The sequence below is a fragment of the uncultured Lutibacter sp. genome, from assembly GCF_947493565.1.
Taxonomy (GTDB): domain Bacteria; phylum Bacteroidota; class Bacteroidia; order Flavobacteriales; family Flavobacteriaceae; genus Lutibacter; species Lutibacter aestuarii.
Genome location: NZ_CANLRG010000001.1, coordinates 57,672 through 115,342, shown reverse-complemented (window position 1 = coordinate 115,342; position 57,671 = coordinate 57,672). Strand labels below are relative to the sequence as shown.

50 protein-coding genes (2 of these 50 cut by a window edge) are annotated in these 57,671 nt (G+C 29.8%); 24 read left to right on the top strand and 26 right to left on the bottom strand.

What is annotated here, in order from left to right; translation table 11 throughout:
* The 7 genes from Q0714_RS00495 to Q0714_RS00465 all read left to right on the top strand — a co-directional run.
* A protein-coding gene (locus Q0714_RS00495) for an HlyD family efflux transporter periplasmic adaptor subunit (protein ID WP_298262331.1) crosses the window boundary here: on the top strand, nt 1–612 show its 3' portion. The gene continues 510 nt to the left of window position 1, outside the view; only the last 612 of its 1,122 coding nucleotides appear in the window; its start codon lies beyond the left edge, outside the window; the stop codon is at nt 610–612.
* Nucleotides 612–3,791 carry an efflux RND transporter permease subunit gene (locus Q0714_RS00490; protein WP_298262330.1) on the top strand — a complete coding sequence of 1,060 codons (3,180 nt, stop codon included), beginning with the start codon at nt 612–614 and terminating at the stop codon, nt 3,789–3,791. The genes Q0714_RS00495 and Q0714_RS00490 overlap by 1 nt, the downstream gene beginning before the upstream one ends.
* Nucleotides 3,778–5,097: a TolC family protein gene (locus Q0714_RS00485; protein ID WP_298262329.1), complete on the top strand. Its 1,320-nt coding sequence runs from the start codon at nt 3,778–3,780 to the stop codon at nt 5,095–5,097. Before Q0714_RS00490 ends, Q0714_RS00485 begins: the two co-directional genes overlap by 14 nt.
* Before the next feature lie 188 nt (nt 5,098–5,285).
* Nucleotides 5,286–8,015, top strand: coding sequence for a pyruvate, phosphate dikinase (gene ppdK, locus Q0714_RS00480; protein ID WP_298262328.1), 2,730 nt, complete (start codon nt 5,286–5,288; stop codon nt 8,013–8,015).
* 89 nt (nt 8,016–8,104) lie between these two features.
* Nucleotides 8,105–8,866 (top strand): DUF2520 domain-containing protein, encoded by a 762-nt coding sequence (locus tag Q0714_RS00475; protein ID WP_298262327.1) that lies wholly within the window; start codon nt 8,105–8,107, stop codon nt 8,864–8,866.
* A complete protein-coding gene (locus Q0714_RS00470) occupies nt 8,850–9,377 on the top strand; it encodes an HAD family hydrolase (protein WP_298262326.1) in 528 nt (175 codons plus the stop codon). Before Q0714_RS00475 ends, Q0714_RS00470 begins: the two co-directional genes overlap by 17 nt.
* 28 nt (nt 9,378–9,405) lie before the next feature.
* Nucleotides 9,406–9,840 carry a DUF2147 domain-containing protein gene (locus Q0714_RS00465; RefSeq protein WP_298262325.1) on the top strand — a complete coding sequence of 145 codons (435 nt, stop codon included), beginning with the start codon at nt 9,406–9,408 and terminating at the stop codon, nt 9,838–9,840.
* A 36-nt stretch (nt 9,841–9,876) separates the two neighbouring features.
* Here the strand turns inward: Q0714_RS00465 and Q0714_RS00460 are convergent, their stop codons facing one another.
* The gene (locus Q0714_RS00460; protein WP_298262324.1) at nt 9,877–10,518 is read right to left on the bottom strand and encodes a protein-L-isoaspartate(D-aspartate) O-methyltransferase; all 642 of its coding nucleotides are present in this window, start codon (nt 10,516–10,518) and stop codon (nt 9,877–9,879) included.
* A gap of 86 nt (nt 10,519–10,604) precedes the next feature.
* On the opposite strand from Q0714_RS00460, the gene Q0714_RS00455 reads away from it, so the two are divergent.
* The 3 genes from Q0714_RS00455 to Q0714_RS00445 are packed head-to-tail and all read left to right on the top strand — an operon-like array spanning nt 10,605 to nt 13,240.
* Entirely contained in the window at nt 10,605–11,564 is a 960-nt protein-coding gene (locus tag Q0714_RS00455) for a Gfo/Idh/MocA family oxidoreductase (RefSeq protein ID WP_298262599.1), read from the top strand.
* A gap of 1 nt (nt 11,565) precedes the next feature.
* Nucleotides 11,566–12,348, top strand: a complete 783-nt coding sequence (locus Q0714_RS00450; RefSeq protein WP_298262323.1) for a PhzF family phenazine biosynthesis protein — start codon at nt 11,566–11,568, stop codon at nt 12,346–12,348.
* 4 nt (nt 12,349–12,352) lie between these two features.
* On the top strand, nt 12,353–13,240 hold the full coding sequence (locus tag Q0714_RS00445; RefSeq protein ID WP_298262322.1) for a 3-hydroxyacyl-CoA dehydrogenase family protein: 888 nt from the start codon (nt 12,353–12,355) through the stop codon (nt 13,238–13,240).
* A 34-nt stretch (nt 13,241–13,274) separates the two neighbouring features.
* Here the strand turns inward: Q0714_RS00445 and Q0714_RS00440 are convergent, their stop codons facing one another.
* From Q0714_RS00440 to Q0714_RS00420, 5 genes are all read right to left on the bottom strand, one after another.
* Entirely contained in the window at nt 13,275–13,655 is a 381-nt protein-coding gene (locus tag Q0714_RS00440; protein ID WP_298262321.1) for a hypothetical protein, read from the bottom strand.
* Nucleotides 13,656–13,840: 185 nt separating this feature from the next.
* Entirely contained in the window at nt 13,841–14,953 is a 1,113-nt protein-coding gene (locus Q0714_RS00435; RefSeq protein WP_298262320.1) for an efflux RND transporter periplasmic adaptor subunit, read from the bottom strand.
* 70 nt (nt 14,954–15,023) lie between these two features.
* Nucleotides 15,024–16,268, bottom strand: a complete 1,245-nt coding sequence (locus Q0714_RS00430) for an ABC transporter permease (RefSeq protein ID WP_298262319.1) — start codon at nt 16,266–16,268, stop codon at nt 15,024–15,026.
* 2 nt (nt 16,269–16,270) lie between these two features.
* On the bottom strand, nt 16,271–17,500 hold the full coding sequence (locus Q0714_RS00425; RefSeq protein ID WP_298262318.1) for an ABC transporter permease: 1,230 nt from the start codon (nt 17,498–17,500) through the stop codon (nt 16,271–16,273).
* Nucleotides 17,501–17,503: 3 nt separating this feature from the next.
* Nucleotides 17,504–18,196 carry an ABC transporter ATP-binding protein gene (locus Q0714_RS00420; protein ID WP_298262317.1) on the bottom strand — a complete coding sequence of 231 codons (693 nt, stop codon included), beginning with the start codon at nt 18,194–18,196 and terminating at the stop codon, nt 17,504–17,506.
* A gap of 88 nt (nt 18,197–18,284) precedes the next feature.
* Between Q0714_RS00420 and Q0714_RS00415 the strand changes: the two genes are divergently transcribed.
* Nucleotides 18,285–18,692: a thiol-disulfide oxidoreductase DCC family protein gene (locus Q0714_RS00415; protein WP_298262316.1), complete on the top strand. Its 408-nt coding sequence runs from the start codon at nt 18,285–18,287 to the stop codon at nt 18,690–18,692.
* Nucleotides 18,693–18,702: 10 nt separating this feature from the next.
* On the opposite strand, the gene Q0714_RS00410 is transcribed toward Q0714_RS00415, so the two are convergent.
* Complete coding sequence (locus Q0714_RS00410; RefSeq protein WP_298262315.1) at nt 18,703–20,007, bottom strand: dicarboxylate/amino acid:cation symporter; 1,305 nt, start codon at nt 20,005–20,007, stop codon at nt 18,703–18,705.
* A gap of 114 nt (nt 20,008–20,121) precedes the next feature.
* Nucleotides 20,122–20,610 (bottom strand): hypothetical protein, encoded by a 489-nt coding sequence (locus Q0714_RS00405; RefSeq protein WP_298262314.1) that lies wholly within the window; start codon nt 20,608–20,610, stop codon nt 20,122–20,124.
* Nucleotides 20,611–20,783: 173 nt separating this feature from the next.
* Here Q0714_RS00405 and Q0714_RS00400 point away from each other — a divergent pair, with 173 nt between their 5' ends.
* Together Q0714_RS00400 and Q0714_RS00395 are read left to right on the top strand one after the other, a co-directional pair.
* Nucleotides 20,784–21,404 (top strand): DUF937 domain-containing protein, encoded by a 621-nt coding sequence (locus tag Q0714_RS00400; RefSeq protein ID WP_298262313.1) that lies wholly within the window; start codon nt 20,784–20,786, stop codon nt 21,402–21,404.
* A gap of 107 nt (nt 21,405–21,511) precedes the next feature.
* The gene (locus Q0714_RS00395; protein ID WP_298262312.1) at nt 21,512–21,817 is read left to right on the top strand and encodes a DUF6787 family protein; all 306 of its coding nucleotides are present in this window, start codon (nt 21,512–21,514) and stop codon (nt 21,815–21,817) included.
* Here Q0714_RS00395 and Q0714_RS00390 read toward each other — a convergent pair.
* The 4 genes from Q0714_RS00390 to Q0714_RS00375 all read right to left on the bottom strand — a co-directional run bounded on the left by Q0714_RS00390 (nt 21,804) and on the right by Q0714_RS00375 (nt 26,295).
* Nucleotides 21,804–22,088 carry a hypothetical protein gene (locus tag Q0714_RS00390; protein WP_298262311.1) on the bottom strand — a complete coding sequence of 95 codons (285 nt, stop codon included), beginning with the start codon at nt 22,086–22,088 and terminating at the stop codon, nt 21,804–21,806. The two genes, Q0714_RS00395 and Q0714_RS00390, sit on opposite strands and share 14 nt — an antisense overlap.
* A gap of 39 nt (nt 22,089–22,127) precedes the next feature.
* Nucleotides 22,128–22,673, bottom strand: coding sequence for a peptide-methionine (S)-S-oxide reductase MsrA (gene msrA, locus Q0714_RS00385; RefSeq protein ID WP_298262598.1), 546 nt, complete (start codon nt 22,671–22,673; stop codon nt 22,128–22,130).
* Between the two features lie 151 nt (nt 22,674–22,824).
* Nucleotides 22,825–23,847, bottom strand: a complete 1,023-nt coding sequence (locus tag Q0714_RS00380; protein ID WP_298262310.1) for a low specificity L-threonine aldolase — start codon at nt 23,845–23,847, stop codon at nt 22,825–22,827.
* Between the two features lie 18 nt (nt 23,848–23,865).
* Nucleotides 23,866–26,295, bottom strand: coding sequence for a zinc-dependent metalloprotease (locus Q0714_RS00375; protein WP_298262309.1), 2,430 nt, complete (start codon nt 26,293–26,295; stop codon nt 23,866–23,868).
* Nucleotides 26,296–26,406: 111 nt separating this feature from the next.
* Between Q0714_RS00375 and prfB the strand changes: the two genes are divergently transcribed.
* The 5 genes from prfB (at nt 26,407) to Q0714_RS00350 (ending at nt 33,730) form a co-directional block, all read left to right on the top strand.
* On the top strand, nt 26,407–27,513 hold the full coding sequence (gene prfB, locus Q0714_RS00370) for a peptide chain release factor 2 (RefSeq protein ID WP_298262308.1): 1,107 nt from the start codon (nt 26,407–26,409) through the stop codon (nt 27,511–27,513).
* A complete protein-coding gene (locus Q0714_RS00365) occupies nt 27,510–28,133 on the top strand; it encodes an HAD family phosphatase (RefSeq protein WP_298262307.1) in 624 nt (207 codons plus the stop codon). The genes prfB and Q0714_RS00365 overlap by 4 nt, the downstream gene beginning before the upstream one ends.
* A gap of 162 nt (nt 28,134–28,295) precedes the next feature.
* Nucleotides 28,296–30,686 (top strand): outer membrane beta-barrel family protein, encoded by a 2,391-nt coding sequence (locus Q0714_RS00360; RefSeq protein ID WP_298262306.1) that lies wholly within the window; start codon nt 28,296–28,298, stop codon nt 30,684–30,686.
* 26 nt (nt 30,687–30,712) lie between these two features.
* Nucleotides 30,713–31,051, top strand: coding sequence for an arsenate reductase (glutaredoxin) (arsC, locus tag Q0714_RS00355; RefSeq protein WP_298262305.1), 339 nt, complete (start codon nt 30,713–30,715; stop codon nt 31,049–31,051).
* 219 nt (nt 31,052–31,270) lie between these two features.
* Nucleotides 31,271–33,730 (top strand): TonB-dependent receptor, encoded by a 2,460-nt coding sequence (locus tag Q0714_RS00350; RefSeq protein WP_298262304.1) that lies wholly within the window; start codon nt 31,271–31,273, stop codon nt 33,728–33,730.
* Between the two features lie 58 nt (nt 33,731–33,788).
* Here the strand turns inward: Q0714_RS00350 and Q0714_RS00345 are convergent, their stop codons facing one another.
* Both Q0714_RS00345 and Q0714_RS00340 read right to left on the bottom strand, forming a co-directional pair.
* The gene (locus Q0714_RS00345; RefSeq protein WP_298262303.1) at nt 33,789–33,953 is read right to left on the bottom strand and encodes a hypothetical protein; all 165 of its coding nucleotides are present in this window, start codon (nt 33,951–33,953) and stop codon (nt 33,789–33,791) included.
* A 94-nt stretch (nt 33,954–34,047) separates the two neighbouring features.
* The gene (locus Q0714_RS00340; protein ID WP_298262302.1) at nt 34,048–35,658 is read right to left on the bottom strand and encodes a fumarate hydratase; all 1,611 of its coding nucleotides are present in this window, start codon (nt 35,656–35,658) and stop codon (nt 34,048–34,050) included.
* 245 nt (nt 35,659–35,903) lie between these two features.
* Here Q0714_RS00340 and fumC point away from each other — a divergent pair, with 245 nt between their 5' ends.
* Nucleotides 35,904–37,301 carry a class II fumarate hydratase gene (gene fumC / locus Q0714_RS00335; RefSeq protein ID WP_298262301.1) on the top strand — a complete coding sequence of 466 codons (1,398 nt, stop codon included), beginning with the start codon at nt 35,904–35,906 and terminating at the stop codon, nt 37,299–37,301.
* A 71-nt stretch (nt 37,302–37,372) separates the two neighbouring features.
* Here fumC and Q0714_RS00330 read toward each other — a convergent pair whose 3' ends face one another.
* Complete coding sequence (locus tag Q0714_RS00330) at nt 37,373–38,557, bottom strand: acetate/propionate family kinase (protein ID WP_298262300.1); 1,185 nt, start codon at nt 38,555–38,557, stop codon at nt 37,373–37,375.
* Nucleotides 38,558–40,651, bottom strand: a complete 2,094-nt coding sequence (gene pta / locus Q0714_RS00325) for a phosphate acetyltransferase (RefSeq protein ID WP_298262299.1) — start codon at nt 40,649–40,651, stop codon at nt 38,558–38,560.
* Between the two features lie 155 nt (nt 40,652–40,806).
* On the opposite strand from pta, the gene hutI reads away from it, so the two are divergent.
* The gene (gene hutI / locus Q0714_RS00320) at nt 40,807–42,042 is read left to right on the top strand and encodes an imidazolonepropionase (protein WP_298262298.1); all 1,236 of its coding nucleotides are present in this window, start codon (nt 40,807–40,809) and stop codon (nt 42,040–42,042) included.
* 18 nt (nt 42,043–42,060) lie between these two features.
* On the opposite strand, the gene Q0714_RS00315 is transcribed toward hutI, so the two are convergent.
* Together Q0714_RS00315 and Q0714_RS00310 are read right to left on the bottom strand one after the other, a co-directional pair.
* Nucleotides 42,061–44,523, bottom strand: a complete 2,463-nt coding sequence (locus tag Q0714_RS00315; RefSeq protein ID WP_298262297.1) for a polysaccharide biosynthesis tyrosine autokinase — start codon at nt 44,521–44,523, stop codon at nt 42,061–42,063.
* An 8-nt stretch (nt 44,524–44,531) separates the two neighbouring features.
* On the bottom strand, nt 44,532–45,311 hold the full coding sequence (locus Q0714_RS00310; RefSeq protein WP_298262296.1) for a polysaccharide biosynthesis/export family protein: 780 nt from the start codon (nt 45,309–45,311) through the stop codon (nt 44,532–44,534).
* 88 nt (nt 45,312–45,399) lie between these two features.
* On the opposite strand from Q0714_RS00310, the gene Q0714_RS00305 reads away from it, so the two are divergent.
* The 4 genes from Q0714_RS00305 (at nt 45,400) to secA (ending at nt 50,605) form a co-directional block, all read left to right on the top strand.
* Entirely contained in the window at nt 45,400–46,176 is a 777-nt protein-coding gene (locus tag Q0714_RS00305; protein WP_298262295.1) for an O-methyltransferase, read from the top strand.
* 25 nt (nt 46,177–46,201) lie between these two features.
* Nucleotides 46,202–46,777 (top strand): cob(I)yrinic acid a,c-diamide adenosyltransferase, encoded by a 576-nt coding sequence (locus Q0714_RS00300; protein WP_298262294.1) that lies wholly within the window; start codon nt 46,202–46,204, stop codon nt 46,775–46,777.
* Nucleotides 46,778–46,866: 89 nt separating this feature from the next.
* On the top strand, nt 46,867–47,088 hold the full coding sequence (locus Q0714_RS00295; protein WP_168815980.1) for a DUF2795 domain-containing protein: 222 nt from the start codon (nt 46,867–46,869) through the stop codon (nt 47,086–47,088).
* A 175-nt stretch (nt 47,089–47,263) separates the two neighbouring features.
* Nucleotides 47,264–50,605 carry a preprotein translocase subunit SecA gene (gene secA, locus Q0714_RS00290; protein WP_298262293.1) on the top strand — a complete coding sequence of 1,114 codons (3,342 nt, stop codon included), beginning with the start codon at nt 47,264–47,266 and terminating at the stop codon, nt 50,603–50,605.
* Nucleotides 50,606–50,652: 47 nt separating this feature from the next.
* Here secA and ppk2 (Q0714_RS00285) read toward each other — a convergent pair whose 3' ends face one another.
* The 8 genes from ppk2 (Q0714_RS00285) to ccoN all read right to left on the bottom strand — a co-directional run.
* The gene (gene ppk2 / locus Q0714_RS00285) at nt 50,653–51,447 is read right to left on the bottom strand and encodes a polyphosphate kinase 2 (protein ID WP_298262292.1); all 795 of its coding nucleotides are present in this window, start codon (nt 51,445–51,447) and stop codon (nt 50,653–50,655) included.
* Between the two features lie 2 nt (nt 51,448–51,449).
* On the bottom strand, nt 51,450–52,238 hold the full coding sequence (ppk2, locus tag Q0714_RS00280; protein ID WP_298262597.1) for a polyphosphate kinase 2: 789 nt from the start codon (nt 52,236–52,238) through the stop codon (nt 51,450–51,452).
* Between the two features lie 71 nt (nt 52,239–52,309).
* Nucleotides 52,310–53,032 (bottom strand): sulfite exporter TauE/SafE family protein, encoded by a 723-nt coding sequence (locus Q0714_RS00275; protein WP_298262291.1) that lies wholly within the window; start codon nt 53,030–53,032, stop codon nt 52,310–52,312.
* Between the two features lie 2 nt (nt 53,033–53,034).
* Complete coding sequence (locus tag Q0714_RS00270) at nt 53,035–53,487, bottom strand: FixH family protein (RefSeq protein ID WP_298262290.1); 453 nt, start codon at nt 53,485–53,487, stop codon at nt 53,035–53,037.
* Entirely contained in the window at nt 53,488–54,897 is a 1,410-nt protein-coding gene (ccoG, locus tag Q0714_RS00265) for a cytochrome c oxidase accessory protein CcoG (RefSeq protein ID WP_298262289.1), read from the bottom strand.
* Between the two features lie 165 nt (nt 54,898–55,062).
* Nucleotides 55,063–55,707: a cbb3-type cytochrome c oxidase N-terminal domain-containing protein gene (locus Q0714_RS00260; RefSeq protein WP_298262288.1), complete on the bottom strand. Its 645-nt coding sequence runs from the start codon at nt 55,705–55,707 to the stop codon at nt 55,063–55,065.
* Entirely contained in the window at nt 55,700–55,900 is a 201-nt protein-coding gene (locus tag Q0714_RS00255; RefSeq protein ID WP_298262287.1) for a CcoQ/FixQ family Cbb3-type cytochrome c oxidase assembly chaperone, read from the bottom strand. Before Q0714_RS00255 ends, Q0714_RS00260 begins: the two co-directional genes overlap by 8 nt.
* 5 nt (nt 55,901–55,905) lie before the next feature.
* Nucleotides 55,906–57,671 carry the 3' portion of a cytochrome-c oxidase, cbb3-type subunit I gene (gene ccoN / locus Q0714_RS00250; protein WP_298262286.1) on the bottom strand. It continues 403 nt past the right edge of the window, so only the last 1,766 of its 2,169 coding nucleotides appear in the window; its start codon lies beyond the right edge, outside the window; the stop codon is at nt 55,906–55,908.

Here is a 57,671-nt window from a genome sequence, read left to right as displayed (position 1 = left end):
ATTTTAACAAATTACTACAATGTTAAAAACTTAGAGGTAAAATTAAATAAGTACAATTTAAAAGCTCCTTTTTCAGGAATTTTAACTGAAGCATTAGTTACCCCTGGTAGTTTAATTAGACCTGGACAAAAATTAGGAGAGTACATCAATCCTACAGTTTATGAAATGAGTGTTTCTGTAAAATCTGAATATAAAAATTTACTTCAAATTGGAAAACCTGTAAAACTATACAACTTAGAAAAAACAGCTTCTTGGACAGGAAAAGTTGTTAGAATTAATGGAAAAGTAGATACAGCTACACAAACCATTAAAGCTTTTATTGAAGTAAGTGGTGAACAATTGAAAGAAGGACAATATTTAGAAGTAGCATTAGAGGCAAAAAACGAAGAAAATGCATTTGAAGTTTCACGTAATTTACTAGTTGAAAATTCTAAATTATATATTGTAAAAGATTCTGTATTAGATTTAATTTCTATAAATTTAATTTATGAAAATAAAAACACTGTAGTAATTAAAGGTTTAAAAAATGGAACTCAACTATTAGCCAAACCTGTACCTGGTTCTCATGTAGGAATGCCAATTAAAGTTTTTAACGAAAATACACAGGACTAATGAGAAAGATAATTACTTATTTTATTAAATTTCCTGTTGCGGTTAATATTTTTATAATTGCTTTTGTAGCTTTTGGGTTAGTTGGGGCATTATCTATGAAATCTTCATTTTTCCCATTGACTGATTCTCAAAACATTTCAATTAATTTAGCCTACCCTGGAGCTTCTCCACAAGAAATGGAAGAAGGAATTGTTCTAAAAATTGAAGATAACTTAAAAGGCATTATTGGAGTTGATAGGGTTACTTCAGTTTCTAGAGAAAATTCTGCAACAATTAATGTTGAAATTATTAAAGGAAAAAATATTGATGTTGTTTTATCTGATGTAAAAAATGCTGTAGATAGAGTTCCTTCATTCCCTTCTGGTATGGAACCTCCAATTATAGCAAAAATTGAAAATATTAGACCTACTATAAGCTTTATAGTAAGTGGTGATGATATTCCTTTAGCTACCTTAAAACAATATGCACGTGATATTGAAAATGATTTAAGAAATATAGAAGGTATTTCTCAAGTCAGTCTTTCAGGCTTTCCAGCGCAAGAAATTGAAATTGCTGTACGTGAAAATGATTTAAGAGCCTATAATTTATCTTTTTCAGAAGTTGCCAATGCCGTCAGTAAATCAAACCTATTAATCTCTGGCGGAAATATTAAAACAAACGATGAAGATTACTTAATAAGGGCTAGAAATAAAAATTACTATGGTAACGAACTGGTAAATTTAGTTGTTAAAGCCGAACCAACAGGAAACATTATTAGGTTAAGAGATATTGCTGATGTTACCGATACTTGGTCTGAAAATCCAGATAGAATATTTTATAATGGTCAAAAATCTATCAACATAACCGTTAGCAATACTAATAGTGAAGATTTAATATCTACAGCAGATAAAATTAAAGATTATATTAAAACCTTTAATGAGCAAAATGAAAGTATTCAAATAAACATTTCGAGTGATGCTTCTATAACCTTAAACCAACGTACAGAACTATTGGTTAAAAATGCTATTATGGGTATTGGTTTAGTATTGTTTTTTTTAGCATTATTTTTAAATGTTCGTTTGGCTTTTTGGGTAGCTGCAGGTTTACCAATAGCATTTTTTGGAATGTTTATTTTTGCTGCAAATTTAGGGGTAACCATTAATGTATTATCGCTTTTTGGGATGATCATAGTTATTGGTATTTTGGTAGATGATGGAATTGTAATTGGTGAAAATATATACCATCATTACGAGAAAGGAAAATCTCCAATTCAAGCAGCAGTAGATGGTACTTTAGAAGTAATTCCTCCTATTGTTTCAGCCATTTTAACTACAATAATTGCATTCTCTACTTTTTTCTTTTTAGATGGTAGAATTGGAATGTTTTTTAGTGAAGTTTCATTAGTTGTAATGTTAACTCTTGGAGTTTCACTAATTGAAGCCTTAATCATTTTACCTGCTCATATTGCACATTCAAAAGCGTTAGAAAAAAAGGAAAAGAAAAGAAACAAGTTAAACACCTTCTTTTTTAACGTTAACCAAAAAGCTGAAAAAATACTCTTTTATATAAGAGATAATTGGTATGCTCCTTATTTAAAATTCTTTTTAAAAAATAGAGCTTTAGGTTTTGCAATTCCGTTAGCCTTATTAATCTTTAGCATTGGAGGTTTAGGTGGTGGAATTGTTAAAACATCTTTTTTCCCTTCTATTGCAAGTGATCGAGTTTCCATTAATTTAAAAATGCTACAAGGTACCAATGAAATGATAACTGACTCTATCATATCTGAAATTGAAAAAGTAGCTTGGCAAGTAAATGAAGAATTTACCAAAAAACAAACAGGCAATGAACCTGTTATTCAAAATATCATAAAAAGAATTGGTCCTGGATCAGCCAATGGAAGCTTGACTATAAACTTACTTCCTGGTGAAGCTAGAGATTTCTCCTCTCCAGAAATTACCAATGCTATTAGAGATAAAGTTGGTAAAGTATATGGTGTTGAAAGTTTAACATTTGGTTCTGGTGGTAACTTTGGGGGAAGTCCTATTGCTGTTTCTTTATTAGGCAATAATATCAATGAGTTAAAGGCTGCTAAAATTGAATTAAAAGAGGTTTTAAGTAAAAATCCATTGCTTAAAGATATTTCTGACAATGACCCAGCAGGGATAAAAGAAGTGCGAATAAAACTTAAAGAAAATGCATATTTATTAGGATTAAACCTTCAAATGGTTATGAGCCAAGTTCGCTATGGGTTCTTTGGATTACAAACTCAACGTTTTCAACGTGGACAAGATGAAATAAAAGTATGGGTTCGATATAAAAAAGAGGACAGATCTTCTATAAAAAATTTAGATGATATGTGGATTACTACACCTAACAATCAACGTGTACCTTTTTCTGAAATTGCTACTTATGAAATTGAACGAGGTGATGTTGCCATTAACCACTTAAGTAGTAAACGAGAAATTCAAGTTACTGCCGATATGAAAACTCCAGGTGAAAGTGCAACAGATATTTTAAATGAAATTAAGACAACTATTATGCCGCAAATTTCATCAAAATACCCTACTGTGAGTGCTGCTTACGAAGGACAAAATAGACAAGCAAATAAAACTATTACTTCATTTAATAAGGTAGGTTTAATAATTTTAGGACTTATTTACATAGTTATTGCATTTACATTTAGATCTTATGAACAACCAATTCTTCTAATATTATTAATTCCTTTTAGCTTAATTGGAGTGGTTTGGGGACATTTTTTCCATGGGTTTCCAATAAACATTCTATCATGGCTGGGTATTATAGCATTAGTTGGAATAATGGTTAATGATGGGTTGGTACTTATAGAAAAATTTAATGGATATTTAAAACAAGGTTTGAAATTTGACGAAGCACTTATCAACGCAGGTATTTCAAGATTTAGAGCTATTTTGTTAACTTCTTTAACAACTATTGCCGGTTTAGCTCCACTATTGTTAGAAAAAAGCAGACAAGCACAATTTTTAAAACCCATGGCCATTTCTATCTCTTATGGAATAGCTATTGCTACGGTTTTAACACTTGTAATGCTACCTTTACTCCTATCCGTTTCCAACTCAATTAAAGTTTTCATCAAATGGTTAAGTACTGGAAAAGAAGTTACAAAAGAAGAAGTAGAAAGAGCAATTATTGAATTAAAAAATGAAGAAGATGAAACATATTAACAAGCTTATCATATTATTTTTTAGCTGTTGCATATCTGCAAATTACGGACAAGAAATTCTCTCAAAAGAAGCTGCAATTAATATTGCATTAGAGTATAATTATGGAATTTTAATTGCTAAAAATAACATGAAAATTGCTAAAAATAATGCAAGTATTTATAACAGTGATTATTTACCTAAAATAACTGCTAATGCTGGAGCAAATTATAATAATGACACCAACGAATTTACGCTTCAAAATGGAGAAAAAACAACGGTAAATGATGTTGAATCTAAAGTTTATAATGCTTCTATTGGATTGAATTATACATTATTTGATGGGTTAGGCCGTACTTACAACTATAAAAAATTAAAAGAAACCTATAATTTATCTGAACTAGAAGCTAAAGCAATTATTGAAAATTCATTATTGCAAATTTTTAGTAAATATTTTGAAATTGCTAATTTAACTGAGAATAGTAAAATATATTTAGAATCTTTAAATATTTCAAAACAGCGTTTGACTAGAACAAAATATGGCTTTGATTATGGACAAAACACAAAACTTCAAATGCTGAATGCTGAAGTTGATGTAAATAATGATAGCATTAGATACATCAATACTCAAAGAATTTTAGCTAACTCTAAAAGAGATTTAAATTTATTATTAGGTAGAGAGGTTTCAACCAATTTTAATGTTGATACCAATGTAAAGTTTGAACAGTTTTATCAATTAAACTCTTTATTAGAAAAAGCAAAAGTATACAATATTGAAATTCAAAAACTATCTAAAAGTATTTTATTAAGTGATTTAGATATAAAAATTAACAAATCTAATTGGTTTCCTACCCTCAACTTAAATAGCTCTTACGGATTCAATAAATCTGATAACGATGCTACTTTTAATTATGCAGAGCAATTATCAAAAGGTCTAAACGCAGGACTTAGTTTAAATTGGAATATTTTTGATGGTGGAAACACCAAAACTAAAGTCCAAAATGCCAAAATTATTGCTGATAATTTACAAGTTCAAAAAACGCAATTGTCTAACGAGTTAGAACGCAATGTTACCAATGCTTTTGAAGTATATAAAAATGCTTTATTTATTTTAAAAGCTGAAGAAAAAAATGTTGAAACCAATATGTTAAATTTTTCAAGAACAGAAGAACAATTTAAATTAGGGCAAGTTACTTCGATTGAATTTAGACAAGCGCAAGTAAATTTACTAAATGCACAATCAAACTTAAATCAAGCTAAATTTGATGCCAAAAATGCAGAATTAATCATGCTACAATTATCTGGTGAATTACTGAATACTAATTTCTAACAACAATAATATCAATTAAATACAAAGAGCGTTGTAAAAACGCTCTTTTTTTATCACTCCTTCAAAGTAACATAAATTACTTTACAATAATAACATAAAATTCAATGACATAAGTCATAATAATCTTAAATCCCTCTCCGTAAATTTGTGATCTTAAATATAAAGATTAACATAAATATAAATAAAAGATGGAGACGCTACAAGAAGTCAAAACAAGAGTTTACAAGTTCGGAAATAAAACCGCAGATGGAAATAGTCAAATGAAGAACCTTTTAGGTGGAAAAGGGGCAAACTTAGCAGAAATGAGTTTAATTGGAATTCCAGTTCCTCCTGGTTTTACAATTACTACAGAGGTTTGTACTGAATATAACTTGCTTGGAAAAGACACTGTTGTAGAAATGATTAAACCTGAAGTTGAAAAATCAATTGAAAATATTGAAAATATAATGGGAGCTAAATTTGGTGACAAAGACAACCCATTATTAGTTTCTGTTCGTTCTGGAGCAAGAGTTTCTATGCCTGGTATGATGGATACCGTATTAAATTTAGGATTAAATGATGAAGTTGTAATTGGTTTAGCAAAGAAAACTAACAACGAACGTTTTGCTTGGGATTCATATAGACGATTTGTACAAATGTACGGAGATGTTGTTTTAGGGATGAAACCAGAATCAAAAGAAGACATCGATCCTTTTGAAGAAATTATGGAGCACTTGAAAGATAAAAGAGGTATTGAATTAGATACTGAATTTACAATTCAAGATTTAAAAGACTTAGTGTACGACTTCAAAGATGCTGTTAAAAAACGTACAGGACATGATTTCCCTTCAAATCCTTGGGATCAACTTTGGGGAGCAGTAGTAGCTGTATTTAATAGTTGGAATGGTGATAGAGCAGTTTATTATAGAAATATGCACGGATATCCAGCAGATTGGGGTACAGCAGTTAACGTACAAGCAATGGTGTATGGAAACATGGGTGAAAACTCAGGAACAGGTGTTTGCTTTACACGTGATGCTGGTACTGGTGAAAATATTTTTAACGGAGAATATTTAATTAATGCACAAGGTGAAGATGTTGTAGCAGGTACTAGAACTCCTCAACAAATTACAAAAACTGGTTCGTTACGTTGGGCTGAATTAGCAAAAGTTGAAGAAGAAGATAGAGTAACAAATTATCCTTCTTTAGAAGAATTGATGCCTTCTATTTATAAAGAATTAAACGAATACCAAGAAAAACTAGAAAAACATTATTCTGACATGCAAGATATGGAGTTTACTATGCAAGATGGTAAACTTTGGATTTTACAAACTAGAAATGGTAAACGTACTGGTGCTGCAATGGTTAAAATTGCAATAGATATGCTAAAAGAAGGTTTAATTGATGAAAAAGAAGCCTTACTTCGTATTGAACCAAACAAACTAGATGAATTATTACACCCAATTTTTGACCCTAAAGCGTTAAAAGCTGCCAATGTAATAGCACAAGGTTTACCTGCATCTCCAGGTGCTGCAACTGGTAAAATTGTTTTCTTCGCAGATGAAGCTGCAAAATACAAAAACAGTATTTTAGTACGTATTGAAACTTCTCCTGAAGATTTAGAAGGAATGAACATTGCAAAAGGTATTTTAACTGCACGCGGCGGTATGACATCTCACGCAGCTGTAGTTGCTCGTGGAATGGGTAAATGTTGTGTATCTGGAGCAGGTGCTTTAAAAATTGATTATAAAAATCGTATACTTAAAGTAGATGGTCACGAATATCATGAAGGTGACTGGATTTCATTAAACGGTTCTACTGGAAATATTATTGAAGGAAAAGTTGCAACTATTGAGCCTGAATTAAGTGGTGAATTTGCTGAAATTATGAATTTATCTGACAAGTATGCTACTATGCAAGTTAGAACAAATGCTGATACCCCAAAAGATGCTAAAGTTGCACGTAATTTTGGAGCTCAAGGAATTGGTTTAACAAGAACCGAACATATGTTCTTTGAAGTTGACCGTATCAAAGCAATGCGTGAAATGATTTTAGCAGATACTGTTAAAGGTCGTAAAGAGGCTTTAAAGGAATTATTACCTATGCAACGTGAAGATTTTGAAGGTATTTTTGAAGCTATGGAAGGGCTACCTGTAACCGTTCGTTTACTAGACCCACCATTACATGAGTTTGTACCTCATCAATTAGCAACTCAAAAAGATTTAGCTGATGAAATGCATATTTCTTTAGAAGCTGTTAAAAATAAAGTTTCTGAATTAGAAGAATTTAATCCAATGCTTGGTCATAGAGGTTGTAGATTAGGAATTACATATCCTGAAATTACTGAAATGCAAGCTAGAGCTATTATTGAAGCTGCCTTAAATTTAAAAGCTAAAGGTATTGTTGCTAAACCTGAAATTATGATTCCATTAATTGGTACATTAGCTGAATTTGAAAGTCAAGAAAAAATCATTAGAGATACTGCTAATACTGTTTTTGAAGAATACAACGATACTATTGAGTATTTAGTAGGTACTATGATTGAAATTCCTAGAGCTGCTCTAACAGCTGATTTAATTGCTCAAAAAGCTGAATTCTTCTCTTTTGGAACAAACGATTTAACTCAAATGGCTTTTGGATACTCTCGTGACGATGCTGGTAAATTCTTACCTATTTATATTGAAAAAGGAATTTTAAAAGTTGATCCTTTTGAAGTATTAGATCAAGAAGGTGTTGGTCAATTAGTTAAAATGGGTACTGAAAAAGGTAGAAGTACAAAAAAAGAATTAAAAGTTGGTATTTGTGGCGAACACGGAGGCGAACCAAGTTCAGTAGAATTCTGTTATAAAACAGGTATGAATTATGTAAGTTGTTCTCCTTTTAGAGTGCCGATTGCTCGTATTGCTTCTGCACAAGCTGCAATTAAAAGTGAAAAATAATTTAAATTAAATAAATTGGTTAACATTAAAATTCCATCTTTTTAAAAGGTGGAATTTTTTTTATACTTCATATAAAGTATCTTCGCAATATGATAAAAGTTTGTATACTTGGCGGAGGCAATGTAGCATATCATTTAACAAATATTTTGTTGAAAACAAAAAATATTGAACTGGTTCAAGTTTATAACAGAACACTTAACCATATAAAATATTTAGAGAAATTCACTTTAATTACCAATTCATTAAATCAACTTAAAGAAGCTGATATTTACATTATTTGTATTTCAGATAATTGTATAGAAACCATCTCTAAAAAACTAAATTTTAAAAATAAACTTGTTGTTCATACTTCAGGAGGCATTGGTATTGATGAACTAAAATGTCAGGCAAATAAAGGTGTCTTTTACTTGCTTCAATCTTTTTCAAAAGAACGAGCTGTAAATTTTAAAGAAATCCCTATTTGTTATGAAGCTACTTTGAAAAAAGATGAAGAATTGTTAGAAAAATTAGCTAAATCAATATCAAATCATTGTTATAAAATAAATTCAAACCAAAGAAAAAGTATCCATGTAGCAGCGGTTTTTGTCAATAATTTTGTAAATCATTTATATCATATAGGAAATGAAATTTGTAAAAAAAATAAAGTTCCATTTGAAATTTTATGGCCAATTATTAAAGAAACAGCAGCTAAAATAGAAACATTAACTCCTTTAGAAGCACAAACAGGACCTGCAAAAAGAAACGATACTAAAACTCTTAAAAAACATCAAGCAATGTTAACCCAAAATCAGCAAGAAATTTATACATTGCTCACAAAATCTATTTTCAATACTTATGGAGAAAAGTTATAAAGAACTAATGCCACAAATAAACACCTTTATATTTGATGTAGATGGTGTTTTAACCAATGGAATTATTACAATTACTACAAATGGAGAACTTATTAGAAACATGTCTGTTAAAGATGGTTATGCATTAAAAACTGCTATTAATTTAGGGTATAATATTTGTATTATTTCTGGAGGGAGTAACGAAGGTGTTCGATCTAGATTAGAAGGTTTAGGAATCAAAGACATCTATTTAGGAACACACAATAAAACTATTCAATTAAACGATTATTTAAAAAAGAAAAATATAAAAATTGAAAATGTATTGTATATGGGTGATGATATTCCTGATTTCCCTGTAATGAAAGAAGTAGGCTTACCTTGTTGTCCTAAAGATGCTGTTCCTGAAATTCAGGATATTTCTTTATATATTTCTCAAAAAAAAGGAGGTAATGGTTGTGTGAGAGATGTTATTGAACAAGTTCTAAAAGTTCAAGGAAAGTGGGATTATCAATTTGATGCTAAAACAGATTAATACAATTTTAAAATAAAATAGTTAAACCATGAAAAAAATAATATCCCTTAGTATTTACTTATTAGTTATTGGAGTTTTAAACACTTACTCACAATCTATTTTTGGAAAATGGAAAACCATTGATGATGAAACTGGTAATGAAAAATCAATAGTAGAAATTTATCAAAAAGATGGCAAAGCCTATGCTAAAATTATTCAACTTTTAGAAAAAGGAAAAGAAGATAAAGTGTGTGATAAATGCAAAGGTGCTAATAAAAATAAACCTATTAAAGGCATGGTAATCATAAACGGACTTTCAAAAGATGATGATGAATGGAACGGTGCAAAAATATTAGATCCAAAAACTGGAAAAGAATACAAATGTTATATAACACTTGATACACCTAATAAATTAAAAGTAAGAGGTTATATTGGTTTTGCCTTAATTGGAAGAACACAATATTGGCATAGACTTGCTGAGTAGCATTTACCTTCTCAAATAAATTATTTAAGGTGAATTTTAATTTCGTTCTTTTAACATAGGCACAAATTTAAATTCACCTAATTCGTGTTTTTCAAAATCTTTTTCACTTTTTCTAATAAAAAGAGTCATAATTTGCACTTCATCTCCAACAGGTATTACCAACCTAGCACCTATTTTAAGTTGTGCTAATAAAGGATTAGGAACAAATGGGGCACCAGCGGTTACAATAATTCCATCAAAAGGAGCAAATTCGGGCATTCCTTTATAACCATCACCAAAAACTATTTTTTTAGGTTTATACCCTAATTTTGGTAAAAATAATTTTGTTTTTTTAAATAATTCCAATTGTCTTTCAATGGTAAAAACTTTAACTCCCATTTCTATTAAAACTGCTGTTTGATATCCAGAACCTGTTCCAATCTCTAAAATTTGATCGTTAGGTTTAATTTTTAAGAGTTCGGTTTGAAAAGCTACGGTATAAGGCTGAGAAATGGTTTGTTCTGCAGCAATAGGAAACGCTTTATCTTGATAAGCAAAATCTACAAAACCAGAATCCATAAATAAATGTCGAGGCACATTAGCAATAGCATTCAAAACATTTTTATCACTAATACCCTTCTTTGTAATTGTTTTTACTAATTGATTTCTAAGACCTTGATGTTTATGCGTATCTTTCACTAATAATTTAAATTTGAGTTGCTAAAAATAGGAATAAATGCGCAAAGATTGTTATTTTTGCTTACATAAAAATAAACAATCTTATGATGCTAAAAGCAGGAGTTTTAGGAGCCGGTCATCTTGGCAAAATTCACTTAAAATTATTAAATCAATCCGATAAATACGAATTAGTAGGTTTTTATGATCCTATTGAAGAAAATGCACAAAAGGTAGCTGAAGAATTTGGGTACACTAAATTCAACTCTATTGATGAGTTAATTGAAGCTGTTGATGTTGTTGATATTGTAACTCCTACTCTTTCACATTTTGATTGCGCTAAAAAAGCTATTGAAAAAGGGAAACATATTTTTATTGAAAAACCAATAACTAAAACTGTTGAAGAAGCTGAAACATTAATAACTTTAGCTGATAAACACCAAGTAAAAGGGCAAGTTGGTCATGTAGAACGATTTAATCCAGCATTTACTGCGGTAAAAAGCTCCATAGCAAACCCTATGTTTATTGAAACACATAGATTGGCTGAATTTAATCCTAGAGGAACAGATGTACCTGTTGTATTAGATTTAATGATTCATGACATTGATGTTATTTTAAGTGTAGTGAATTCAAAAGTTAAAAATGTACACGCAAGTGGAGTTTCAGTTATTAGTGACACTCCTGATATTGCCAATGCGCGAATAGAATTTGAAAACGGTTGTGTAGCTAACCTTACCGCTAGTAGAATTTCACTTAAAAACATGCGTAAATCACGTTTTTTCCAACGCGATGCTTATATTGCGGTTGATTTCTTTGAAAAAGCAACAGAAGTTGTTAAAATGAAAGACGCCCCTAAAAACCCAGGAGATTTTGACATGATTCTTCAAAATGCTGAAGGTATAAAAAAACAAATTTATTTTGAAAACCCAACAATTGAAGCTAATAATGCTATTTTAGATGAATTAGAAACTTTTGCTAATGCCATTAACAATAACACAACTCCAATTGTTACCTTAGAGCAAGGCACCGAAGCTTTGAGAGTAGCTCATATGATAATAAACGATTTTTAAAATGACTATTTATCAAGTTGATGCTTTTACCAACAAATTATTTAAAGGAAACCCCGCTGCGGTTTGTCCTTTAAGTCAATGGATTTCAAATGAATTAATGCAAGCCATAGCTGAAGAAAATAATTTATCTGAAACTGTTTTTTTTGTTGAAAAAGAAAATCATTTTGAAATAAAATGGTACACACCAACTTGCGAAATTGATTTATGTGGACACGCTACATTAGCCGCTGCTCATATTATTTTTTCAGAATTTAACTATCAACATAAAAAAATAGAATTTCATTCCAAAAGTGGAATTTTAAGCGTAACAAAAAATAACGATTGGTACACGCTTAATTTCCCATCTGAGAAATATCAAGAAATTGTTACTCCTCAACTTTTACAAGAAGCGTTAAATTGTACTATCATAAAAACATTTACAGGCAAATGGAAATGTATGGTAGTGCTAAAAGATGAAGAAACTATACAAAACTTGAAACCAAATTTTAGCAAATTAAAAAAAGTAGCATTCTCTGGTATTATTGTGACGGCTAAAGGGGAAAATACAGATTTTGTTTCTCGTTTTTTTGCTCCAAAAATTGGTATTGATGAAGATCCAGTAACTGGATCTGCTCACACGTTACTTATACCCTATTGGGCTTCAAAATTGAATAAAAATAAATTAACCGCTAAACAGCTTTCAAAAAGGACAGGTTTATTAAATTGCGAATATTTAAATAACCGAGTTGAAATAAGTGGACAAGCAATTACTTATTTAAAAGGTCAACTAACATTAAAATTATAAACCAATGAAAAATATTGCAGTTATAGGAGCTGGTACTATGGGAAATGGCATAGCTCATGTGTTTGCTCAAAACAATTACAACGTTCATTTAATAGATATTTCTCAAGATGCTATTAATAAAGGAATTTCTACCATTACTAAAAATCTCGATAGATTATTAGCTAAAGAAAAAATTACTGAAGCCACTAAAACTCAAACACTAAATAATATAACTTCATTTACTTCTATTGTAGAAGGTGTAAAAAATATTGATTTAGTTGTAGAAGCTGCAACCGAAAATGTAGATTTAAAGCTTAAAATTTTTAAGCAATTAGACGATGTAGCTCCTCAAAATGCTATTTTGGCATCAAATACTTCATCAATTTCAATTACCAAAATTGCCGCAGCCACCAAAAGACCCGAAAAAGTTATTGGAATGCATTTTATGAATCCTGTTCCAATTATGAAATTGGTTGAAATTATTAGAGGTTATAATACCAGTAATAACGTAACCAAAACTATTATGGAACTTTCCGAAAAGCTACATAAAGTACCAGTTGAAGTAAATGATTACCCAGGATTTGTTGCTAATAGAATTTTAATGCCAATGTTAAATGAAGCTATTGAAACACTTTATAATGGTGTTGCTGGTGTTTATGAAATTGACACAGTAATGAAGTTAGGTATGGCACATCCAATGGGACCTTTACAGTTAGCTGATTTTATTGGTTTAGATGTGTGTTTATCTATTTTAAATGTAATGTATGATGGATTTAAAAATCCAAAATATGCTCCATGTCCACTATTGGTAAATATGGTACAAGCTGGTAAGTTAGGTGCAAAATCTGGAGAAGGATTTTATGATTATTCAACCTCAAAAAAGGCTGAAATAATATCCAAACAGTTTCAATAACAAAAAAAGCCGCATTTAGCGGCTTTTTTAATTTTTACAAATACTTTAAGAAGAAATCCATCATATCTTCTTTTAATTGGTAATGCATTTTTACAAAAGTTTTCATTTCATCTTTCAATAAAATTTGTTTTTCTTGAAATACTATTTCTTGTGAATTATCCACTTTAGCTTTAGCCAATTCACGTTTTTTCATTCTAATTCTATGTCTTAAATGACCCATTACTTCACGTTCACGAATTATTTTATTTTGAAACCCTTCTAATTGTATCATAACCTCATTTCCAAGATTACGCATAGCTACATGTTCTAATTTTTCTTCAAAATAATCCATTTCACTTTCTTGAAATTTTAATTCTCTTTTCCAAACATCTAAGTTGAAATTAAGATCACTTAAGAATACTAACTGACTTTCCATATACGAATTGCTTTTAATATTATACTATAAAGTTCATTATTTTATTTTAATTTTTCTCTGATATAAATCATATAATAATTGTTTAAACAGAGATTGTTGCTTTTAAATAAGTACTTGTATAAAGATACAAAAAAAGCGTCTTAATTAAAATTAAAACGCTTTTTATAAATAGTTTTTTTTAACTATTAATTATTCCCTTCTTCTTCCTCTTTTTTGGAAGTTTTATTCCATATTTTAATATCATCATCTAAAGTAACACCTGATAATATTTCAACATTGATTCCATCTGAAATTCCTAATTCTACATCACGTCTTTCAAATTCTTGATCACCAACTTTGACTTCCACATAAGGAGTTTCTGTTTTTTTATCAAATTGTAATAATGCTTCTTTAATAGATAAAACACTGTCTTTTTTATCTAAAACTATATCTGCATTGGCACTATAACCTGCACGTACAAAAAACTCATCGTCTAGCGTTACATCTCCTTTAATTTTAAATTGAACTGCACCATTTTCTTCAGTTCCTTTTGGAGCAATAAAGTTTAATTTAGCTGGATACTTCTTTTTTTCTATCGCTCCTAATGATACTTCTAATACAGTTCCATTTTTTATTTTACCTACTTCAGCCTCATCTACTTTACCTTCAAAAATCATTTTTGTCATGTCAGCAATTGTAGCAATGGTAGTTCCAGCATTAAATGTGTTACTTTCAATTACTTGATTTCCTTTACGAACTGGAATTTCTAATATAGTTCCCGAAATTTCTGCTTTTACAAAAGTATTTGCTGTTTTTCCCATTCCAGCAGCTGAACCTTTTTTGATAATTTGAAGGTTATCTTGAGCATTTCTTAAATCTTGTAATGCACTATTATAATTTAACTCAGCAGTTTCAAATTCTTGTTCAGAAATAACCCCTTTCTCAAAAAGTTTTTTATTTCTATCATATAATGTTTTTGAGTTATCAAAACGTAATTGAGCATTTTTAACATTCCCTTGTGCACTATTTAAAGATTGAACATTAGGAACTACTCTAATGGTAGCTATTAGGTCACCAACTTCAACTTGTGCTCCTTCTTCAACAAAAATTTCTTCAATTATTCCTGAAACTTTAGGTTTAATTTCAGCCTCCTCCAACGGAACTACTTTTCCTGTAGCTACTGTTTTTTTAACTATATTAGTTTTAAAAGCTTTTTCTGTTTCATATTGAATGGGTGATTTGCTATTTTTAGCTCCAAACCAAAGCAAAACAGCTATTAGTGCTACTGCTATTCCTCCAAAAATTAATGTTTTTTTCATTAGTTATTTATTTTCTTATTAGTTGTTTTTTTATTAAATATGTTGAAAAATAGTACTTAAATTATTTTTCTTACTCTTCTCTTAATGCTTCAATTGGTCTAATGCTTACTGCGGTTTGCGCTGGTATTAACCCAATTAATGTTCCTAAAACTACCAAGGTAACAGCTGCAATAATTATTACAGGAATATCTACTGTTGGATTTGTTAATGCGGCCTCTGGGCCACTCCCAATTGTAGCGTCTATCAGCATTAATACAAGGCCTCCAAATATAATTCCAAGCGCTCCTGCAATGCTAGTTAAAAATACAGACTCTAATATAATTTGTCGTTTAATTTCCCAAGGTTTTGCACCAATTGCACGTCTAATCCCAATTTCCTTGGTTCTTTCTTTTACAGTAATTAATAAAATATTTCCAATAGCAAATACTCCAGCAATTAATGTTGCTATACCCACAAACCAAGTTAAAAATTGCATTCCAGTTAAAAAACCTGTTACTTGAGCAATTCTTTCCCCTAAATTAAAACTTCCAAAGGCTCTTTCATCTTGAGGATGAACCTTATGTAAATTTCTTAAAAGTAATTTAACATCAGCTTCAATTTGTTTGATATCATATTCAGGTTTACCTGTAATCATCATCCATCCGATAGTATTTCCCCTATTATAAACTTGTTGAAAAGTAGTAAAAGGAATGTGTATATTTCCTTGTGGACCTCCAGTACCAACTTGACCTTGTTTGTACATACCAACCACATTGTAATTAATATTATTAATCTTTATATATTGTCCTATAGGGTACACATCTTTATCAAATAATTGTTTATAAATTTCTTCTTCAATAACACAAACTTTTTTCTTTTCTTTAATATCATTGTCATTTATAAATCTTCCATACACCAAATCTTTCTTTTGAACTTTATCTAGCTCTGGATAATCACCAAAGATTCCGAAATTACCAGATTTAAAATTATTAATAGCTAATGCCTGTGTTTGATGACGTGGCACCACAAATTCAAGACCTTCAATTTCATTTTTAATATTATCTAAATCCGTCATTTTTAAAGTGAGTCCTTTACCTTCTTGAAATCCTTTAAAAGGTTTACTTGTTGATTGCGCCCACACAAAAACACTATTTGTTGCAAAATTTCCAAATAACTTGTTAAAATTATTTTCAACGCCTTTTGCTGCACCTAATAATACAACCAATAAAAAAATACCCCACATAACCCCTATGATAGTAATTCCAGTACGCATTTTATTTTTACGTATGCTACTATAAATTTCTTGCCATGTATCTTTATCAAATAAAAAACTCATAATTATTCGTCATTTAGTGCTACAATTGGTTTAATACTTGCTGCTCTTTTTGCTGGAATATAGCCTGCAATGGTACCTGCTATAACTAATACAATTGTAGCCCCTACTACAACATACGTTTCTACACTTGGGTTTAAAATGAAATATTTTTCTAAACTATCTCCTAAAGATTCTAATGCGAAAACACCTAATAACAATCCTGAATATCCTGCGATAGCGGTCACAAATATTGATTCCATCATAATCATGCCTACAATAGACTTAGGAGTAGCTCCTAGAGCTTTTCTAATACCAAGTTCTTTAGTACGTTCTTTTACTATATAAACCATTATATTGCTAATCCCAATAATACCAGCTACAAGTGTACCTATACCTATAAATAAAATAATTATATTTAATACCCCCATAAACTGCTCAACATTTTTAGTTCCTTCGGCATAATTTCTTACTCTAATTGCTCCTTGATCTCTTGGATCAACACTATGCTTTTCTTTTAACAATTTTGTTAATGAGTTTGTGAATGCTAATGCCTGATCAACTGTCAATTTTGGATTGAATGTGAGTCCTATATAATCTAACTCATCATTAGGTTTATACATTCCTTGAAAAGTGGTGAAAGGGGTGTAAATATAGCGTTCATCATTGTCTCCTCCAGGATCATTAAAAACACCTACAACTTTATAAGAAATACCTTCAATATTAATATTCTTACCTAAAGCATGTTTGTTCCCAAATAAATCTTTTTCAACAAGTCTTCCTATAGCTACTACTTTAGACCTTCTTTCCAAATCTAAATAAGTTAAAAATCTACCATCTTGAATAACAGCTGACTCTAAAGGTTGATAATCTGGATAAACACCTCTAACATTATATCTGTTTTGCTCTCCTTTATAAATCACCTGCATATTACGCTGAATATTGGGGCTGAAAAATTGAATTTTATCTTCAAATTTTTCATTTATAAATTTCATATCATCATTTCTATATTGAATTCTTCTACCACTTTGCAACCCTTTATACGGTTTTGTAGTTCTTCCAGAATTTATATATACTGAATTTGTAGCATCACCTGCAAATTGTTTTTCAAATGTATGTTTCAATCCATTTCCAACACCAAATAATAAGGTAAATAGCAAAATTGCAAATGCTATGGTAAAACCGGATAAAGCAGTTCTCAACTTATTTTTATTAAGTGCTTGGAATATTTCTTGCCAACGGTCTATATCAAACATACCTTATGCTTTTGATTTTTTTAGAGTTTTTTCATCACTAATAATTACTCCATCCTTTAAACGTACAATTCTATCTGTTTCTTCTGCAATATCTTCTTCGTGAGTAATTACAAAAACCGTCATACCTTCTCTGTTAATTTCTTTTAACAATTCCATTACAGAATGTGATGTTGTTGAATCTAATGCTCCTGTAGGCTCATCTGCCAATACAACTTTTGGCTTAGTAACCAATGCCCTAGCTATAGCAACACGTTGTTTTTGTCCTCCAGAAAGCTCACTAGGTAAATGATTTGCCCAATCGGCAATGCCCACTTTATCTAAATATTGAAGTGCTATTTTTTGACGTTCTTTTCTTCCCATTCCTTGATAATATAATGGAAGAGCAACATTTTCTAAAGCTGATTTATAATTAATTAAATTAAACGATTGAAAGACAAATCCTAAAAATTTATTTCTTAATATAGCTGCCTTTTTTTCATCTAAGTTTTCAATTAATTGACCATTTAAATAATAGTTTCCAGCATCATGGTTATCTAATAAACCAACAATATTTAACAACGTTGATTTTCCTGAACCTGATGACCCCATAATGGAAACAAATTCTCCTTCTTTTATGTGTAAATCTAGTCCTTTTAAAACATGTAATGAGTCTTTTCCTATTGGATATGATTTGTGTAGTTTTTCAATCTTAATCATTTGGGTTTGTTGTTTTAAACGAATTTATAAATTGCTATTGAGAGATGCTATTAATTTTTTGTTAAAAGAAAATACTTAATTTTACCTCATGAACATTTATAAAAACAAATCTATTATTCTTTTTGATGGTGTTTGTAACCTTTGTAATTCCTCAGTTAATTTTATAATTAAACACGATAAAAAGAAATATTTTTTATTTGCCTCACTACAATCAGACGCAGCAAAAGAAATTTTGTTACATCATTCTTTGAATAAAATTATTTTTGATTCAATTATTTTAATTGAAGACACTATTGTTTATGAAAAATCTACAGCAGTTTTAAGAATTGCAAAGAAGTTAAATAATGGATTTCAACTACTCTATATTTTTATCTTGATTCCTAAAATATTACGTGATAAAATATATGATTATATTGCCAAAAATAGGTACAAATGGTATGGCAAAAAAAATACCTGTATGCTTCCTTCTAAAGATTTAAAAAGTCGATTTTTATAACTATCAAAAATTATTTTTTATGGTAATTGTCATCCCATTCCTTTACTTTAGGTTTATGAAGTTTTCCTAAAGACTTTGCAACTAACATAGAAACAGAGGCATCTCCTGTTACATTTACAGTGGTTCTACACATATCTAATGGTCTGTCAATAGCAAATATTAAAGCCAAACCTGCTTCGGGTATACCTGCTTGACCTAAAACTATTACTAGCATTACCATTCCTGCCCCTGGTACAGCAGCAGAACCTATACTAGCTAAAGTTGCTGTGGCAATAATTCCTAATTGAACACCGAAAGATAAATCCATTCCAAACGCTTGAGCTATAAAAACAGCAGCTACTGCTTGATACAAACTTGTACCATCCATATTAATTGTTGCTCCAATTGGCAAAACAAAACTACTAACTTCTTCATCTACACCTAAATGTTCTGTTACTCTTTCCATAGTTACTGGTAATGTGGCTGCACTACTACTTGTTGAAAAAGCCAATAATTGAGCAGGAGAAATACCCTTTAAAAACGTTGATGGATTTTTTTTTGCAATCATCCAAACAATTATATTGTAAAAAGTAATCATTAAAATTAATCCTAAAATTACCGTAAAAGCATACCAAACAAGTGCTTTAAATAAATCAATACTTGGAGATTCTACAACCAATGCTGCCAATAATGCAAACACACCATAAGGAGCTGCAAGCATAATAAGGTCAATCATTTTCAATATCACTTCATTAAAACCATCAAAGAAATTTTTGACAGGTTTTGCTTTTTTTTCAGGAATTAAAATTAATCCAATTCCAAAAAATATGGCAAAAAATATGACTTGGAGCATGTTTTTATTTTCGGTAGAAGCTCCAAAAATATTGTCGGGAACGATATCAACCAACGCTTGTAAAGGACCACTACTTTTTTGTTTGTCAGCTTCCTCTTTATATTTCATAGCATCTCCACTATAATTTTGAACAAGTTCTTGACGTGTGTCTTCAGATATTGAATTTCCAGGCTTAATAACATTAACAAGCATTAACCCTATAGAAACTGCAACTATAGTAGTAATTAAATACAAACCGATAGTTCTTCCTCCCATTTTTGAAAGTTTTGAAATATCCTTTAAATCTGAAACCCCTTTTATTAACGAAGCCAATATTAAAGGCACAGCAATTAATTTTAAAGCATTGATAAATATTTTTCCAAAAGGTTTTATCCAATCTTGTACTATTTCTTTACCTCCTTCAAACTGGGTGAATACTAATCCTACTAAAACACCCAAAGCCATTCCTATTAATATTTGCCAGTGCAATGCTATTTTTTTCATTGAAATATTTTAAAATTCTCGGAAAGATAAAAAAATACAATTAAAAATACGGTGTGTTTTAAACATAAAAAAAAGCACTAAAAGTGCTTTTTCATTATAAATCAGTGTTTTGCTTTAAAATTGATACCTTAAAGAAATCGCTAAATCTAAATCGGTATCTTTACCATAATCACCAATAACTCCAATTTCTGGTCTAAAATCTAATGAAATTAATAGTGGGATTTCAAAATTATATTCAATTCCAATATTTCCATCAGCGTTTACAAATACTCCATCATCACCATTTCCAATATATTTGTTTCCATTACTCCAAAAACCAATACCAGCACCAAAACCTACATACCAATTAAAACCTTCATCAATATTCCAAACCCATTGGTAAATTCCTGAAAGTTTAAAAGCATCATATCTATCATGGTCTCTATATCCTAAATCCAATTCTAATCTATTTATTTCAGATAGTTGATGTTGATAAGAAATTTCACCTCCAAAACCATCATTATCACCTAATCGAATACCTAATGCATGTTTAGAAATTTCTTGTGATTGAGAAGTGAAAATCATTCCTAAAAATAAACTTAAACCTAAAAATACTTTTTTCATATTGTTAAAATTTTATAATTATTGCTTGTTTATTACAAAGTCTGTGCCATTTAAAATACAACGATTCATGAGTTTTTTTATTTTAAAGCAATCTTTTATTTTTAAACTTGATTTTATATTGATATCATTATTTTTATGTATTTTCAACCATAATTTTAAACTAAAAAAATAAAATGGCAGGATTAATAGATTTATTGAACAGTGATTTAGGAAAAAACTTAATAAACAACGCTAGTTCACAATTAGGAGAAAATAAAGTAAAAACAACATCGGCAATATCAACAGCTTTACCTTTAATTTTAGGTGCTCTAAAAAATAATACATCTACCCAAAAAGGTGCAGAAGGTGTGCTAGGCGCATTATCCAATAAACATGATGGTAGTATTTTAGACAATTTAACAGATGTACTAGGAAATAAAGATATATTGACCGATGGGGCTGGTATTTTAGGTCATATTTTTAATGGTAAACAACAAAATGTTGCAAAGGCTGTCAGTACAAAAAGTGGTATTGATATGAGTTCTGCTATGAGTTTATTAAAAATGTTAGCTCCAGTTATTATGGGATATTTGGGAAAACAATCTCGTCAAAAAAATATTGAAGATGCTAATGGAGTTGATAATTTATTAGGAAATTTATTAGGGTCTGGTGCACAAAAAGAACAAAGTTTAGTAACCCAAATATTGGATGCAGATGGTGACGGTAGTGTGATAGATGATATTATTGGCATGGCTGCAGGTGGTAAAAAGAAAGCTGGTTTAGGAGGTTTATTAGGAGGCTTGTTTGGAAAGTAAATTAATTACATAGAATACATAAAAGGTGAAGCTTTGCTTCACCTTTTTTTCGTTGAAAAATTTTCATTTTAAAATATAAATGTATTTTTGTGGCGAAACAAAATCACATGGAGAAATTAAAAAAACGTTGGGGACTAACTTCTAACTTTCAAGTTCTGCTTATTATTATTGTATTTTCAATAAATGGTTCTTTTGCTGCTTGGGTTGCAAAACCGGTTACTGAAATTGTAGGTATAAGCGAAGAAAATCCTTGGGTTTTTTGGCCAATTAGAATTTTATTGATATTCATTATTTATCAAATAACACTCCCTTTGGTAGGTTTTTGTTTCGGTCAATTTAAATTCTTTTGGAATTTTTTCACTAAAAAAATACTACTAAGAATTGGTTTGAAAAAACTTTTTAAGGAAGTTTAGTTGCTGTTTCTTTTTTAAGAAGGTATTTATAAATCCACGTTAATGTAAAAGTTGGCAAAAAATCTGTTCCAAAAATACCTGCTTCTTCTATAAATGATACCAATCCGGCAATTTTACCTTCGGTGCCTTTAAACATTTTATAAATTAAATAAGATGATAACGGAGCCCAAATTACATCGGCAAACTCACCTATAAATGGAATTACAAAACTAAGCATTCCAATTGCATCAAATAAAATGCTTAAAAAAAGTAATTTATATTTCTTTGTCATAGGATTTTTTTAAAATTTTATTGCAATAAAAATACCAAATTAATTTTCCTTTAACTTGTCTTTATATTTTTTTATAAATTTTTCTAATTTAGGATTAATTACCGCTCTACAATAACCTTGGTTTTTATTATTATTGTAATAATTTTGATGATAATCTTCTGCTTTATAAAATGCTTCAAATTTAGTTACTTCAGTAACAATAGGGTTATCAAATATCTCCGCTTTGGTTAAGGCTTCTATAAAATTTTCTGCAACTTTTTTTTGAGCTTCAGAGTGATAAAAAACTGCAGAACGATATTGGGTACCTATATCATAACCTTGTCTATTTAAAGTTGTAGGATCGTGAGTACTAAAAAATACATCTAAAATTTCTTGAAATGAAATAATTGATGGATTAAATTGAATTTCAATGGCTTCTGCATGTCCAGTTCTACCTGTAGTTACTTCCCTATAAGCTGGGTTTTTAATAGTGCCTCCTGAATATCCTGATGTAACAGACTCTACTCCTTTCAATCTTTGAAAAATTGCCTCAGTACACCAAAAACACCCATTAGCTAAAGTGGCCGTTTCAAGTTTTTTTGTCATTGCTAATGATTTTGTTGTTTGTTTTGTTTGCGAAAAATTTATGGTTATTGCAAAAACACAAAAAAGAATACTCACTAAAATTTTATTCATTTTATTTATTTTTTTAGTAAGACGTAAAAACGAATATTAAATTACACTCCTCATGTAATTTCTAAATATTTTCAAGTGTTGAAACTACTCTTTCTAACATTTCTTCTGTAAAATCTAAATGAGTTACCATGCGTAATTTACCTTGTCCCATAGAAATTAATGAAATACCTGCTCTATTTAGTCGTTGAATAAAATCTTGCTCATTAATAGAATCTATAACATTAAAAATAATGATATTTGTTTCAATTGGCTCTACGTTTTTAACCAGTTCACAATTTTGAAGAGCTACTCCAATAATTTTTGCTCTTGTATGATCAATTGCTAACCTCTCTACATGATTGTCTAAGGCATAAATTCCCGCAGCTGCTAAATATCCAACCTGACGCATAGCTCCACCAAAAAGTTTTCTAACTCTTAAAGCTTTTTCTATATGCTTTTTAGTGCCCAATAATACTGATCCTATAGGGGCTCCAAGACCTTTTGACAAACAAATAGAAATCGTGTCAAAAACCTCACCATATTGCTTAGGAGTTTCATTTTTGGCTACTAACGCATTAAACAATCTAGCACCATCCAAATGCAATGCTAAATTATTAGCTGTACAAACTTTTTTTATTTTCAATATCTCTTCAAAATCCCAGCAAGCACCTCCACCTTTATTGGTGGTATTTTCTAAAGTTACTAGCCTAGCATAAGGCACATGAATATCTGATCTACCCCCTAAAACAGCTTCACTTAACTGGTTTGTTGTAAACATTCCTCTTGAACCATCAATTAAGTGAGAAGTTACTCCAGAATTTGCAGCTGCCCCTCCACCTTCATAATTATATACGTGTGCATACTTATCGCAAAACATTTTATCTCCCGGTTGGGTATGAATTTTAATTCCTGTTTGGTTAGCCATTGTACCCGAAGGAAAAAATAAGGCATCTTCCATTCCAAACATTTTGGCAATTTTTTCTTGAAGCTTATTTACCGTTGGATCAGTTTTAAAAACATCATCTCCAACTTCAGCATTCAACATTGCCTTTAACATGCCTTTTGTAGGTTTAGTTACAGTATCACTAATTAAATTTATTTGCATAGTTTAAATTAAATTATTTTATAAATGTCCAAAATTACAACTTACACTTCCAATAGGCGAACCATCAGGAATTTTAGGTGAATTCTTTTTTTCAAATTGTTTAGGATTAGCTAAAAAATTGTTAATCAATTCAATATAGCCTTCTTCATACATACGAGTTAAACTATCTTCTTTAGTCTTTTTATTCCTATTCTGATAAAACCAATTTTTCAATTCCTTTACCTTAGCTAAGGTAATAGATTTTACTTGAAAAGTGGCACTACTATTACTACATAATTCCAATAAATTTTGAAGTACAACAGCATTTATACTTTGTTGAATTTCGTTTTCATAGGTGCTTTTATAGTGCTTTTTAAAAGTTGACTCAACTACTATATCAATCATTTCATCTAAGCCTAGTTGGTTTTTAAAAAGTGCTTTCTGCTGTATCATTCTTGAAGCTCTTTGTGAATTAAACAATAAATCCAACACTAATTCTGAAGCTGTTGAAGCCGCATTTAAAGCGTCAAAAGCAACACCATTTTTTGAACCAAAAGACTCCCTACTTCTATTATAGTTATAAGCTCTAGGCGGAAATAATTCTAATAAATTTATTGGAATTTTCAACGTTTCAACACTAATAGCATTCAATAAGCTTTGTAATGCTTCTTTTTCAATTAAAGCATCTATAGGTTTTACAATAGTTTGATTATCACCTTTTAGAGCATATGAATAATCCAAACCTCCGATTAATTTTGAAGTTGCTTCAACCTGATATCTATGAAAAAAGTATAACGGAACAAAAACATCTTCTAAAACTGAATATGGCTGATTTTTATTTATGTTTTTAACTGAAAAATTATTAATAGCTGTTTCTCTCACTTTCAAAATTCTATCTAGTTCTTTTGCTGGGTTTGTACCATTATCCCATAAATGTGCATATATATGAGCCCCACCTTGAGCACGAGCATCAGAATCTGCGATAAATTTCATTCCTCTTTTAATCGAACTTTCAATAATAGTATTTAAGGCATCTTCCTCATTCACATTTTTAGGAAAATCTTGATAAGAATATGCAACAGTTACTTTATCCCAATCACCAATTCCTTTTTCATAAGCTTTAGATACATCAATTTTATTATTGATTAATTTCACATAAGGGTGTGGATAATCCATTACCGAAGACCTATTATTATAACTTGCAGCAAAATTGTGAGTAAAGCCTAAAGTATGACCTATTTCATGTGCAGAAAGCTGTCTAATTCTTGCTAAAGCCAATTGCAACAATGGGTTTTCATCACCCGTTTTTTCAGAAACACCTAATAGTGCTTGTGCTATTAAATAATCCTGACGTATTCTTAATGAACCTAAACTAACATGGCCTTTTAAAATTTCACCAGTTCGTGGGTCTACAATACTTGCACCATAAGACCAGCCCCTTGTACTTCTATGTACCCATTGCACAACATTATATCTAATATCTAAAGGATCTGCTCCTTCAGGCAATACTTTAAACTGAAATGCATTTTTATAACCTGCAGCTTCAAATGCTTCATTCCACCAACTTCCACCTTCTAAAAGTGCTGATTTAATGGGCTCAGGTGCTCCCCTATCTAAATAATAAACAATTGGTTCTTTTGCTTCACTAATAGTAGCATCTGGGTCTTTTTTTTTTAATCTATGTCGAATTATAAAACGTTTTTTAATTGGTTCTTCAATAGGAGTTGCATAATCTAAATATGAAAAACCTATAGCTCCAGAACGTGGATCAAATTTTCTCATTTTGTAATTATCATCCGGCAATTCAATAAATGAATGATGTTGGCGAACGGTAACAAAAGATGAATTTGGAGTTACACTTCTAATAAATTTTCCTTTTGCATCACCTTCAAAAGTCAAGATAGCCTCAAATTCAACATTTTTAGGAAATGCCTTTGTGCGTTCCATAAAAAAAGCACTTTTACTTAAATCTAATTTATAGTTTCCTTGCTTAGCATTTTGAAGTTTTCCTGCAACATTATGTGCATCTCGTAAAAAAAACTTGGATGCATCTATTAAATAGCTTTCTTTATTTTTTTCTTCAATAGGAAATCCAAATAAAACAGATTGAGCAAAAGCTTCTTCAACTGATTTTTTTTCTTCAATATTATTACTAACAGCTCTGTAATTTTGGTTAGGTTGTATTAATAATAATTTATTTCCTGCCTTTATAAATTTTACCACAGCTGTATTCCCTAACTGGCCTCTATCTATACCTATATCGTTAGATCCTATACCAGCTGCCAAAGAATTTACATACAAAAATTCTTCATTTAAATTATTTACTTCAATAAAAATTCTGTCAGTAGAAGCATCGTAATAAAAATTAAAATAACCTTTAAATTGCTCCAATTCTTTTACTTTTTGAAAACCTTGTGCAACTATTTGCTGAGATAGAAAAAAAATAAATACATAAATAAAATGTTTCATAAAATAGATTTTTAATTAGTAGATTAATGATCCATCTAATAAATTTAGTCTTAAAATTAATTTTCATTGTTTAAAAATGAAAGATTATTTTTGTATTACTTAAACACGGATATGATTTCAAACGAACAACTAAATAAATTACAAGAACGAATTAGCAAGTTAAAAACTTACCTTGATATTGACAAGAAAATAATTGAAGTAATAAATGAAGAAGAGAAAGCTGCAAATCCAAATTTTTGGAATAACCCAAAAGAAGCAGAACTTTTAATGAAAGACCTTCGTTCCAAAAAAAAATGGGTAGAAGATTTTAACACCATAACCACTAATTTAGAAGAAATTTCTATTTTATTTGAATTCTTTTCCGAAGGAGAAGCTTCTGAAGATGATGTTGAAAAATTATACAATACAACTTTACATTTAGTAGAAAGTTTAGAGTTTAAAAATATGCTTTCTGATGAGGGTGATAATTTAAGTGCTGTGCTCCAAATAACAGCAGGTGCAGGTGGTACTGAAAGTTGTGATTGGGCTCAAATGTTAATGCGTATGTATATGATGTGGAGTGAAAAACAAGGTTATAAAATTAAAGAATTAAACTTTCAAGAGGGTGATGTTGCTGGAATAAAAACAGTAACATTAGAAATTGATGGTGAATATGCTTTTGGATATTTAAAAGGCGAAAATGGTGTACACCGCTTAGTTCGTATTTCTCCATTTGATAGTAATGCAAAGCGCCATACTTCTTTTGCTTCTGTATATGTATACCCGTTAGCTGATGATAGTATAGAAATTGATATAAATCCATCAGAAATAACTTGGGAAACTATGAGAGCAAGTGGTGCTGGTGGTCAAAATGTAAATAAGGTTGAAACTGCTGTTCGATTACGCCATAAGCCATCTGGTATTATGATTGAAAATTCCGAAACTAGATCTCAACTAGAAAATAAAACCAAAGCCTTACAATTATTAAAATCGCAATTGTATGAAATTGAACTTCAAAAGCAACGTGAAAAACGCAATGAGATTGAAGCTAATAAAATGAAAATTGATTTTGGTTCGCAAATTAGAAATTACGTAATGCATCCATACAAATTAGTTAAAGATGTAAGAACCAATTTCGAAACTGGCAATGTAGATGCTGTTATGAATGGTGATTTAGATGGTTTTATTAAAGCATATTTAATGCAACAAGGACAAAAAGATACTAGTACAGAACTATGATAAAAAAAGAATTTGACACAATTATTTTTGATTTAGGTGGTGTTTTAGTCGACTGGAAACCTGAGTATGTTTACCGTAAAGTTTTTAATTACAATGAAGAAAAAGTGCAATGGTTTTTAAACACCATTTGTACCCCACAATGGAATATGGAACAAGATGCAGGCAGAACCATTGAAGAAGCTGTTAAACTTAAAGTTACTGAATTTCCAGAATATGAAAAATGGATTAAATTATACTACAACCATTGGCATCATATGTTTTCAGGAGCAATTAAAGAAAATGTTGAAATTTTTAAAAAACTAAAAATAAGCGGTAACTATAAAATTTATGCCTTAACTAATTGGAGTGCTGAAAAATGGGATATGGCTTTAAACTTATTTCCTTTTTTTTATGATTTTGATGGTGTCGTAGTTTCAGGTAAAGAAAAAACGAGAAAACCATACTTAAAAATTTACAATATTATTTTAAATAGATATCAAATAAACCCAAAAAAAACATTATTTATTGATGATAATTTAGATAATATTAAGGCAGCAGAAAAACTCAATATAACTGGAATTCATTTAGAAAATCCTACACAGCTTTCAAATAAATTAAATAAATTTAGCTTAAACTTTTAGACTTCTCTAAATTTATCTTTTAAAAAGCTAATAAACAGCAAAATATTTAACATAAACTGTTAATTATTCATAATAATTTGTATTTTTGAAATTATGAAAAAGTTAAGCAATCGTTATTAAAACGATTCTGAAAAATTGTTATGATAAATTAAATAGAATTATATGAAAAGAATTTTACTATTACTAATTATACTAACCCCATTTTTAAGTATTAGTCAAAACAACAACCCCAAAACATATTCAATATCAGGAAAAATTATAGATGCAGAATCTAAAATTCCTATCGAACTTGCGTCAATAATTTTTAAAAATCTAAATTCTAATGTAATTAAATATGGAGCTATCACAAACTCTCGTGGTAATTTTTCCATTGACGTAGAAGAAGGAACATATAATGCTACTGTTGAATATATTTCTTACAAAACAAAAAAATTAAACATTTCAAACATCACCAAAGATTTTAATTTAGGTACCATTTTATTAGAGCTTGATACTGAATTTTTAAAAGAAGTTGAAATCGTTGCAGAAAAAAAAGCTGTAGAATTTAAACCTAATAAAATTGTTTTTCATGTAGCGAAAGATATTGTTTCTAGTAGCGGCGTTGCTACAGATGTATTAAATAATATTCCTTCAGTTTCAGTAGATTCCAACGGAAATATTACCGTACAAGGTCAAAGTCATGTTCAAGTAATGATAAATGGAAGAACATCTTCAATGTCTGGAGTTGATGCCTTAAAATCATTACCTGCTGGCGCAATTGAAAATATTGAAGTAATTACTAATCCAGGTGCTCAATACAGTTCTTCCGCATTAAGTGTTATAAATATTATTTTAAAAAAAGGTAAAGACCAAGGTTTAAACGCATCACTTACGGCAACGGCTGGTCACAAAGATTATTCAGGAGGATTGTTTACATTAAATAATAAAGATGAAAAAATTAACTTCTTCATAAACTCATCGTATAACAAAAGTAACCCTATTAAAAATTCGTTTTTAGAAAGCGAATATTTTGAAAATAATAATACCATTTCATTTTTAAATGAAGGAAGTGAGTTTAATAACAAAAGAGAAGCTTTGTATGGAACTATAGGTACTGATTTTTACTTATCTAAAAGAAGCACCTTAACTACAAGCATTAATTATCAGAAAGTAATCAATAAAAGTAACACATTAACCAATTCTGAGATTTTTGATAACACTTATAATTTTATAGAATCTAATGATAGAAATCATAATGGAAAGTTAACTAATGAAATGATTGAATTTATTTCAGATTTTACCCATAATTTTAAAAAGGAAGGAAAAAGTTTAACAGCATACATCTCACATACTAAGGATATTGACAATGTTATTAATTCCATTGAAAATACCAACCCTAATTTTACAAACGAATATAATAAGGAAAAAAACAAACTTACAAATAACTCTTTTGAAGTTAAGTATGTGAGTCCTGTAAATAAAACTTCTACTTATACTTTAGGAGTCAAAGGAAATTATTATAAAATTCCTTTTAAATATATAAGTGGACTAGAAATTAATAATATTAACTATACTGAAAATGTAACTGCAGCTTTTATAGAATTTGAAAATGAAAGTGAAAAATTCTATTATGGGCTAGGGCTACGAACAGAGTTTATGGAATTAAAGGCAAACTATTTGACTTTAAATGAGGTTCAAAAAAATAATTATAACGAAATTTTACCCTCTGCCTATTTTGAGTATAGCCTAAGTGATTTCAAGAGTTTAAGCTTAAGCTTGTCAAGAAAATTAGCTACTCCAGGCTATTCTAGTTTACAACCTTACGAACAAAAATACAGTGAAACTTCTTCCTATATTGGAAATCCTGCCTTAAAACCTATCTATATTGATGCTGCAAATTTATCATACACATACTATGGAACTAAAATTACATTTGCACCATCACTCTTTTATCAAAAATTTAAAGGATATTGGCAAGAGGTTACTTATGAAACTGGTGAACAAATTAATACTATTAAAAAAGTTATCACTACACCTATTAATTTAGGTAAAGTAGATTATTATGGTGTTAACTTAAACACCATGTACAAACCTAATCAATTTTTAAATTTTACTGCTAATTTTAATCTTGTAAATTTTGATCAAACAGGAACATTTAAAACTATCAATGCCGCTAACGAAATTATTATATTAGACTATAATAAAGCTAGTATTGATGGTTCTTTTAGTTTATTAACACAAATAAAAATACCAAAAGTTTTTAATTTTCAAATAAATGCCAAACACCATCTAATTTCTGAAGGCTCCTATTCAACAAGAAAAGCATATACCTATGCAAGCGCAGCTATTAATAAAGATTTATTTAATAATGATGCCTCTTTTAGCTTAAGAGTTGATGATTTATTTTTATCAAATGAAATAGATAGAAACAGGTTTAATACCAACTACTTTTCTAAAAGCTTAATTAAAAATAAATATAGAACTATCTTATTTTCATTTACTTACAGATTTAATCAAAGTAAAAAAGACAGGCAAATTGATTTTAATAAAAAAGATCTTAAACCCAATTTTTAATTATTATTTTTGTTAAAATTTAACGTATGAAAATTTATCACAATCCTCGTTGCAGTAAAAGTCGCCAAGGACTTACTATCTTAGAAAACTCTAATTTCGAATTTGAAATTATAAAATATTTAGAATCATCTATCTCTAAAGAAGAATTGCAAAATATTTTAAATCTTTTAAACATATCTCCTATAGATTTAGTTAGAAAAAATGAATCCATTTGGAAAGAAAATTATAAAGGAAAAGAACTATCTGACGATGATATTATAACTGCAATGGTTGAAAATCCAAAATTAATTGAAAGACCAATAGTAATTAATAACGGTAAAGCTGTAATTGGACGCCCACCAGAAATCATAAAAACTATCCTCTAAAATTTAAGTTTTTTTTAACACTCATTTTTAATAAAAATTAACACTAAAATCAAATTTTTAAAACATTCAAAATACTTATTATCAACCACTTACATTAAAATAATACTAGTTTATTATTTAACTATTAACATTATTTACTAAACAATCATTAACACTAGTTAACACTAAATTATACGTTCCTAAACTATATTTGTAGTGTAATTAACTAAAAAAAGATTAATGAGAAATTTAACAATTATTATATTATTTTGTTTAGTCACTTTTTCAATAAATGCGAATGTTTCTACTTTGAATGATAAAGTAACTTTAACAGGAAAAGTAATTGATAACGAAACCAAACAAGCTCTAGAATACGCAACAATTGTAGTTAAAACCCTAGATAATAAAATTATTACGGGAGCAATAACTGATAGTAAAGGAGAGTTTGAAATTCAAGTTTCAAGAGGAGTATATAACATATCTATTGAATTTATTTCATTTAAAACTAAGAATTTTAACAACATCAAAGTATCTGGCGCTACAGATTTAGGTGTCATTTCTCTTGAAGTTAATGCAGAAACCTTAAATGAAGTAGAAGTTATTGCAGAAAAAAGTACTGTTGAAATTCGTTTAGATAAAAAAATATACAATGTAGGTAAAGACATGACAGTTAAAGGTGGTACTGCTTCAGACGTTTTAGATAACGTTCCATCTGTTTCTGTTGATGTTGAAGGTAATGTGAGCTTACGAGGTAATGAAAATGTTAGAATATTAGTAAATGGTAAACCTTCTGGATTAGTAGGTTTAAGCGGTACTGATGCTTTACGCCAATTGCCAGCAGATGCCATTGAAAAAGTAGAAGTTATTACCAGTCCGTCAGCTAGATATGAAGCTGAAGGTACTGCTGGAATTTTAAATATCGTTTTACGTAAAGGAAAGGCGCAAGGATTTAATGGTTCTTTAACAGCAACTGCTGGTATTCCAGATAATTTTGGTGGCTCTGTAAATTTAAATTACCGTACAAACAAGGCTAATTACTTTACAAGTACTGGCTATAATTACAGAAATGCTCCTGGTAATTCTAAAAATAATACCACCTATTTTGATGATACTGGAGAAATCTTAAATTACAGAAACGAAAAAAGAACATACGATAGAGAAAATAATCGTTTTAACACTAGATTTGGTGTTGAATATTTTTTAACAGATAAAGCTTCAATTACTGGAACGGTTCTCTACAGAAAATCTGATGGAGATGATGTATCAACAAATTTTAGCAATTTATTTAACTCAAATAAAGATTTAATTGAAACTTTTGAACGTATTGAAACCGAAAAAGAAAATGATGAAACCACTGAATATTCTTTAAATTTTACACAAAATTTTAAAAACGATGGACATAAATTAATTTTAGATTTTCAATATGGAAAAAGTGTAGAGAATAGTAATGCTTACATCAAAGATTTTAATCCTGAAAGAAATTTTACCGATGAAGAATCAAAAGATATGTTAATTAAAGCCGATTACGTGTTACCTCTTGGAAAAGACGCTCAATTTGAGTTTGGCTTTAAGGCTGATTTAAATGATTTAAATACCGATTATTTAGTTGAAAGCTTTAACGAAGAAACCAATGAGTTTTATAACAATACCAATTTTTCTAACACATTAAAATTCGAACAAGATATTTATGCTTTATATACTCAATACGGTAAAAAAATTGATAAATTTTCTTATCTATTAGGTATTAGAATGGAAACTACAGATAGAAAAATAAATTTACTTCAAACCAATGAAGTTTTCAATAAAAAATTCACAGAATTTTTCCCAACAGTAAACTTAGGGCTAGAATTTAATGATTCTGAGAGTTTAACTTTAGGATATAGCAGAAGGTTAAGAAGACCAAGAAGCTGGTTTTTAAATCCTTTTGAATCAAGAACCAGTGAAACGTACATTAGAACTGGAAATATTAATCTTGACCCAACATACACTAATTCTTTTGATTTAGGGTTTTTAAAAAGATGGGATAAATTTACTTTCAATTCTTCTATTTACTATCAACATGCAATAAATAATATAGAAATGGCTCAAGTTGATGAATGGAGAGACAAAGAAGGAAATGTAATTACAAATCCTGATGCTCAAAACCCAAATCATATAAAAGTTATTATAAGAAGTCCTATAAATTTAAGCTCACAAGATAGGTATGGTTTTGAATTTACTACAAACTATAACCCTTTTAAATGGTGGAGACTTAACAATAGTTTTAACTTTTTTAAATCTGTTACTGACGGTGAATTTAATAATATTAGCTATGATTCTGATGATGTTAGTTGGTTCACTAGAATGGTATCTAGAGTTACTTTACCAGGAGAAATAGATTGGCAAACAACTGGATTTTATATGGGACCATCTGAAGGAGCACAATCCAAAAGAGAAGGAATGTTAAGTGTTAACCTAGCTTTCAGTAAAGATATTTTTAAAGAGAAAGGAACTATTTCTCTTAATGTAAGCGATTTATTTAACACTCGAAAAAGAAAATCTACAAGCTATTCTCCAACCACAGAATCTATAGGAGAATTTCAATGGAGAGAACGACAAATATTGTTAAATTTTACGTATAGATTCAATCAAAAGAAAAAACGTGAAAGACCTCAAAATAATTACGATGGTGGTGGTGAAGAAGAAATGTTTAAAGCATAAAAACAAAAAAGGGACAATTTATAAATTGTCCCTTTTTTTATTTATATAAAATAAAGTATTATTTTTTTGCTGCTTTTTCTTCTTTTCTATATTTCCAAGTTTCTCTAAAATACCCCACTAACCAATAAGGGATTACAAAAGTTAATAAGAAAATCATTAACCAAAACCCCATAGTGAAGATTGTTAAGAAAACTAAGAAACCTGAAAATTGAGATAAATCCATAACTGTTTTATGTTGTTTTAAACTTTTTTACAAAATTAAAATTTATTTTTAATTAATCTAACAACTTTTTATTTTTTTAATGACCTTTCTTATTTTATGAATTAAATTCTGCAAAAAAATCATTCCCCTTATCATCAACTAATAAAAATGCTGGAAAATCTTCAATTCTAATTTTACGAACTGCTTCCATTCCTAATTCTGGAAAATCAACAACTTCAACAGATTTAATACTATTTTTAGCTAAAATTGCTGCCGGTCCTCCAATGGAACCAAGATAAAAACCACCATTCGCCTTACAAGCATCTGTAACTTGTTTTGAGCGATTACCTTTTGCAACCATTACCATACTACCACCCACTTTTTGGAAAGCATCAACATATGGATCCATACGTCCTGCAGTTGTTGGTCCAAAACTACCTGAAGCCATTCCTTTCGGTGTTTTAGCTGGTCCAGCATAATAAATTGGATGGTTTTTAAAATATTCTGGCATTTCTTCTCCTTTGGCTAACATTTCACTAATTTTAGCATGAGCCATATCACGAGCTACAATCAATGTTCCTCGTAGGTTAAAACGTGTTTTTACTGGATGCTTTGAAAGTTCTTCTCTAATTTTATCCATTGGTTGATCTAAATCTAACTCAATAGCGTTTGCTAAATGTGGTGCTTCTTTTGGTAAAAATTGTCCTGGATTTTTCTCTAATTCTTCAAGAAAAATACCTTCTCCAGTAATTTTAGCTTTTACATTACGATCGGCGCTACAACTAACCCCTAACCCTACAGGACACGATGCAGCATGGCGTGGTAAACGAATGACACGTACATCATGTACAAAATATTTTCCGCCAAATTGAGCTCCTACTCCACTTTCTTGACAAATTTTTGTAATTTTTTCTTCCCATTCCAAATCTCGAAAGGCTTGTCCGCCATCATTTCCTTTGGTTGGTAAATGATCTAAATAACCAGCAGATGCCTTTTTTACAGTAGCCAAATTAGCTTCAGCAGAAGTACCTCCAATTACAAAAGCTAAATGATAAGGTGGGCAAGCGGAAGTGCCTAAATCCATAATATGTTTTTTTACAAAATTGGTTAGGTTTTCTTCTGTTAACAATGACTTTGTCATCTGATATAAATAAGTTTTATTTCCTGAACCACCTCCTTTGGTAATAAATAAAAATTCGTATTTATTTCCTGTTTCTGCATAAATATCTATTTGAGCAGGAAGGTTGTTGCCTGAATTTTTTTCTTCTAACATTGTTTGAGGAACAATTTGAGAAAAACGCAGATTATCCGTTTGATACGTATTGTAAACCCCCTTTGAAATGTATTCAGCATCATTTACACCAGTATAAACATCTTCTCCTTTTTTAGCTACACAAATTGCAGTTCCAGTATCTTGGCAAGTTGGTAACTCTCCAGAGGCTGCTACCATTTGGTTTAACAGCATAGTATAAGCAACAAAACGATCGTTATCCGTAGCTTCAGGATCTTTTAAAATAGCTTCTAATTTTTTTAAATGAGAGGCACGTAAATAAAAAGAAACATCATGATATGCTGTTTGAGAAAGCAGTTCAAGACCTTCTGGTGCAACTTTTAAAATTTTTCTCCCATCAAACTCTATAACTGAAACATAATCTTTAGTTAATAACTTATATTTTGTAGTGTCCTTTGTAATAGGAAAAGGTTTTTGATATTTAAATTCAGACATCTTATTATATGTTTTTTGAAATTCATTTTAACTCTTACAAATATACGATGGAAGAAGAAAATAGTTGATATAAAAGGCGATTAATCCTCTTTGTAAATGAAAAAAAATTAAAAAATGTGACGATTTTAAAAAGTAATTTTAAGTAAATGCTCTATAGGAAGTTCATTTAATGTTTTTTGGTTGCACATAATAGCAAAACATACAATTTATTAATTTAATACTTATATTTAAACTAAAAATATAACATGAAGTACAGAATTGAAAAAGACACGATGGGAGAAATTAAAGTTCCTGCAAATAAATACTGGGGAGCTCAAACAGAACGTTCTAGAAATAATTTTAAAATAGGTTCTTCAAGCTCTATGCCAATAGAAATAATCTATGGCTTTGCCTACCTTAAAAAAGCTGCTGCACATGCAAATTGTGAATTAGGTGTTTTATCAAAAGAAAAAAGAGATGTAATTTCTACCGTTTGTGATGAAATATTAGATGGAAAACTTGATGATCAATTTCCACTCGTAATTTGGCAAACTGGTTCAGGAACACAAAGCAATATGAATTGTAACGAAGTAATTGCTAACAGAGCACACGAAATTTCTGGAAAAGTTATAGGTAAAGGAATAAAAAATATTCAACCAAATGACGACGTGAATAAATCACAATCAAGTAACGACACATTCCCTACAGGAATGCATATTGCTTGTTATAAAATGATAGTAGAAGTTACAATTCCTAGCATAAAAAAATTAAGAGATACGCTTCAAGTAAAATCTGAAGAATTTAAAACTATTATTAAAATTGGTCGCACACATTTAATGGATGCCACTCCTTTAACTTTAGGGCAAGAATTTTCTGGTTATGTTTCACAATTAAACCACGGATTAAAAGCATTACAAAACACATTGCCACATTTAGCCGAATTAGCTCTAGGAGGAACGGCTGTTGGTACTGGTTTAAATACACCTAAAGGGTACGATGTTTTAGTCGCCAAAAAAATTGCTGAGTTTACAGGGTTGCCTTTTATAACTGCCGAAAATAAATTTGAAGCTTTGGCTTCACATGATGCCATTGTGGAAAGCCATGGAGCATTAAAACAGTTAGCAGTTTCATTGAATAAAATTGCCAATGATATTAGAATGATGGCTTCAGGACCCCGTTCAGGAATTGGTGAATTATTGATACCTGCAAATGAACCTGGAAGTTCCATTATGCCAGGTAAAGTTAATCCTACTCAAGCTGAATCTTTAACAATGGTGTGTGCACAAGTTATGGGTAATGATGTAGCAATTACTGTTGGTGGAACTCAAGGACATTACGAATTGAACGTTTTTAAACCAATGATGGCTGCTAATTTTTTACAATCAGCTCGCTTATTGGGTGATGCCTGTGTTAGCTTTAATGATAATTGTGCTGTAGGCATTAAAGTAAATAATGAGAGAATTAAAGAACTTTTAAATAATTCATTAATGCTAGTTACAGCTTTAAATCCTAAAATTGGGTATTATAAAGCTGCTGAAATTGCAACAAAAGCACACGAAAATGGTACTACTTTAAAAGAAGAAGCTATTCGTTTAGGATATGTAACTCCTGAAGAATATGATTCTTGGGTTAAACCTGAAGATATGATTGGCTCTTTAAAATAATTGTTGGCTCATTTTTAAAACAAAAAAAGCATTGAAACCTTCAATGCTTTTTGTTTAAATAATCTATTTTATTAACTAATTAATTGAAAAGACTGTTTTGCTATTTCAACTTCTTCATTCGTAGGAACAATTAATATTTTAACTTTTGAATTTTCTTTATGAATTTCGGTTAGTTTTTTAGCTCTAACTTTATTCTTCTCTTCATCTAATTCAATTCCTAAATAAGTCATATTTGTACAAACTAATTTTCTAATTACGTCAGAATTTTCACCTATACCAGCTGTAAAAACTATAGCATCCAATCCATTCATAATTGCTGCATAAGAACCAATATACTTTTTAATTCTATAAGCATTCATATCTAAAGCTAATTGACACTCTTTATTTCCTTTCTCAGCTTCAGATTCTATATCACGTAAATCACTATATCCAGTTAACCCATACATTCCACTTTCGTTTTGTAGCATAGATTTTACTTCTTCTAATTGATACCCTAAATTATTTACTAAATGAAAAATTATAGCTTGGTCTATGTCTCCACTTCTACTCCCCATAATAAGCCCCGTAACAGGTCCAAAGCCTAGAGAATGATCTATGCTTTTTCCATTTTTAACTGCGGTCATACTACATCCATTTCCTAAATGGATGGTAATAATATTAGATTTTTTAAGTTTTAAATGTGCTATTGCTTTTTCAGATACATATTTATGACTTGTTCCGTGGAAACCATATACACGAATATTTTTTTCGTTTAAAAATTTATTTGGTATAGCGTATTTATAAGCTTCAATTGGAATACTTTGGTGAAAAGCAGTATCAAAAACTGCAATTTGTTTTGCATTTGGAAAAATAGTTTCTGCAACTAAAATTCCTTCATAGTTTGGCGGATTATGCTGTGGTGCTAATGAAAATAATGCTTTTATTTTATCTTTTACCTTTTGGTTAACTACTGTAGTATTAGAAAATGTACTACCTCCATGAACCACTCTATGACCTACTGCCTCAATTTCTGAAGTAGATTTAATAACTCCTACTTTTTCATCTAACAACAAACTTACAACCTTTTCTAAACCAACTTTATGGGTTGGAATATTTACAACTTCATCAATCTTATTTTTATTTGATTTATAATGAATTTCGGCGTCATTTAAACCAATTCTTTCTACTAAACCTGAACAAATAACTTCTTCTTGAGGCATATTAAATAATTGATATTTAATTGAAGAACTGCCACTATTAATTACTAAAATTTTCATTTATATTCCTTGTGCTTGTATTGCTGTTAAAATAACCGTATTAAAAATATCATCTATGGTACAACCTCTACTTAAATCGTTTACAGGCTTATTTAAACCTTGTAACATTGGTCCAATTGCTAATGCTCCTGTTTCTCTTTGAACAGCCTTGTAGGTATTGTTCCCTGTATTAAGGTCTGGGAAAATTAAAACATTTGCTTGACCTGCAACTTCCGATTCTGGTAATTTACTTTTACCTACAGAAGCATCTACAGCTGCGTCGTATTGAATAGGTCCTTCTACTTTTAAATCTGGTCTAGTTTGTTTCACTATTTCCGTTGCTTTTCTTACTATGTCCACATCTTCACCCTTTCCTGATGCTCCAGATGAGTAAGAGAGCATGGCAATTTTAGGGTCAATTCCAAAGTTTTTACTTGAATCTGCTGATGATATTGCTATTTCTGCTAACTGTTCTGCAGTTGGATTAGGATTGATAGCACAGTCACCAAATACTGAAACTCTATCATCTAAACACATAAAAAATATTGAAGAGACTACAGAAACTCCTGGCTTAGTTTTAATAAACTGTAAAGCTGGTCTAATAGTGTGCTGTGTAGTATGAGCTGCTCCTGAAACCATTCCATCCGCTAAACCTTTATAAACCATCATAGTTCCAAAATAAGAAACATCTCCCATTAAATCTGCTGCAACATCAATGGTTAACCCTTTATTTTTTCTTAAATCAAATAAGGTATTTGTAAAATCTTCATAATAATCAGATTCAATTGGATTGATAATATTTAGTTTGCTTAAATCTAATTTTAAACCTAATCGAAGAATTTTATTTTCAATTTTATCTTTGTTTCCTAAAATAGTTAAATCAACAATATCTTGTTCAATTAAACGAACAGCGGCTGTAATAATTCTATCATCATTCCCTTCAGGTAAAACTATATGCTTACGTATATTGCGAGCTCTTTTTAATAAGTTGTATTGGAACATTCTAGGCGTAATGCCGTTTCCTTTAAATGTTATTAACTTTTCATTTAATTTTTCTATTTCAATATACTTATCAAACGTATTTAAGGATAAATTAATTTTTTCTTTATTATCTGCGTACATATGTGAGCGAACTGCTCCAATTTTATTTGCAACGTCAAATGTTCCTTCTTGTACAGATAGAATTGGAAGCTTTTGAGGCAAACCTTCAATTAATTTAACTATTGGTTCTTCTGGAATGATACCTCCTGTAAGAACTATACCAGACATTGATGGATAATTAGAAGAAATGTTTGCTTGTAAAGCACCTAAAATTATATCTGCTCTATCTCCAGGAGTTATAATTAAACAATTTTCTTCTAAATGAGTTAAGTAATTACGCAATTGCATTGCTCCTACTTTAAAGCTAGTGGTTTGGTTATTTATATGATCTTCACCAAATAAAACTTTAGCATCTACTGCTTTTGCAATTTCTTTAATGGTAGGATTATTTAACGATGGAATAAGTGGAATAGCATTTACCAAAATATCTTTAGGTAAATTCTTTTTAACACCACTTTTAACAATTTCTAAGTTCTTTTCTTGCACTTTATTTGCAATAACAGCAACTACCTCAACTTCTTTATCTTCAAAAGAATCATATGCCAAGTGCAATCCTCCAATAAACTCCTCTAATGTTTTACCAATTCCGCTAGAAACAATAATTGCAGGTATTCCAAGATTTTTTGCAATTAAAATATTAGCATCTAACTCAATAGCAGTACCTTCTCCAGAGAAATCGGTACCTTCAACCAACATAAAATCGTTTTTTTCTTCTAAAGCCTTATACTTTTCAATAATAGTATCAAAAATTTCACCATCTTTTCCTTTATTCCGCTTATTTATAAACTCGGTCCTCGTAAAAGCATAGGCATCATTGGGTTTAATATCTAAGTCAAAGTGTGTAATAATAGTGTTGATGTGATTGTCTTTTTTTCCTTTTTTTACATCATCTATTATGGGTCTAAAATACCCAACTTTAGGTGTTTTTCCTAACAGCATTCTCATTAGTCCTAAAGTTACAATTGATTTACCGCTATTAGCTTCACTCGTTGCTATATAAATGGCTTTATTCATTTTTTTAAATTTTTTGCAAAGATACTTTAATTCGTTGTTTATACCTTAGAAATTGCGTATAATTTTAGTGACATTTGTCACATATATCATTCTAAAAAATCATCTTAATTCTCTTTAAAATATTTCTATCTTTGAATTCATAAATTTAAAGAAAAATGACCACATTAATTATTAATATTAAAGAGCTACTTCAAGTTGAAAATACACCAAAAAAAATGGTAGCTGGAAAAGACATGAAGGTTTTACCAACTATTAAAAATGCTTTTTTATTAATTAACGATGATTGCATTATAGATTTTGGTCAAATGAAAGATTTATCAGAAATAACTTCTGATCAACTGATTGATGCCACTGGGAAAATTGTACTTCCTACTTGGTGCGACAGCCATACTCATATAGTTTATGCTGGAAATAGAGAGCAAGAGTTTGTTGACAGAATAAATGGACTGACTTATGAAGAGATTGCGAAAAATGGTGGAGGGATTTTAAATTCAGCTAAAAAATTACAAAATACTTCAGAAGAAGAGCTCTACAAACAATCTGCAAAAAGAGTTGAGGAAGTTATGAAGTTAGGTACTGGGGCAGTTGAAATTAAATCGGGGTACGGCTTAACAAAGGAAGCAGAATTAAAAATGCTTAGAGTTATAAAAAAATTAAATGAAGTCTACCCTATCACCATTAAAGCGACTTTTTTAGGCGCTCACGCACTACCTTTAGAATATAAAAACAATAAAGTTGGGTATTTAAATGAAGTAATTCATGAAATTCTACCAATTGTAGCCCAAGAACATTTGGCAGAATTTATTGATATTTTTTGTGAAACAGGTTATTTTAGTGTTGAAGATACTGAAAAACTATTACAAGCAGCAGCTAACTATGGATTAAAACCTAAAATTCATGTAAATCAATTTACAGCAATAGGCGGAGTGCAAGCAGGGATAAAATTCAATGCTCTTTCTGTAGATCATTTAGAGGAAATGAGAATTGAAGATATTGAAGCCCTAAAAAACTCAAACACTATGCCAATAGCATTGCCATCTTGTTCTTACTTTTTAAGCATCCCATACACTCCTGCAAGAAAAATGATAGATGCTGGATTACCATTAGCTTTAGCGACAGATTACAATCCTGGCTCTACCCCTTCAGGAAATATGAATTTTGTTGTTTCCACAGCCTGTATTAAAATGAAAATGACTCCAGAAGAAGCCATAAATGCAGCTACCATTAATGCAGCATACGCAATGGGTCTAGAAAAAACGCATGGAAGTATTTGCAAAGGAAAAAAAGCCAATTTTATAATTACAAAAGAAATACCTAGTTATTATTTTTTACCTTATTCTTTTGGCAATAACCATATAGAAAAGGTTTATATTAATGGAAAGCTTATATAGATTAGTTAAGTAACTTTTCTATTTATTCTTTTTCCAATTAAATATCTTTTTAAAAAAAGATTTATTTTCAATCTGATGGTATCCTTTTGCATATTTTCCATAACCGTAGCCATAGCCATAGCCATATCCGTAACCATAACCATATTTATAGTTAATTTTAAAATCGTTTAAAACAAAACTAATATTTGAAATTTCTTCTTTACTGTACTTCTCATTAATCATCTTTAACATTCCCTTTTGAGAGTATAATTGTCTAATTACATAAATAGTAGAATCTGCATATTTTAATAATTCTACTGCATCACTAACTAAACCAATTGGAGGGGTATCTAAAATTATATAATCATATTTATCTTTTAGGCTATTAATCAAATCTTCTGTTGCCTCTGAAATTAACAATTCTGAAGGATTTGGAGGTACAGGTCCTGAAGTAATTACATCTAAATTTGGAATTTTTGTTTTTTTAATAATTTCATCTTCAGATGCTTCTCCAATCAAATAATTAACTACACCCACTTCATTTGACAATTCAAAATCATCAAAAATTCTAGGCTTTCTTAAATCTAAACCAACCAATATTGTTTTTTTACCTCCCATAGCAAAAACTGTTGCTAAATTGATTGATAAAAAAGTTTTACCTTCACCACTTACAGATGAAGTTGTAATAATAGTTTTTGATTTTCCTTTAACATGCCTTGTAAATAAAAACTGAATATTGGAGCGTAATGCTCTAAAAGATTCTGCAACGGTAGATTTAGGTTTTAAAAAAACTGCTAAATTATTAATTGCAGTATTTCTACCAACAACCCCAAGAATTGGAATTGGAGAAATTCGTTCAATATCATCGGTAGTGTGTATTCTAGTATCTAAAATTTCTTTAGCAATAATTACAAATAATGGCAAAATGGTACCTAGCAGTAAAGCAATCATATAATTAAATGAAACTCTAGGTAAAATTGCTCCTTGTCCTGTATCTTTAGCCGTATCTAATACAGAAATATCTGAAACACTTGCTGCTATTGCAATTTCGGCTTCATATCTTTTTTGCATAAGAAAAACATAGTTTGATTCTGTTAAACTATATTTTCTTTGATAATTTAATAATTTTTGTTCTTTATTAGGAAGTTTATTTAATTCGTAGTTATAACTACTTAGCCTTCTTTTACTATTTTCAAGCGTAACTCTAGTAATTTCTTTTAAAGAAGTTAAATTTTCTAATAAAACAGTTCTGGTAGTTTCAACATCTTTTTTAACTTGTATTAATGATGGATGATTTTCTGTGACTTCACCTTTTAATTTATCTTTTTTAATTGACAACTCTGTTAACTTACCTACCATTTCAGATATGGATCCATCTTCGATATTAATAATTGCTGGGGCTGGTATATTGGTATAACTTGTATGAGTTTTTATATAGTTTTCAAGAATATTAAAATACTCAATACGATCTATTAAACTTTTCTGAATTTTATCTAAACTTGTGGTTTGTGAAAATATTTCGCTTCCTTCAGCAGATAATTGATATATTAAATTGTCTTGTTTAAATTTCCCTATTTTATCTTCAATCAGTTTTAAACTATCGGAAGTGTTTTTAAATTGTGCATCTATAAATTCTTTGGTGCTTCTGGCGTAATTTGTTTTTTGTTCTAATTCATCTTCAGCTAAAACTTCAACTGTTTTGTTTAAAAAATCTACTATTCTATTTTTATTGGTTCCGGTTAAAGTAAGTTCTATTAACGAAGTTCCTGCCAAACCTTTTGCGCTTACACCTTGATATAAACTAGTGATTTGGTTAATGGAATTTAATTTAATATAATAAAATTGTCCGGCCAAAGAACTCACACTACTAGCTTTTGGTTCAATTTGAGCTTTTAAAAATGGTAAGTTTATATATTCATTTACCAAATATGTTTTTGAAAATTTAGCATTTTCAAAAGTGTAAGGTTTGGTTGTTTCGTTAGTGTAGTTAATTAATCGGTAATTGTTTTCTTCATTAAAATCAACCGTTAAGGTAAATTTTTCATTATCTATAAATTGAATTTTAATGAGAGTATTCAGCAGTTGAAATTGATTGGGTTGCAATTTTAACACAAAAGGAGTTTTTCCATACACATCTTCATTTCTGAAACGACCTTCTTTTAAATAATCAACATAAAATTGCAATCTTCTCACAACTTTTTCATTATGAGATCTTGATATTAATGCTTTTCTAATAGATTCAACCTTATCGCTAACTCCTCCCCAATTGAATGCAATATTGGTCCCTGAGGAAAAAAGCGGATTTGATTTTTCTTTTACAACAATTGTAGTTTTTAATCCATAAATTTTTTCTGTAGAAATATTAAAATAATATGCTATGGCTAAGGCTAAAGCAATGGTTAAAACAAACCATTTCCAATTGTATAAAATTCTAAATAAATAATCTTTAATATTTGAAATTTGTTCACTTGGGTTTTCAATAAATTTGAATTTATTATCCATATTTAAAATTATAAATTTTTAACCAATAAAACAGTACTTGCCAAAAATGAAAGTACGGTAACAACTGTAGAGAATGTTTGAAATCCAGTAGTTCCTATCCCCCAAGATTTTTGTTTTAATGGTGCAACATAAATAATATCATTTGGCTTTATATAAAAGTTTTCAGATTCAAAAACTTCTATTTCAGTAAGGTTTACGTTGTATTTTTTTACCCCATCTAATGTTTTTCTAATTATGGTAATGTTTTGTTTGTTTCCATAAGAAGTTATCTCTCCTGAGTTCGCAATTGCATCTACAATTGAAACTTGGTTTTGTAGTAAATTTTTAGTCCCAGGAGAACCTACTTCACCTGTAACAATAAAATTAATTCCTCCTAATTTAACAGTTACAAAAACCGATTCGGTGTTTTTTAAAAATTTTTGTAATTCTATTTCAATTTTTTGTCTAATTTCTTTTTCAGTATAACCTAAAACATTTAAATCACCAATGTACGGTATTCTAATATTTCCATGTCTATCAACTGTGTATCCATTAAAATAAAGATTTCCTCCTGTATTTGAACCACTACCTACTGAAGCACTGGTTTTAAACAGCGCAACTAGTTCAGGGTTCTCTGCTTTAAGGTCAATATGAAGTATATCATTAACCTGTAACCTATAAGGTTCATTATTTAACTTATAAATATCTGTTTTTTTTAATGGTTCTCCTTGAAAATACGTTGTTCTTTTAGTAGAAACACAAGACGAAAGTAAACCTAAAACTAAAATGTAATAAAATAATTTCTTCATATAAATTTTATGGAGGTTAAGGCAAATATAATTTTAAATAGCGTATTAAAATAATTTTTAAACTATTTTCGCATTAAAATAAGCTTGTATGTGGTTTAAACTTACTTCATATCTAAAATTTCTAACAACATCAACTAATCAACATGGAGTGCATTCTCCTTTTGTTTATCATTTAGTTACTCAATGTTTTTATACCAATACAAGTGTACAAAAAACAATAGCATTCCAAAAAATTAAACAATCACTTTTTAAAAATAAAAAAGCAATTGAAGTCACTGATTTTGGACAAGGCTCTAAGGTTTTTAAAAATAACGTTCGAAAAATTGCTGATATTGCTAAAGTGGCAGGAATTACTCAAAAAAGAGCATTGCTATTAATTAGGATTGTGGAGTATTTTCAAATTCAAAATGTTTTAGAAATTGGCACTTCAGTTGGGTTGAGTACTTCTGCTTTAAGCATTGGTAATCCTAAAGCAAATATTACGACTTTAGAAGGTTGTAAAAATACAGCTAATGCTGCTGAACAATTATTTCAAAAATTCAACCTTCAAAATATTGTGCTTATAACAGGAAATTTTAACAGCACTTTACCTAAAACAATTAAAAATAATGTTTATGATATGATATACTTTGATGGAAATCATCAAAAAGAAGCTACCATTAACTACTTTAAAATTTGCCTAAAATCTATACACAACAATTCTGTATTTATTTTTGATGATATTAATTGGTCACAAGAAATGCAACAAGCTTGGCAAGAAATTATTAAACATCCACAAGTTACAGTTACTATTAATACTTTTTATTGGGGTTTTGTATTTTTTAGAAAAGAACAAAAAAAACAACATTTTACAATTAGAGTCTAACTAAAATATTAACTATTTTTACCGTATGAAAATATATACAAAAACTGGAGATAAAGGACAAACTTCATTATTTGGAGGAACAAGAGTCCCAAAATATCATTTACGAATTGAAGCTTATGGAACTGTTGATGAACTAAATTCATATATTGGGCTTATTCGTGATCAAAAAATTGACGATTATACCTCACATATTTTAATAAAAATTCAAAATGAGCTTTTTACTTTAGGTGCTATGTTAGCAACACCTCCTGATAAGAAAGTTTTAAAAAGTGGAAAAGAACGCTTAAACATTCATCAAATTAACACCAATTCAGTACAATTATTAGAAGTTGAAATAGATAATATGAATGAGGAATTACCTCCAATGACTCATTTTGTTTTACCAGGTGGCCATACCACAGTGTCATTTTGTCATATTGCCCGATGTATTTGTAGAAGAGCTGAAAGAATAGTAGCTCAGCTTAGTGATGAAAGCACCGTTGATACACAAATTTTAATTTATTTAAATAGACTTTCTGACTTTCTTTTTGTACTGGCACGAAAATTGACTAAGGATAATAACGCTCAAGAAATACGTTGGATTCCTGAGAAAATAAAATAAGTTCTTTCAAAAAGTGAAAAAAAACAACAAATAACTTGCTTCTTAGTTTAAAAAATTTATTTTTGCAAAAAATTTAATACAAAAAGATTATGTATTGGACATTAGAATTAGCATCCTATCTAGCAGATGCACCTTGGCCGGCAACAAAAGATGAATTGATTGATTATGCAATTAGAACAGGAGCACCATTAGAAGTTGTTGAAAATCTTCAAGAAATTGAAGATGAGGATGAGAATTTTGAATCAATTCTTGAAATATGGCCTGATTACCCTTCCGAAGAAGATTATCTCTGGAATGAAGATGAATATTAGGTATAATTTATAATTTCAAAAAAAGTCTCAATTGAGACTTTTTTTTGCTTTAAACTTTAAATTTAAACATATTTTAAGGCAATTAAAATTTAAATATTTTAAATTCGCTTACAGTAAAAAATAACAAAAAAACTCCTTTAAAAAAGGGCAATAATAAAATTTTGAAATAATAATTATGAGTATTATAAATTCAGTACTTAAAGTATTTGTTGGTGATAAAAAGAAGAAAGATTTGAAATTGCTTCAGCCTGTAGTTACCAATGCTGCTACTTTCGAAAGTGAAATGGCAAACTTAACTAACGATCAATTAAGAGATAAAACAAATTATTTTAAGCAGAAAATAAATGATGCAACAAAAGATTTAACTCTTAAAATTAAAGCATTACAAGATGAAGCACACGATGCAAATGTTGATAGAAAAGAAGAAATTTATACTGAAATTGATCAATTAGAAGATGAATCATACGAAACTTCTGAAAAAGTACTCAATGAAATAATGCCTGAAGCTTTTGCAGTAATTAAAGAAACGGCAAAACGCTTTACTGAAAATGAATCAATTACCGTTACTGCAACTCCTTTTGACAGAGAACTTTCTGCAACTAGAGAAAACATTACACTCGACAACGAAAAAGCTATTTGGGCAAATAAATGGAATGCTCAAGGAAAAGAAGTTACTTGGGATATGATTCATTATGATGTTCAGTTAATTGGTGGTTCTGTACTTCATCAAGGAAAAATTGCTGAAATGATGACTGGTGAAGGTAAAACATTGGTTTCTACTTTACCTGTTTATCTAAATGCTTTAACTGGAAAAGGTGTTCACGTAGTTACCGTTAATGACTATTTAGCAAAACGGGATGCCGCTTGGATGGGACCTGTTTTTGAATTTCATGGCTTAAGTGTTGATTGTATTGATCATCACCAACCAAATTCTGATGCCAGAAGAAAGGCATATAATTCAGATATTACGTATGGTACAAATAACGAATTTGGTTTCGATTATTTACGCGATAATATGGCGCACTCGCCTAACGATTTAGTACAACGACCACACAATTATGCCATTGTTGATGAAGTGGATTCAGTATTAATTGATGATGCTCGTACACCATTAATTATTTCGGGTGCAACAGCCAATGCAGATAGACACGAATTTAATGAACTAAAACCAAGTGTTGATAAAATTGTTTCTATACAAAGAAATTATTTAACTGGTGTTTTAGCCGAAGTAAAAAAATTAATTAAAGAAGGTAACACTAAAGATGGTGGATTTTTATTACTTCGTGTATACAGAGGTCTCCCAAAAAGTAAAGCTTTAATAAAATTTTTAAGTCAAGAAGGCATCAAACAACTTTTACAGAAAACGGAAAATTTCTACATGCAAGATAATAACCGTGAAATGCCAAAAATTGATGAAGAATTATATTTTGTTATTGATGAAAAAAACAACTCTATTGAGCTAACTGATAAAGGTATTAACTTTTTATCTGGAGATGATGGTGATGAAAACTTTTTTGTACTTCCAGATTTAAGTACTGAAATTGGTGAAATAGATAGCAGTAATCTTTCACCAGAAGAAACTGCAAATAAAAAAGACGAATTATATCGTGAATTTAGTATCAAAAGCGAACGAATTCACACAATGAACCAGCTATTAAAAGCATATACCCTGTTTGAAAAAGATGTGGAGTATGTAATTATGGATGATAAAATTAAAATCGTAGATGAACAAACTGGCCGTATTATGGATGGTCGACGCTATTCAGACGGATTACATCAAGCAATTGAAGCCAAAGAAAATGTAAAAATTGAAGCTGCAACTCAAACCTATGCCACAGTTACACTTCAAAACTACTTTAGAATGTACCGAAAACTTTCAGGTATGACAGGTACTGCCATTACAGAAGCTGGCGAATTTTGGGATATTTACAAATTAGATGTTGTTGAAATTCCTACAAATTTACCGCTACAACGTAATGATAAAGAAGATTTAGTTTATAAAACCAAACGTGAAAAGTACAATGCAGTAATTGAAGAAATTGAAAACTTAGTGAATCAAGGTCGCCCTGTTTTAGTAGGTACAACTTCTGTTGAAATTTCCGAATTATTAGGTAGAATGCTTGCCATTAGAAAAATACCACACAACGTATTAAATGCCAAATTACATAAAAAAGAAGCAGACATAGTTGCTCAAGCTGGTAATGCTGGTGTAGTAACTATTGCAACCAATATGGCTGGTCGTGGTACAGATATTAAATTATCTGATGAAGTTAAAGCCGCTGGAGGTTTAGCTATTATTGGTACAGAGCGTCATGATTCTCGTCGTGTTGACCGTCAGTTGCGTGGTCGTGCAGGTCGTCAAGGAGATCCAGGCTCTTCTCAATTCTACGTTTCATTAGAAGACAACTTAATGCGTTTATTTGGTTCTGAAAGAATTGCCAAAATGATGGATAGGATGGGCTTACAAGAAGGAGAAGTTATCCAACATTCTATGATAAGTAAATCAATTGAACGTGCTCAACGTAAAGTTGAAGAAAATAACTTTGGTGTTCGTAAACGTTTATTAGAATATGATGATGTTATGAACTCGCAACGTGAAGTAGTGTATAAACGTCGTCGTCATGCATTGTATGGAGATCGCTTGCAAGTTGATATTGTAAATATGGTTTATGATACTTGTAACTTATTGGTAAGAGAAAACAAATTAACAAACGACTTTCAAAACTTTGAATTCGAATTAATCCGTTTTTCTTCAACTAGTTCTCCTTTTACAGAAGAAGAGTTTAAAACTTTATCTGAACAAGAACTAACAGATCAGCTTTTTGACATAGTGTATAAACATTACAAAGAAAAATTAGAACGAAGCGCCAAAGCTGCTTATCCTGTTATTAAAGATGTTTATGAAAACCAAGGTGATAAATACGAAAGAATTGTAGTTCCTTTTACTGACGGAACAAAAGAATTAAAAGTAGTAACTAATTTAAAGGAAGCTTATGAAACAGGTGGAAAAGGATTGGTTACTGATTTTGAGAAAAATATTACACTTGCCATTATTGATGATACTTGGAAAGATCATTTACGTCAAATGGATGAATTAAAACAATCTGTTCAAAATGCTACCTATGAGCAGAAAGATCCATTATTAATTTACAAGTTTGAATCTTTTGAATTATTTAATGGTATGCTTGATAAAGTAAATAAAGAAGTTTTATCCTTCTTATTTAAAGGTGAATTACCTTCTCAAGATGCAAGTCAAGTTTCACAAGCTAGAGAACAAAAACGTGAAAAAGTACAGTTGAGTAAAGAAGATTATCAAAGTCCTACTGAAGGTACACAAACCAATCAAACTCAACAACCTCAAGTAGTTGAAACTATTGTTCGTTCTGAACGTAAAATTGGTAGAAATGAAAAAGTGACTATTAAAAATGTTATGAGTGGTGAAAATAAATCTTTAAAATACAAACAAGCAATTCCTTTAATTCAAAAAGGTGAATGGGTGTTGGTTGAAGAAGAATAAGGATAATTTTAATATAAAAAAAGCCTGAATTTAAATTCAGGCTTTTTTTATATTTCTAGATTTTTATCGTAAGGGATACTTTTCAAAATATGATTTATTGCAGCAACCCTAGCATAGGTTTTTCGATTGGCTTTTATAATTTTCCAAGAAACTGGACCTACTTTTGTAACACTAAACATTTTGTTTTTATATTCAGTATAAACATCCCATAATTCTTGTGCCTTTTCATCAACTGGAGTCATTTTCCACTGTTTTAAAGGGTTGTTTTTAATATCTTCAAAACGTTTTGCTTGTTCTCTTTTTGATATAGACATATAAATTTTTACCAAACGTATTCCAGATTCAGTAATCATACGTTCAAAATCATTTACTTGATTCATAAAAACCTTATATTCCTCTTGAGAGCAAAATCCATTCACTGGCTCAACTACTGCTCTATTATACCAGCTTCTATCAAAAAACACAATTTCTCCAGCTTTGGGAAACTGATTAACATAACGTTGAAAATACCACTGAGTTTTTTCGTCTTCAGTTGGTTTAGGTAATGCCATAATTCTTAAATGTCTAGGGTTCATTCTTTCTGTAGCTCTTCTAATTGCTCCTCCCTTACCTGCAGCATCACGTCCTTCAAAAAGTACAATTATTCGTTCATTTTGATTAATTGCCCAAGACTGTAGCCTAATTAATTCTATTTGTAATTTTTTAAGTTTTCTTTCATATTTTACATACCTAATGGCCTTTTCTAAATTATAAGGTTCTTTAGAAAGTAGTGCTGTTAAGCCTTTATTAGTATTTAATATTTCTACTCCTTCTTCCGTTAGTTTAAATTCTTTCTCTTTCATAGTTAATCGATTTGTTTGGATGAACGATAATATCTCATAATTATATTAGGGTCGGTTAATAACGTTGTTAATGCTTCACCTTTACCATCGTAATTAAATTGAGACAATACATATCTAATACATTCTAAACGTGCTATTTTTTTATCATTAGCTTTAACTGTAATCCAAGGGCTATAACTTGTATGAGTTCTACTGTACATTTGTTCTTTGTAATGAGTATATTTATTCCAAAGCTCCTGCCCCTTTCTATCTACTGGACTAAATTTCCAACGTTTTAAAGGTGTTCCCAAACGGGCGTTAAACCTTGCTAACTGTTCGTCTTTTGAAATTGAAAACCAAAACTTTATTAATATCAATCCATCTTCATATAGCATATGCTCGAACTCTGGTACTTGTACCATAAAGTTTTGATATTGAGCATCATTACAAAATCCCATTACTGGTTCTACAACAGCTCTATTATACCAACTTCTATCAAAAAACACAATTTCACCTGCGTTTGGTAGTTCTTTAATATATCTTCTAAAATACCATTGACCTTGTTCTACTTCTGTAGGCTTTGTTAATGCCACAACTCTCATAGATCGAGGGTTTAAATGCTCTGTAAACCTTCTTATGTTACCTCCTTTACCAGCAGCATCACGTCCTTCAAAAATAATAGCAACACGCTTTTTATTTTTAGAAACCCATTGTTGCAGTTTTACCAATTCTATTTGAAGCTTACGTAATTCATCCTCATAAAATAACTTTTTAGATACTTTATCTATTGGAATTTTTTTTTCTTTAATTATTTGTAATAATTCTTTATTTGAAGTTGCTTTATTAAAATCTTCAATGGTAAGTTTAGGAGTATCTTGCACTATTAATCATTATTTTCAACGGTTACACATTCTGCTGGGTTATTAGAAATTTGCAGTTTCGCATCAGATGGAGAAACATAAGGAATTCCTAATCCTAATCCTCGCAAAATAAATAATAATCCGATAATAACAACAAAAACAGGTATTACTTTTTGAATTTTTGTTCGTAAAGATAAATTTACAAAATTTCCTAACAAAATTGCACCTGTCATCATTGGAATTGTTCCTACACCGAATACTGCCATATATAAAGCTCCTTGGATACTGTTTCCAGTAGAAACTGAACCAATTAAAGCCATATATACCAATCCACAAGGTAAAAAACCATTGAAAAAACCAATTGAAAATAATGCTTTATTAGATTTTTTATTAAGGTATAGTCCTAATTTAGATTTGACTTTAGCTATAATTTTATATAAAGGTTTTGAAAAATTAAATTTATTGAAAATGGTAACTGGAATAATTACTAGTAGTATCATTATTACCCCCATTAAAATAGATAACCGCTGTTGAAAACCAGCTAAATATAACCCCTTACCAATTAAACCAAAAAGCATTCCTATAAATGAATAGCTTATCAGCCTTCCTAAATGATATAAAAAAGTTTGAAAAATTAATTTAGTTTTAGAACTTCTATCAACAGGAATTACAAAAGCAATTGGTCCGCACATACCAATGCAATGAAAACTGCCAGCCAAACCTAAAACAAGTGCAGTCCAAAGCATATTTAATAGGTCAGTTTTTGTTTAAATAAATAGTTTTTTTCATTTATACTCCAATCAACTCTAACGTCCCATCTACCATCAACTAAAGATTCATCTTTGATTAAAAATTTGTGTGAATCAAGTTTAATTGGAAATTTAAAGTCGATTTTATTGTTAGACATCCTCATAAATGAAATGCTTCCTTTTATTTCCTCAAAATTGAAATTAGAAGGAAAGTTAATTAATAATCCTTCTTTCACTTTTTGGATGGTTACATCTTCTCTTAATAAAACAGCATTTTTTAATTTATCAATATCTTGTTGGTAATTTAATTCATCTTTATAATAATCTTCTGATACTAAATAATGGTTGTATTCAGGCAAAAAGGTTACTTTAAACACAAAGTACAAGATAAATATTACAAATGCTGCTATGGAAATTATAATTCCTGCAGGCCAAGTTAGTTTTAATTTCATTTAATTTATTTTTATAGGTCCCGTAAAATTAGTTGAAGTAGTTTCAATTAATTTACCATTTGAATAAATTCCAATTTTAAGTTTCTCTTTTGACGAAGTTAAATCTTTTTTATTAATTTCAATAAATAAAGTTCCTTCTTTAAGTCCTTGTTTTTCTATATTAACAGCACCACCAACCATAGTAACAGTTCCTTCATGTGAAATTAACTTTACATCAACATTTTCAATGGTTTCAGTAGTTTTATTAATTAATTTTATTGTATAAACGTTTTTAATAGTTGTTGTAGTACTTTGAAATGTTTGACCTGGAAGACGTAGCACAGTTGCTTCAACATCATTACGTAAAAATAACATGGTAATTAAAACACCAATTAAGATGGTTAAAATTGCTGAATAGGCTATTAAACGTGCGTTGAATTTAAACTTTTCTTTTTTCTCTATATTATCTTCAGAAGCGTAACGAATTAAGCCTCTATCAAATCCCGATGTATCCATAATTGCATCACACGCATCAATACAAGCGGTGCAGTTGATACACTCTAATTGAGTACCATTTCTTATATCAATTCCTGTTGGACATACTTGAACACATTGCTTACAATCTATACAATCACCATGACCTAATTCTTCCCTATTTTCTCCTTTTCTTAATTTTTTTCTACCACTTTCACCTTCACCTCTAACAAAATCATAAGCTACGTTAATAGATTTATTATCTAATAAAACTCCTTGCAATCTACCATAAGGACAAACAATAATACATACTTGTTCTCTAAACCAAGCGAAAACAAAATAAAAAACTGCTGTAAAAACTAATAATTTTATTAAGGTAGCTAAATGGGTTATTGGACCATCTGTAATATATCCCAAAACTACATCAGAACCTAAAACATAGGCTAGGAATACATTTGATATAAAGAATGAAATAATAAAAAAAGTGATCCATTTAGTGACTCTCTTTCTAATTTTTTCAGCATTCCAAGGTTGTTTCTCTAATTTTATTTGTTTATTTCTATCACCTTCTATTAAATACTCCACTTTTCTGAAAACCATTTCCATAAAAATAGTTTGAGGGCACATCCATCCACAAAAAATCCGACCAAAAACTACAGTAAATAATATTACAAAAACAACACTTACCAATAATGAAATTACTAGTAAATGAAAGTCTTGAGGCCAAAAAGGAAATCCAAAAATATGGAACTTTCTTTCTAATACATTAAATAATAAAAATTGATTTCCTTTTATTTTAATAAATGGAGCTGCTAAAAAAAATGCTAATAAAATCCAGCTAACAAATGTTCTATAATTGTAATATCTTCCTTTTGGTTTTTTAGGAAAGATAAAATTTCTTTTCCCTCTTTCGTCTATTGTTCCAATAGAATCTCTAAAGTTTTCTTGTTGTTCCATATTTAAATAAAAAAGGCTGTTTTCTAATTTTTTTCACCTTACAAATTTATGGTTAATTACTTATCCATCTTGATACAAAAGTGACAAAAATTAAAAAAACAGCCTATACTACTAACTAAAAAAATCAAAAACATAGTCTTCTAGCGAAGACTAATTTTTTAAATACTATTCTTCAGGCCAAGTAATATCACCTTCTGCAGCTTTTGGAGTTGCAGGTTGAGTTCCTTGCATTGAAATTATATAACTGGCTAATTGTATTCTTTCTTCTCTACTAATAGTGCTTTCCCAAGCAATCATTCCTTTTCCTGGTCGACCTCCATTAGTTATGGTATTGTAAATATTTTTAACTCCACCTCCTAAAATCCATTTGTCATCTGTTAAATTTGGGCCAATACTTCCTCCTAAATCAGATAAATGACAAGCAGTACAAGTTTTAGTTGTAAATAATTCAGCTCCTTTAGCTAAATTTTCTTCATCGGTAAAAGCAACAATATTTGAATCATCAAACTTTTCAGGATTGGCTGCTTTATAGGCTTCTACCTCTTGCTTTGCTGTTTCGATTTCAGCCGCTAACTCATCGTATTGATTATATTTTCCAAAACCAAAAATCATTATATAATAAAATATACTTGCAGCAATAGTAATATAAAATCCTGCTAACCACCAAGGTGGTAATACATTATCTAATTCTTTAATACCATCATAATCATGGTCTAACATTATGTCTTCTTCTGTTCCTAAATCGTGGGCTTTGGTTAAAGATTTCATCAACTTTTTCCATCCCGATATATTTTCTGAATTTTTATTCATGAGTAATTTCTTTAGTATTATTATCGTTATCTAATAATGGCATTTGACTTACCTCATCTATTCTTCTTTTTGGAAGTTTAAATACAAAAACTACCATAGTAATAAAAACTACAAAGAACAGTACAAGTGAAATTATAGGATAAATTTCAACACCATCAATACTTGCTAAATTATGTTTTATAAATTTTAACATACAAATTATTTTAATGCTGTTTTAGTTGTTTTAATATCTGTACCCAATCTTTGCAAATAAGCAATTAATGCTACAATTTCCTTATTTTGGATATTGCTTGATCCATAATTTTTAACAAACTCTGGATCTTGTCTTAAGTTATTTTCAATTTCTTTAGCTTGGGTTAAAAGTGCTTGTTTTGCTCCACTAATATCCTCGTCAGAGTATGGCACTCCTAAAGAGACTAACCCTTTCATTTTATTTTCTAAATTAGAAGCATTTATATCATTTTTAACTAACCAAGCGTAACGAGGCATAATAGATCCTGGCGATGTAGATCTAGGATCTAACATATGGTTAAAATGCCAATTATCATTATATTTTCCTCCAACTCTATGAACGTCTGGCCCAGTTCTACGAGATCCCCATAAAAATGGAAAATCATAAACAAATTCACCTGCTTTAGAATACTCACCATAACGTTCAACTTCAGAACGGAAAGGACGAATCATTTGTGAGTGACAGTTATTACAACCTTCTCTAATATAAATATCTCTACCTTCTAATTCTAACGGTGTATATGGTTTAACACTTTCGATAGTTGGCACGTTAGATTTTACTAATAATAAAGGAACAATTTCAACTAAACCCCCAATTAAAATAGCTACAGTAGTTAAAATAGAAAATAGCACTACTTTTCTTTCTAGCCAAGTATGGAATCCTTCACCAGCAACTCTTTGCCCACTAATTTTTTTCAATGGTGCTGCTTCTGCTAATTCATCTTCAACGGTTGAACCAGCTTTTGCAGTTTTAATAATATTGATTGCTAACAAAATGAAACCTGTTAAATATAAAGTACCACCAATAGCACGCATAGCATACATTGGAATTACTTGTGTTACGGTTTCAAGAAAGTTACCATAAACTAAAGTTCCATCAGGATTGAATTGTTTCCACATAAATGCTTGTGTAAAACCTGCAACATATAAAGGTATTGCATAAAACAGGATACCTAAAGTTCCTAGCCAAAAATGAGTATTGGCTAATTTTTTAGAATATAATGGTGTTTTCCATAATTTTTCTGCTAACCAATATACAATACCAGCAATCATAAATCCATTCCAAGCTAGAGCTCCAATATGCACGTGCCCAACAATCCAATCAGTATAATGTCCAATTGCATTTAAGTTTTTAAATGATAACATTGGACCTTCAAAGGTTGCCATACCATAACCAGTAATTGCAACTACAAAGAATTTTAACACAGGATTTTCACGTACTTTATCCCAAGCACCACGCAGTGTTAGTAAACCGTTTATCATACCTCCCCAAGATGGGAAAATTAACATTACAGAAAATACAGTTCCTAAGTTTTGAGCCCATTCTGGTAAAGCTGTATATAATAAATGGTGTGGTCCTGCCCAAATATATAAGAATATTAATGTCCAAAAATGAATAATAGATAATCTATATGAATAAACAGGTCTATTCGCAACCTTAGGCACAAAATAATACATTAAACCTAAAATTGGTGTTGTTAAGAAAAATGCAACAGCATTATGTCCGTACCACCACTGTACCAATGCATCTTGTACTCCAGAATATACTGAGTAACTTTTAAATGCAGATACTGGCATTTCTAAATTGTTAAATATATAAAGAACCGCAATAGTAACTAATGTAGCAATATAAAACCATATAGCTACATAAATATGTCTTTGTCTTCTTTTTAAGATAGTACCAATAAGGTTGATTCCAAAAACTACCCAAATTAAAACAACGGCAATATCTA

What these genes read in the sequence shown, in the direction of transcription:
- Q0714_RS00490 (WP_298262330.1), top strand. Translation starts at nt 612, where the DNA reads ATGAGAAAGATAATTACTTATTTTATTAAATTTCCTGTTGCGGTTAAT.
- Q0714_RS00485 (WP_298262329.1), top strand. Translation starts at nt 3,778, where the DNA reads ATGAAACATATTAACAAGCTTATCATATTATTTTTTAGCTGTTGCATA.
- ppdK (WP_298262328.1), top strand. Translation starts at nt 5,286, where the DNA reads ATGGAGACGCTACAAGAAGTCAAAACAAGAGTTTACAAGTTCGGAAAT.
- Q0714_RS00475 (WP_298262327.1), top strand. Translation starts at nt 8,105, where the DNA reads ATGATAAAAGTTTGTATACTTGGCGGAGGCAATGTAGCATATCATTTA.
- Q0714_RS00470 (WP_298262326.1), top strand. Translation starts at nt 8,850, where the DNA reads ATGGAGAAAAGTTATAAAGAACTAATGCCACAAATAAACACCTTTATA.
- Q0714_RS00465 (WP_298262325.1), top strand. Translation starts at nt 9,406, where the DNA reads ATGAAAAAAATAATATCCCTTAGTATTTACTTATTAGTTATTGGAGTT.
- Q0714_RS00455 (WP_298262599.1), top strand. Translation starts at nt 10,605, where the DNA reads ATGCTAAAAGCAGGAGTTTTAGGAGCCGGTCATCTTGGCAAAATTCAC.
- Q0714_RS00450 (WP_298262323.1), top strand. Translation starts at nt 11,566, where the DNA reads ATGACTATTTATCAAGTTGATGCTTTTACCAACAAATTATTTAAAGGA.
- Q0714_RS00445 (WP_298262322.1), top strand. Translation starts at nt 12,353, where the DNA reads ATGAAAAATATTGCAGTTATAGGAGCTGGTACTATGGGAAATGGCATA.
- Q0714_RS00440 (WP_298262321.1), bottom strand. Translation starts at nt 13,655, where the DNA reads ATGGAAAGTCAGTTAGTATTCTTAAGTGATCTTAATTTCAACTTAGAT.
- Q0714_RS00435 (WP_298262320.1), bottom strand. Translation starts at nt 14,953, where the DNA reads ATGAAAAAAACATTAATTTTTGGAGGAATAGCAGTAGCACTAATAGCT.
- Q0714_RS00430 (WP_298262319.1), bottom strand. Translation starts at nt 16,268, where the DNA reads ATGAGTTTTTTATTTGATAAAGATACATGGCAAGAAATTTATAGTAGC.
- Q0714_RS00425 (WP_298262318.1), bottom strand. Translation starts at nt 17,500, where the DNA reads ATGTTTGATATAGACCGTTGGCAAGAAATATTCCAAGCACTTAATAAA.
- Q0714_RS00420 (WP_298262317.1), bottom strand. Translation starts at nt 18,196, where the DNA reads ATGATTAAGATTGAAAAACTACACAAATCATATCCAATAGGAAAAGAC.
- Q0714_RS00415 (WP_298262316.1), top strand. Translation starts at nt 18,285, where the DNA reads ATGAACATTTATAAAAACAAATCTATTATTCTTTTTGATGGTGTTTGT.
- Q0714_RS00410 (WP_298262315.1), bottom strand. Translation starts at nt 20,007, where the DNA reads ATGAAAAAAATAGCATTGCACTGGCAAATATTAATAGGAATGGCTTTG.
- Q0714_RS00405 (WP_298262314.1), bottom strand. Translation starts at nt 20,610, where the DNA reads ATGAAAAAAGTATTTTTAGGTTTAAGTTTATTTTTAGGAATGATTTTC.
- Q0714_RS00400 (WP_298262313.1), top strand. Translation starts at nt 20,784, where the DNA reads ATGGCAGGATTAATAGATTTATTGAACAGTGATTTAGGAAAAAACTTA.
- Q0714_RS00395 (WP_298262312.1), top strand. Translation starts at nt 21,512, where the DNA reads ATGGAGAAATTAAAAAAACGTTGGGGACTAACTTCTAACTTTCAAGTT.
- Q0714_RS00390 (WP_298262311.1), bottom strand. Translation starts at nt 22,088, where the DNA reads ATGACAAAGAAATATAAATTACTTTTTTTAAGCATTTTATTTGATGCA.
- msrA (WP_298262598.1), bottom strand. Translation starts at nt 22,673, where the DNA reads ATGACAAAAAAACTTGAAACGGCCACTTTAGCTAATGGGTGTTTTTGG.
- Q0714_RS00380 (WP_298262310.1), bottom strand. Translation starts at nt 23,847, where the DNA reads ATGCAAATAAATTTAATTAGTGATACTGTAACTAAACCTACAAAAGGC.
- Q0714_RS00375 (WP_298262309.1), bottom strand. Translation starts at nt 26,295, where the DNA reads ATGAAACATTTTATTTATGTATTTATTTTTTTTCTATCTCAGCAAATA.
- prfB (WP_298262308.1), top strand. Translation starts at nt 26,407, where the DNA reads ATGATTTCAAACGAACAACTAAATAAATTACAAGAACGAATTAGCAAG.
- Q0714_RS00365 (WP_298262307.1), top strand. Translation starts at nt 27,510, where the DNA reads ATGATAAAAAAAGAATTTGACACAATTATTTTTGATTTAGGTGGTGTT.
- Q0714_RS00360 (WP_298262306.1), top strand. Translation starts at nt 28,296, where the DNA reads ATGAAAAGAATTTTACTATTACTAATTATACTAACCCCATTTTTAAGT.
- arsC (WP_298262305.1), top strand. Translation starts at nt 30,713, where the DNA reads ATGAAAATTTATCACAATCCTCGTTGCAGTAAAAGTCGCCAAGGACTT.
- Q0714_RS00350 (WP_298262304.1), top strand. Translation starts at nt 31,271, where the DNA reads ATGAGAAATTTAACAATTATTATATTATTTTGTTTAGTCACTTTTTCA.
- Q0714_RS00345 (WP_298262303.1), bottom strand. Translation starts at nt 33,953, where the DNA reads ATGGATTTATCTCAATTTTCAGGTTTCTTAGTTTTCTTAACAATCTTC.
- Q0714_RS00340 (WP_298262302.1), bottom strand. Translation starts at nt 35,658, where the DNA reads ATGTCTGAATTTAAATATCAAAAACCTTTTCCTATTACAAAGGACACT.
- fumC (WP_298262301.1), top strand. Translation starts at nt 35,904, where the DNA reads ATGAAGTACAGAATTGAAAAAGACACGATGGGAGAAATTAAAGTTCCT.
- Q0714_RS00330 (WP_298262300.1), bottom strand. Translation starts at nt 38,557, where the DNA reads ATGAAAATTTTAGTAATTAATAGTGGCAGTTCTTCAATTAAATATCAA.
- pta (WP_298262299.1), bottom strand. Translation starts at nt 40,651, where the DNA reads ATGAATAAAGCCATTTATATAGCAACGAGTGAAGCTAATAGCGGTAAA.
- hutI (WP_298262298.1), top strand. Translation starts at nt 40,807, where the DNA reads ATGACCACATTAATTATTAATATTAAAGAGCTACTTCAAGTTGAAAAT.
- Q0714_RS00315 (WP_298262297.1), bottom strand. Translation starts at nt 44,523, where the DNA reads ATGGATAATAAATTCAAATTTATTGAAAACCCAAGTGAACAAATTTCA.
- Q0714_RS00310 (WP_298262296.1), bottom strand. Translation starts at nt 45,311, where the DNA reads ATGAAGAAATTATTTTATTACATTTTAGTTTTAGGTTTACTTTCGTCT.
- Q0714_RS00305 (WP_298262295.1), top strand. Translation starts at nt 45,400, where the DNA reads ATGTGGTTTAAACTTACTTCATATCTAAAATTTCTAACAACATCAACT.
- Q0714_RS00300 (WP_298262294.1), top strand. Translation starts at nt 46,202, where the DNA reads ATGAAAATATATACAAAAACTGGAGATAAAGGACAAACTTCATTATTT.
- Q0714_RS00295 (WP_168815980.1), top strand. Translation starts at nt 46,867, where the DNA reads ATGTATTGGACATTAGAATTAGCATCCTATCTAGCAGATGCACCTTGG.
- secA (WP_298262293.1), top strand. Translation starts at nt 47,264, where the DNA reads ATGAGTATTATAAATTCAGTACTTAAAGTATTTGTTGGTGATAAAAAG.
- ppk2 (WP_298262292.1), bottom strand. Translation starts at nt 51,447, where the DNA reads ATGAAAGAGAAAGAATTTAAACTAACGGAAGAAGGAGTAGAAATATTA.
- Q0714_RS00275 (WP_298262291.1), bottom strand. Translation starts at nt 53,032, where the DNA reads ATGCTTTGGACTGCACTTGTTTTAGGTTTGGCTGGCAGTTTTCATTGC.
- Q0714_RS00270 (WP_298262290.1), bottom strand. Translation starts at nt 53,487, where the DNA reads ATGAAATTAAAACTAACTTGGCCTGCAGGAATTATAATTTCCATAGCA.
- ccoG (WP_298262289.1), bottom strand. Translation starts at nt 54,897, where the DNA reads ATGGAACAACAAGAAAACTTTAGAGATTCTATTGGAACAATAGACGAA.
- Q0714_RS00260 (WP_298262288.1), bottom strand. Translation starts at nt 55,707, where the DNA reads ATGAATAAAAATTCAGAAAATATATCGGGATGGAAAAAGTTGATGAAA.
- Q0714_RS00255 (WP_298262287.1), bottom strand. Translation starts at nt 55,900, where the DNA reads ATGTTAAAATTTATAAAACATAATTTAGCAAGTATTGATGGTGTTGAA.